Source organism: Mucilaginibacter lappiensis (genome assembly GCF_900155965.1).
Classification (GTDB): Bacteria; Bacteroidota; Bacteroidia; order Sphingobacteriales; family Sphingobacteriaceae; genus Mucilaginibacter; species Mucilaginibacter lappiensis.
On the sequence record NZ_FTMG01000002.1, the window covers coordinates 575142 to 632812 of the forward strand.

Below are 57671 nucleotides of genomic sequence, written 5' to 3' on the forward strand. Positions count from 1 at the left end.
ATATTATCGTTTGCCCGACGGTATGGAGCAGAGTTTTATCTTGAACTATGCCGCTAATTCGGGTAAAAATACATCGGGCGCGCTGAATACTTACCTGGATAAAGATCACCGGATAACCCGGGTAACCTTTGAAATGATTGACGCCGGTTCCAAAAAAATGAATGTGGTACTGGCCGAGCTGCAACCCCGTATCGACTCGATATTTAACCCAAAAAAGTTTCATGTGGAGCTTACCGGATCGAGTATCATTTTTATAAAGGGAACTAATTACCTGCTTAAAAACTTGTATGAAAGCCTGGCCTGGGCTATTTTTCTGATAGCCGGGGTGATGTGGATATTATTCAGAGGGGTAAAAATGATAGCCATTTCGCTGGTGCCCAATCTGGTGCCGTTGATTATAACAGCAGGTATCATGGGCTTTTTTGGAATCCCATTGAAACCATCAACCATATTGATATTTAGCATAGCGATGGGTATCTCGTCCGATCAGACTATTTATTTTATTACCCGTTACCGCCACGAGCTGCGTTATACCCGTAAAGGGATATCGCGCATTGTGTCTGATACCATCCGCGAAACCGGGGTAAGCATGATATTTATCGCTACGGTACTGTTCTTTGGTTTCGGCATATTCGCGGTATCCAAATTTGGCGGCACCGTAGCATTGGGTATATTGTTATCCATAACGCTGCTGGTGGCCATGATCAGCAACCTCACGCTGCTTCCTGCTTTTTTACTAAGCCTGGATGGCGGTGTGGACCGTAAAAAGATAAAAGGACCGGATATTGAGGAGTAGAAGCCTCACCCCGGCCCTCTCCAAAGGAGAGGGAGTGTAATAAATATAAACGCAAATCAGAACCCACACCCTTTAGGGGAGGGCAGGGAGGGGCTTATGGATCTTAAACTCAACAACAAAGTAGCTGTAATATTAGCAGCCAGTAAAGGATTAGGTAAGGCTGTAGCAACAGCTTTATCTGCCGAAGGTGCCCGGGTGATCATTGGCTCGCGCGACGAGACGGAACTGAATAAAACAGCGGCCGAAATAAAAGCGCTTACCGGTAACGAGGTGATCGCTATACCTGTTGATGTTTCCAAAGCCGACGAGATAGAAGCTTTTGTTAGCAAAGCCGCAAATGCTTTTGGGCAGATAGATATCCTGCTGAACAATGCCGGTGGTCCTCCGTTTGATAAATTCGAAAACTTTGATGACGAGCAATGGCAAAAAGCTTTTGACCTTAATTTGCTAAGCGTTGCGCGCCTGAGCAGACTGGTATTGCCGCATATGCAAAAAACAGGCAGCGGGCGCATCATCAATATTGTGAGTGTTTCGGTAAAGGCGGTGTTGGGAGGTTCGGTGCTGTCAACTACGATGCGGATGGGCGTGGTAGGGATGGCTAAACTCATGGCCGATGAATTTGGTCCGTACAATATCACCGTAAATAATGTGGCCCCGGGATTGATCCTGACCGACAGGATAAAACATACTTTACCCAAAGATGTGGACCCCGAGCAGGCCATTAAAGACAGGGCGAAAAGCATACCGCTTGGTCGTATCGGTAAACCCGAGGAGCTGGCTGCGCTCGTTACCTTCCTGGCATCAGACCAGGCTGCTTACATCAGTGGTACAACTATACCGGTTGATGGCGGCGCCAGCAGGAGTATTTATTAACTTAGCGCCTGTTGGTTTTTAAAGGACTTGCCTTTTGTAAAAAGCGATATTAAACCACTTATAAACGTAACAGACGTAAGGCCCATCACAAAGCTGGCCCATTTGTCGATAGTGGAGTGATCGGCACTTTGCAGGCTAATGATTAAAGCGGTGATAAATATAATTCCCGAAATAATGATATACGTTTTGGATCTCAATCTCATTTGGTGCTTTTTATATTTATAAAGATATAATTTTATTGTCGCCGAAAAAATAACGGATCAGGCGCCTTTTTTTGTTTCGCGTAAATAATCAATAATCAGAGTAACAATACTGATGATACCGGCTATGGTTAAGCCCAGCGCGGCACCCTGAACCAGGTCTTTCCACTTGGAATGGAATAAAGCAGGGATAGCCATTGATGCCGAAAACAAGATTACGGCTATCAACAACATCAATACCGTACGCCTTACTTTATTTTTCATTCGTCCAAATTAAAAAAATCATTTATAATTTCCGTATTTTTGCAACCTCTAAAAATTGAGGTGAACTATATACATGTATAAGGAATATAAGCAGTTAAACCTATCGCAAACAGGCAAAGAGATACTGGAGTTTTGGAAGCAGAACAACATATTTGGCAAAAGTATCAGCAGTCGTCCGGCAAATAACCCCTACACGTTTTACGAAGGGCCGCCGAGCGCTAATGGTATGCCCGGTATTCACCACGTGATGGCGCGTTCTATCAAAGATATTTTTTGCCGTTACAAAACGTTAAAAGGTTTCCAGGTAAAGCGTAAAGGTGGCTGGGATACCCATGGCCTGCCCATTGAACTTGCCGTTGAAAAAGCTTTAGGGATAACCAAGGATGATATTGGTAAAAAGATAAGCGTTAAGGATTATAACGATGCCTGCCGCAAGGAAGTAATGCGCTATACCGACGTTTGGAACGACCTGACCGAAAAAATGGGTTATTGGGTTGATCTGGACGATCCGTATGTTACCTACGAAAACGAATACATTGAAAGCCTTTGGTGGATACTGAAGGAGTTTTATAAAAAAGATCTTTTATACAAAGGTTACACGGTACAGCCGTATTCGCCAAAGTCGGGTACGGGCTTAAGCTCACATGAGCTAAACCAGCCGGGTACTTATAAAATGGTAAAGGACACTTCGATAGTGGCCCAGTTCCATTTAAAAAACGACCAGCAGCATCCCCTGATCCCCGTTTTATTTGAAGATGTAAACGAGGATACCGCGATACTGGCCTGGACAACCACCCCGTGGACACTACCATCAAACTGCGCGCTGGCCATTGGCGAAAATATTGATTACGTAAAGATCCGCACCTTTAATCCGTACACCTATGAGCCGGTGAGCGTAGTGTTGGCCAAAGCATTGATAGGCAAATACTTTAAAACCGAAGGTGAAAAGGCTTCTTTCCAGGATTATAAAGGTGGTGATAAGATTATCCCCTGGGAAGTAAGAGCCGAATTTAAAGGCGTTGAGCTTATAGGTTTGCGTTATCACCAGCTGATGCCTTATGTAAGCAACGAAAATCTGGAGAAAAACGCGTTCCGCGTAATACCTGCCGACTTTGTGACTACCGAAGATGGTACAGGTATAGTACATACAGCTTCCATATTTGGAGCGGATGACTTCAGGGCCTGTAAAGAACAAAACGTACCATCGGTAATGGTACTGGATGAAACGGGCAAAGAAGTTCCACTGGTTAACAAACAAGGTCGTTTTGTTGATGAAGTGACCGATTTTGCCGGTCGTTATGTAAAAGAAGAATACTATAGTGATGCAGAACGTGCCGAGCCTGGTTTTAGGGCAACGGATGTACTGATCTCCATCAAACTAAAAGAAGACAATAAAGCGTTTGACGTTAAAAAATATGAGCACAGCTACCCGCACTCCTGGCGCTCAGATGAACCAATATTATATTACCCGCTCGATAGCTGGTTTATCCGTACTACCGCGGTAAAGGATAAAATGGTGGAGCTGAACAAAACCATCAACTGGAAACCGGAATCAACCGGTACAGGTCGTTTTGGCAACTGGCTGGAAAACCTGGTCGACTGGAACCTGTCGCGTTCACGTTATTGGGGTACACCGCTGCCTATCTGGCGCGAAGAAAACGGTTCGGAAGAAAAATGTATCGGCTCCATAGCTGAACTGAATGCCGAGATCGAAAAATCGATAGCAGCCGGTTTTATGCCTGCAGGCTTTAAGCTGGAAGACATGCACCGCCCTTATGTGGATGATGTGATCCTGACATCGGCTGCCGGCAACAAAATGTTCCGCGAGCCCGATCTGATTGACGTTTGGTTTGACTCAGGCGCTATGCCTTACGCGCAGTGGCACTTCCCTTTTGAAAACAAAGAAGAGTTTGCTGCCGCCTACCCTGCCGATTTTATTGCCGAAGGTGTTGACCAAACCCGTGGCTGGTTCTTTACCCTGCACGCTATAGCCGTAATGCTGAGCGAATGCAGCGACGAAGTAAAAGCGGTGAATGCCAAAGTGGGCAACAAAGGTATCTCGTTCAAGAACGTGGTTTCAAACGGTTTGGTGCTGGATAAAAACGGCAACAAAATGTCAAAACGTTTAGGCAATGCTGCCGATCCGTTCCTGACCATTGAACAATATGGAGCCGACGCCGCCCGCTGGTACATGATTAGTAATGCTGCGCCATGGGATAACCTTAAATTTAACGAAGAAGGTATTGACGAAGTGCGTCGTAAGTTTTTTGGTACATTGTACAACTCTTACTCCTTCTTTGTGCTGTATGCCAATATTGATCAGTTTAAATACAGCGAACCCGAGATAGCATTGGCGCAACGCCCGGAAATTGACCGTTGGGTAATATCCTTACTCAATACCCTGAGCCGCGAGGTTGATGGTTTTTATGCCGATTATGAGCCAACCAAAGCCGCCCGTGCCATACAGGAATTTGTAGACGCGCACTTTAGCAACTGGTATATCCGCTTAAGCCGCCGCCGTTTCTGGAAATCAGATAACTCCGACGATAAACTGTCGGCATACCAAACCTTGTACACTTGTTTGATCACCATCAGTAAATTAATGGCGCCAATAGCACCGTTTTTTGCCGATAGTTTATATAAGGACCTGAACAAAGTTACGGGTAAAGAGGAGTTTGAATCGGTACACCTGGCATATTTTCCAACCTACCATGACGAGCTGGTTGATACCGATCTGGAAGAACGGATGCAGCTGGCACAGGATGTATCGTCTTTGGTGTTATCATTACGTAAAAAGATCGAAATCCCTGTTCGCAGGCCGCTCAGCAAAATATTATTACCTATATTGGACAAGGGCTTTAAGCAGCACGTGGAGCAGGTAAAAGAATTGATATTGTCTGAAACCAACATTAAGGATATTGAGTATATTACCGATACCGCGGGCTTCATTAAAAAGAAAATAAAGCCAAACTTTAAAGCCCTGGGCCAAAAAGTAGGCAAGGATATGAAGGCTGTAGCAGAGGCTATAAATAATTTCACACAGGACGATATAACCAGGCTGGAAAGCGAGGGTGGTGTTAATGTGCTTGATAACAAGTACTTAATACAGGTTACAGATGTGGAGATCATCGCCGAGGATGTTCCCGGATGGCAAGTTGCAAATTTAGGAAAACTAACTGTGGCTTTAGATGTTACCATAACCAATGAATTAAAAGAGGAGGGGATTGCGAGAGAGTTGATAAACCGTATCCAGAACCTGCGTAAAACAAAAGGTTTTGAGGTTACTGATAGGATCAATGTTCGCATTAGCGAACATCCTTATATCAGCGAAGCGGTAAAAAATAATTTATCCTATATTTGCGCCGAAATTTTAGCCGAAAGCATAGTGCTTGACGCTCAGTTACATGAGGGGGACAAAGTAGAGATTGACGGAAATGAAATTTTTATTGTTATTAGTAAAGTATAAATGAAAGTAGAAAACGAAAAAACCAGATATTCAGAATCTGACCTGCAAGAGTTTAAAACTCTTATTCTTGATAAACTGCGTTCTGCCAAAGAAGAATTAAACGCCCTGGCAACTTCGTTAAGCTCGCCAAATGCGAACGGAACTGACGATACTGCCGGTACTTATAAAACATTAGAAGATGGCTCGGCCACACTGGAAAAAGAACAAATTAACCAGTTAGCCGCCCGTCAGAAAAAATTTATTGACCAATTGGAAGCCGCCCTGGTGCGTATTGAAAACAAAACTTATGGTATTTGCCGCGAAACCGGTAAACTGATACCAAAGGAGCGTTTGCGCGCTGTGCCGCACACTACCTTGACTATGGAAGCTAAATTAAAGCAATAAATGAAGGCTGCTTACACCAAACCTTTTCTAACTGCTATATTTATTATTCTTTTTGACCAGATCATTAAAACCTGGGTAAGGGCACATATGTTCATGGGCGAAGAAATTCGCTTTTTGGGCAGCCATGGTATGTTGCATTATACCGAAAACAATGGTATGGCATTTGGCATGGAATGGGGAGGTGATGCAGGTAAACTTGCTTTAACGCTGTTCCGCATTTTTGCGGTATGTGGTATTGTTTATTGCCTTATTTATTTGATAAAGCATAAATACCACCGCGGCCTCATCATGAATGTGGCGCTTATTTTAGCCGGAGCCGTAGGTAATATCATCGACTCCACCTTTTACGGCATCATGTACAACTATGCTCCATTATTTCACGGGCGCGTGGTTGATATGTTTTATTTCCCGTTGCTTAGGGGTACGTTCCCGGCATGGGTTCCTGCTTGGGGTAATGAGGCGTTTGAGTTTTTCAGACCCGTATTTAACCTGGCCGATGCCTCTATATGTGTAGGCGTTATTATGATCCTGATATTTCAGAAACACTATTTTAAACATGAAGTTCCTGAAGTAAACAGCCCCAACAGTGAAATGGTGGAAGAATAAAGATTTAATTTTACAAAAAATATAAAAAAAGCCGCTTAACGCGGCTTTTTTTATGCTTATATACGTGTCATTTCGAACGATAGTGAGAAATCTTTTACGCCAAATACTTCGCTCCCGCGAGATTAGCGCAGCGTATCTCGTGGGTGGCATGGTTAAAGCTTTCAGCTTTAGTTCAGCTGAAAGCTGAGGCATGTACACCACGGGCTGAAAGCCCGCGGCAGCTGTTGATGACAAAGTCAGAGGTTGAACCTGAGTCTATACCAGCTTCATACCCACCGGATCCCATTTAATGATCCTGTTCTCAAAATAACTATCGTTACAAGCGAGGCAGGGAGCGGCGGCGCGGAAGCCGAAGGCGGCATCCTCCACCACGGGTTTACCGGTACGCATCGAATCAAAAAAATTGGCGAAATGTTCGTTGGAGTCGTTATAGCCTTCGGGCTCGTGATAGACCACATCATCCATTTTGGGCGCCTGCTGGTCGGCAGCGGAATATTTTTTATTATATTCCTCTACAATCGCTTTTTGCATAGCTTCAGGATAGGTTCCGAATGAATCCCAGCCGCCATAACCCGGCGCTACCGGCATTTTGCTTTTATGGATGGTAAAGCCGCCGCCATCACTCATGTCAATAACCCCTTCAGAACCGATGATCCTGGTAGAGGCGCGGTCACCTTCGCCGCTTACAAAATTTACCCTCAGCGTAGCCTGAAAAGCCGGGTGTTCCGGCGATTCGGGATAGGAGATCACCGCGCTCATCACATCAGGTACATTACGGCCGTCCTTCCAGTAGGTTAAACCGCCTATCGAAAATATTTTATCGGGTCCTTTGGAGCCGGTTATAAAATGAATGCCGGATAGCAGGTGTACAAACAGGTCACCGGCTACACCAGTGCCGTATTCGCGGTAATTGCGCCATCTGAAGAAACGGTTGCTGTCATAGGCATGCTTTACCTTGCTGTTGGCCTGGTATTGCTCCCAGCCCACCGTTTGAGGCGATGCATCCAGCGGAATGGTATATTGCCAGGCGCCCAGCGCGCTTTGCCTGCTAAAAGAGGCCTCTACCGCGTTGATCTTGCCTATGGTGCCTGCCTGGTAAAGCTCCCGGGCTTTTTTAAAGGCAATGCCGCTTACCCGCTGGCTTCCCACCTGAAAAACCGCTTTGGTTTCCTGCTGGGCCTTTATTTCATTCAATCCTTCGCTGATGTGATGCACCATGGGCTTTTCGCTGTAAACGGCCTTGCCTTTGTGCATTGCCTCTATGGATATGGGGCTGTGCCAGTTATCGCTGGTAGCTACAATAACAGCATCAATATCCTTGCGGTTTAAAATATCATGGTAATTATCGGTAGTAAAAATATTGGAGCCATAAACCTCCTTAGCTCGTAGCAGTCGACCTTTATACAAGTCGCAGGCGGCAACCAGTTCCACACCAGGAACGGTAAGCGCCGCATGTGTATCGTTAAAACCCATAATACCCATGCCTATGGTGGCTATCCTGATCTTATCATTGGGGCTCACGCGTTTTTCGGCCTGTAAAATTCTTTTTTCATGTTCTTCTTTGGCGGCCAAACTGGTGAGCGATGCCGAAGTAAGGAGAACCGATGTGCCAAATTGTTTTAAAAACTTTCTTCTGTCTGTTGCCATAGGTAAACGGTTTAAGGTCCGGTAAATGAATAATTGGTTAATACGATCGGGTATGTACTGCAGGCGCAGCTACGGGATGTATTTATATGCAATTTAAAACAACAAAATTTAGCTTGCAACTTTTTAATTTTATTTAAAAAGTTTAATTTGCATACCGTTTCCCAATTAAAACATATCCCTTCTGTATGAAAAAATTATCCTTATTGCTTTGCTGTTGCCTTGTGCAAGCACTATCGTTTGGTCAGGTTGCCCAAAGCGGCTTATCCATTATCCCCGAACCGGTAAAAACAACACGTTTGGCGGGCCAGTTCCTGCTGCCCAAAAGTGTTATTGTGGAGGCAGGCAGCCAACCCGAACTGGCGCCGGTAACCAGCTATCTGAAAAAGAAGCTATCTACCGCGCCGGGTTCGTCTGTTATTGTCAAAAGCGTAGCTCCAACGGCCTCTATCAGGCTTGTCCTCAATAAAACTACCGATGCGGCGATAGGTACCGAAGGATATACCCTTTCGGTAAAAGCAAAAAAAATTGTGATCAGGGCTAACGATGCGGCGGGCTTGTTTTATGGTGTGCAAACGCTGATGCAATTATTGCCTGCTGATATTGAAAGCGCGCAGCTGGTGAAAAATGTGAAATGGACCGTGCCTTGTGTGGAAATTACCGATTACCCACGCTTTGCCTGGAGAGGATTAATGTTTGATGTGGCGCGTCACTTTTTTACTAAAGCAGAGGTAAAACAATATATAGATGCCATGGTGAAATACAAACTGAACCTGTTGCACCTGCACTTAACTGATGATGAAGGCTGGCGCGTAGAGATCAAGAGCTTACCCAAGCTAACTTCGGTTGGTGCTTATAACGTTAAAAAAGTAGGCCAGTTTGGTACATTTACTCCTCCGGCAGCTAATGAGCCACGCACTTATGGTGGCTTTTACACCCAGGATGATATCCGGGAACTGGTACAATACGCCAAAGACCGCTTTGTGAATATATTACCGGAGATAGATGTACCGGGGCATAGCCTTGCCGCTGTAGTGGCTTACCCGGAGTTGTCGTGCACGCCGGGTGCCGATAAATATGTGGTTAATTCCGGCGAACCGTTTATGAACTGGGATGGCCCGCATAATACGGCTATTGTGGATAATACCCTTTGCCCGGCTAACGAAAATGTATATACCTTTTTAGATAAAGTAGTGACCGAAGTGGCACAGCTGTTCCCGTTTGCTTATATACATATGGGAGGCGATGAATGCGCCAAAAACTTCTGGGAACAAAGCGATGCTATTAAAGCCCTTATGGTCAAAGAAGGATTGAAAACGCAACAGGAGGTACAGAGCTATTTTGAGAAACGTTTGGAAAAAATAGTAGAATCAAAAGGTAAAAAGTTCATGGGCTGGGACGAGATTATTGAAGGGGGCCTTGGTCCAAATGCTGCGGTAATGAGCTGGCGAGGAATTAAAGGCGGTATTGAAGCGGCCAAACAAGGTCATGAAGTAGTAATGAGCCCAACCACTTTTACCTACCTCGATTACATGCAAAGTGATCGGGTGAATGAAACCCATATTTATGCTTCCTTACGCCTGAGCAAATCGTACGAGTTTGAACCGGTTCCTGATAGTGTTGATGCCAAACTGATCAAAGGCGGCCAGGGTAATTTATGGACGGAACAGGTATATAACATACGTCAGGCCGAATACATGACCTGGCCAAGGGGTATGGCCATAGCCGAGTCGGTATGGTCGCCAAAGGAAAAGAAAAGCTGGCCTTATTTTTTTGGCAAGGTAGAGAAACAGTTCGATCGTTTTAACGCTGCCGAAACCAAGTACGCGCCAAGCGCTTATGATCCTTCATTCAACGCTATACGCAATGCTGATGGCACGCTAAAGATAACGCTGACCAATGAGGTGGATGGTTTGGATACTTATTACAGTTTTGATAATTCGTTCCCCGATAATTTCTATCCAAAATATACCCAACCCATTGATGCACCCAAGGATGCAACGACGCTAAGGGTGATCACTTACAGAGGCAAAAAACCGATAGGTCGGATGGTTACGATGCCACTGTCTGAATTGAGTAGCAGGATTAAATAAATAATAGTTCCTCCCTAAAATAAAAAAGCCCGGAAGGCTTACCTGCTGGGCTTTTTTATTTTAGGGTCCTTTGTCATTCTGAACGGAGTGAAGAATCTTCTTCATCACACAGATTGGTCTGCTCGGCTCTCGAAGAAGATCCTTCGTTCCTCAGGATGACAACCTTTCTTTTTATAGTGTTACGTCAATGACGTGATTTTATGGATCAAGCTTTTTTACTTCAACTCCGGAAAATTAGCATTATCAAAAATGCTTTTTTCGGCCGCCATTTTTTCTACATCCTGCCATTTACGGGGGGCATCTATGGATAAAATAGTGCAGCCGTTTTTGCCTATCAGCACGTCGTCCTCAATACGCACACCAATGTTCCACCATTTTTTGTCGCAAGGGCTACCAGCTGGTATATAAATGCCTGGCTCAACGGTAATGACCATGTTGGCCATGAGGTTGCCGTTATATGCACCCTTATCATGCACATCAAGGCCCAAATGGTGCGAGCATCCATGCGGATAATATTTTTTAACCTCTGAGGCGTTTTTGATAAGTCCCAGTTTGATTAAACCGGCGGCAAGTACTTCGGTCGCCTTTTGCTCCACACTGGCATAAACTACGCCTTCTTTGCATAATTTAAAGATCTCTTCCTGCGCATCGTATACCAATTGATAAATGACGCGTTGCTCATCGGTAAACTTTCCGTTGGCAGGCACGGTGCGGGTTACATCGGCCGAGTAGCCATGATATTCGGCGCCAACATCCATCAGCGTAAGCTGATTATTCAGTTTGGTGGCGTTGTTTTCTTCATAATGTAAAATGCAGGCATTGGCGCCGGCGCCCACTATTGGCGGATATCCCTCGTCTTCGGCGCCATATTTTTTGTGCACATACATGAAAATACCTTCCAGTTCTCTTTCAGACATACTGGGTTTTATAGCCCGCATGATCTCGGCATGGGCAAGGCTGGAGATCTGTACAGATTTTTTTAACAGCTCCAATTCTTCGGGTGTTTTTATGCCGCGCAGGGTGTTGGTATATTCAGCATAGCTTGATATACCCCCAAAGCCGGTGCTGATCTTTGTTTTTACATCAGCCAGGGTTGCAGAATCGGGCTTATTGACCAGTTCCTGTATAATGGGACTATTTTTATAGGCTTCTTTATTCAACTTAGGTTTAAGGTAAGCCGTTACGAGACGATTTAGGTTTGCCGGACTGGCATATTTACCAATCAGCGTCAGGTCGTACAGTAATTGTTGATCTACATGGGGTATGGAGGCTTTGGTTTTAAATGTGCTGATCAGGTTCCTTAGCTCACCGGCTGAACCATCGCCGGTGACATCCTCAGGGGGACTATCATAAAATACAGCGCTGAATTTTTTAAAATCTATCGGAAAATCAAGAAAAGCTTCGCTGTTATAAACGCGTTTAAAGCCTAGCTGGCTCTTCACGCCTTCAACGCCCAGCCTTTTACCGGTCACCTGTTCGCGCAGTGGATCACGATGACGCACAAAGAATAACTCATTATAGCTGCTATCGCCATCGGCTTGCATATCCTTAAATATCAACAGTGCCGCATTAGGTTCTTTGTATCCCGAAAAATAATAAAGATCGGGGTTGGCATGATAAACATAATTTACATCGTTTGAAAAAAGCTGATCCGGATATGAAAATATCACGGTTACTGAGTTGGCAGGCATCAAATCCCGCAGGGCCTGTCGCCGCCCGGCATGGAACTCTTTGCTCAAATAATCGGTTGGTACATTTTCGGTTTTACTGGTTGTTTGTGAAAAAACCTGGAGAGTGCCGAGGCACACGGTGCCCGCGACAAAAATTAATTTTTGAATGAATTTCATAATTGATGTGGTAGGGATGACCGAATATACAAAAAAGAGATATAGTAAAAAGAAAAATAGGTAGCACCACAAAAAAGAGGCTGTATCATCAATCAACTTGACCACCCTTGATGGCGTGTTACCTATGAATTGAAATTTAGCCGATAATATTTATACAAATTGGGTTTACATGTTTTTCGGAGAAAAACTAACAATTACTTGATAGTCAACTATTTAAATCAATGTTAACTATAAAGAGTGTAAACCATGTAAACCCACTTTTTGTTAATGGAGTCAATCCAACTCAATACTATACATCGCTTAAGTATCTGAATAGGTCAAAAAAAAAGAGGCCGATCATGATTTATGATACGGCCTCTTTTTTTTTAAAGTCTTTTGAAAAGATCGGTTATCAATTAGCCCGTTCGCCTTTTGTTTTTGATGCTATCTGCAGGGCTTTGTAGGCATTTACAATACCGCCGGTTTTGCTCAGAGAAGCAAAATCAACCTTGATGGTTTTGCTGCCTGGTCTCAATACCATAGTCCCAGTTAAAGGCGTGGCCGATTGCAGGATGATCTGTTTCAGCTGCCTGGCGCTTAGGGTTGGATAATATTCCAACAGTAAAGCCGCCACACCGGCCGTTATCGGTGATGAGAAACTGGTGCCATCCTCGGTCATAAATTCGGCATCGGTATCAACTGTAGTTACTTTAACACCCGGGGCAAATACATCTACATTCTTTTTGCCATAGTTAGAGAAATCACCGGCCAGGTGTTCGCCCAATTTAGGGCCCGATGCACCAACATTGATCACGTTATCAGCATCGGTTGACGAACCATCTAAAAAAGTATCATTCGGATAATCTGGAACAACGTCCACATCCTGACTGTCGTTACCTGCCGCTTGTACCAGTAACACATCTTTTGATGCTGCGTATTTAAAAGCTTCGTCGAGCCATTCTTTGTGTGGTGATATCTTTTTACCAAAGCTCATGTTAATGATGCGGGCGCCGTTATCAACCGCGTAACGGATGGCATTGGCTATATCTTTATCGTATTCATCACCGTTGGGCACAGCCTTTATAGCCATAATGCGCACATTATCGGCAACGCCATTGATGCCATAGCCATTGTTGCGGATAGCCCCGATCAAGCCGGCTACACCGGTACCGTGTGAGGCATCTGAAAACTTAAGCAGATTGTTGCCATAAGGCTTTTGATCCATGCTATCTACATTGTCGCCAACGATGCGTTTACGCGCTTCCAGATCTGGCGACAGGTCATTATTTAACTTAGCCAGGTACTCGCTCAGATCTTTGATAATGGCGGCATTAGTTTTATTGCTGCCCTCCTGCGAGAAAATAGAATCCCAAACATATTTGCTTTGTGTAAGGGTATCATTAGCCAGTTTAAGTTTTACCAGGTCGGCTTGTTTAAAAGTGCCATTGGCTGGCAGGCTAAGCCCTCTTTTGATATAACCGCTGGTTACCATCAGCGCATTCATGATAGGTTGCAGCTGCTCTGTTTCGGTGCGTGATTTGGTAACCGTGCTATCATAAGTAGTTTTTACACGTTTCCAATAGGCGTACTGTTTTTTGTCAACCGCGTTGGTATCGGTGATGTTTTCAAATTTACCTTTCAGCTTATTATATTCACGAACCTCCTCGGTGGTTTCATTAAAATCAGCTTTGCCATCGGGGCCGCCCAAAAAATTCCAGCCGTGTATATCATCCACATAACCATTGTGGTCATCGTCGATACCGTTGCCGGGAATTTCCTTGGTATTGGTCCAAAGGATACTTTTCAGGTCTTTTTGTAAGGTATCAATACCACTATCAATGGTAGCTACTACCACAGGCTTGCTTTTTTTGCCCTGCAAAAAAATGTAAGCGGGTTTAAGGCTGATGCCATAAAAACCGTTTTCTTTCAGATCCAGCAGCTGCCAGCCTTTTGGGGGCTCTGGCTCTGGTTTGGGAAGTACTTGTGCAGAAGTTGTTTGACTTAATGTTATTGCAGTTAATAAGGTGGCGCCGGTGATTAATAGTTTGTGGTAATTGAACATGTACAAAAATTAGAAAATAAAAAAATAATTTGGGGCCCTCTAAATCTCCCCCGGTAGGGGAGACTTTAATTTTGCCTTTTTAAAGCCCTCCCTGCCGGGAGGGTTTGGGTGGGGCTCTTAAAGGTCGAATTTAATCCCTTGTGCTAATGGCAACGTTTTTGAGTAATTAATAGTATTTGTTTGGCGCCTCATGTAAACTTTCCAGGCATCGGATCCGGATTCGCGACCGCCGCCGGTTTCTTTTTCACCGCCAAACGCGCCGCCTATTTCTGCACCTGATGTACCGATGTTTACATTAGCTATACCACAGTCAGAACCAGCATAGGATAAAAATTGTTCTGCCTCGCGCAAATTATTAGTCATAATAGCCGATGATAAACCCTGCGGAACACCGTTCTGCAAATCAATGGCTTCTTCAAGCGTACTGTATTTTATCAAATAAAGTATAGGTGCAAAGGTTTCGTGCTGCACTATTTTAAAGTGATTTTCCACCTCGGCTATACACGGTTTTACGTAACAACCCGATGAATAGTTGTCGCCTTCCAGCTTACCGCCTTCCACTACAAATTTGCCGCCTTCAGCTTTGCATTTTTCTATAGAGTCCAGGTACAAGTTCACCGCGTCGTGATCAATCAGCGGGCCCATGTGGTTATACTCATCCAATGGGTTACCAATGCGGATCTGCTTATATGCATTCACCAGCTTTTTTTTGAAAGCGTCATAAACACTTTCGTGGATGATTAACCTGCGGGTGCTGGTGCAACGCTGACCGGCAGTGCCTACCGCGCCAAATACCGCGCCGATGAGCGACATGTCCAGATCTGCATTTTCGCTGATGATGATAGCATTGTTGCCACCCAGTTCCAGTAAGCTTGTGCCCAAACGTGCACCTACAGCCGCGCTAACCGCCTTACCCATGCGGGTTGAACCGGTGGCTGATATTAAGGGCACACGGGTATCGGCCGCCATCAGTTCGCCAATGTTACGGTCGCCAATGATGAGGTTGGATACGCCTTCTTCAATATTATTCTTTTTAAATACTTCCTGGGCAATATGTTGACAGGCAATGGCGGTCAGCGGTGTTTTTTCTGATGGTTTCCAGATACAAACATCGCCGCACACCCAGGCCAGCAGGGAATTCCAGCTCCAAACCGCTACCGGGAAGTTAAATGCCGAAATAATACCCACAATGCCCAGTGGATGGTATTGCTCGTACATGCGGTGGTTGGCCCTTTCAGAGTGCATGGTTAATCCATACAGCTGGCGACTCAGGCCGACGGCAAAATCGGCAATATCGATCATCTCCTGAACCTCGCCCAGGCCTTCCTGCAGGCTTTTGCCCATCTCGTAGGATACCAGGCTACCCAGGTCGTGTTTGTGAGCGCGTAAAGCCTCGCCTATCTGGCGTACGATCTCGCCGCGTTTTGGAGCCGGGGTATTGCGCCAGGTTTTAAAAGCTTTGGCGGCTTGTTCTACCACCTGGTTATAATCACCTTCGGAAGCAAATTTTACCGAAGCTATTTTTTTGCCGTCAACCGGCGATATGATATCTTTTATGGTAGCGCCAGCGCTGCTGCCCCAGTGGTTTCCTGTACTAAAAGCATCATTAATATCGTTTATATGTAAACGTTTTAGAATGTCTGAAATATCGAGGTTCATAATTGTTACTTTTGTCAAAGGTAAAAATCTTAAGGCAATTTTTAGTTTCCCCACTTTTGGCTCGTGAATTGATTGTCGTTAATTATCAATACTTTGCAAGCAAATCATGTTGAAAATGTGCGAATGTTGAAAACTAAATTGTTTATTGGAGGCTTACTTGTTGTAATTTGAACTCAATAAGTCTTTACGAAGCAATAACAATTGTTAACCTAAAGCGGATGTTCTGCAAACAAAATTGAATGGAAGAAGAATTTGAATTTGGTTTTACCGAAGATCCAAAGTTTTCGGTAGAACGGTACGAGGAGATGATCCGTAATCACGACCAGTACTTTTTTGATGCCCAGGCGTTTGAGAACATTATCGACTACTACATCGAGAAAAATGATCCGGCCAAGGCGCTGCAAGTAGCAGAATACGCGCGTAACCAACACCCTTTTGCTGCAGTTTTTTTAATTAAACAGGCACAATTACTGGTAGTTACCAACAAAGTGACCGAGGCATTTGCGGCTTTGGAAAAAGCGGCCATGCTGGAGGCTTCTGATGCGGATATTTATATTATCCGCGGCAACCTGTACGAAAGTATGGAGCGCTATGGCGAAGCCCTGGAAAATTATGAAAAAGCGTTGGGCCTGGCTGAGGAGACCGACGAGATCCTGCTGCATATTGCTTACGTGTACCAAAACATGGGCGATTATGACACGGCCATAACCTATCTTAAGCTTTGCCTTAAGCAGAATATGGAGAACCAGGATGCCCTTTACGAACTGGCTTTTTGCTACGATGTAATGGACAACCAGCAGGAGAGCGTACAGTTTTATCAGCAGTATATTGATAACGAGCCTTACAGCTATGCCGCATGGTATAACCTGGGCAACGCCTACACCAAGCTGAGCTTGTTTGAAAAAGCTATTGACGCGTATGATTATGCCATACTGATCAAAGACAGCTTTGCATCGGCCTACTTTAACAAGGGTAATGCCCTGGTTAACCTGGAAAAATATGCCGAAGCTATTGAAGTATACCGCCATACCTTTGAGTACGAGCAGCCTAATGCTGATACTTACTGCGCTATTGGCGAGTGCTACGAAAAGCTGGAGCAAATGGACGATGCGCGTGCCTTTTATAAAAAATCGGTTAAGATGGACCCTAAGCTGGCCGATGCCTGGTTTGGCATAGGTGTTACGCTTGATTTTGAGGAGCGCTATTTTGAAGCCCTGCATTTTTATAAAAAAGCGCTCGACCTGGATATCGCCAATGCCGATTATTGGTTTGCCATAGCCGATGCCGAGTATAAACTAGGCCACATGACCGAAGCCGAGCAGGCTTACGAAAAAGTGGTAGAGCTTAATCCGCTGGATATTGATGCCTGGCTTGACTACTCATCTATCTTGTATGAGCAGGAGAGGCTAACCAGCGCTATCGAGATTATATCGGAAGCGATCAAAAATAATCCTGAAGCGGCAGAGCTTTATTACCGTATGGTGGCTTATTTATTTGCCAAAGGCGAATACAACGAAGCGCTAAACCACCTGGAAATGGCCCTGACCAGCGACCCGGAAAAGCATTATATACTTTTTGATTACCTGCCGCAATTACAAAAAAACAAAGTGATTGTAGATATTATTAATAAGTATACGAAATAAGCTTTCGGATGTGCGGATTTGCAAATATGCAGATGTGCAAATGATAAAGCGGATGATGATTGATGTTTTGATCAATTTTCATCCGCTTTTTTGCATATAAATAAAGTCTTCCTTCTACTATCCTTCCATCCATCATTTGCATATCTGTACATTAATTACTCATCTGCACATTCGCACATCGATAACACATCTATCTTAAATTTTACAAAAACTTCATCATTTCCACATCTGAAATTAGCACAATTGCATAACTGAGTCAGTTTTTTTTCGGATATTTGTATCGTTAGAACTTTTAGTTATAGGCTATAACCATCTATTGTATGAATTATATGATCAATGATCTTCCCGAACGTACAGCTAAACCCCGCGATAAAGGCATCACCATGGTGATGGACAAAGGACTAAGTTTAAGGCAGGTAGAAGATTTTCTGGAAGTAGGTGGGCCTTATACAGATATTGTTAAGCTGGGCTGGGCAACTTCTTATGTTACCCCCAATTTAACCGAAAAGATAAAGCTATACCAGGAAGCAGGGATCCCCGTATATTTTGGCGGTACTTTGTTTGAAGCTTTTATTGTACGTAACCAGTTTGATGATTACTGCCGTTTATTGGATAAATACAAACTAGAACATTGCGAAGTGTCTGACGGATCGATCACCATTGAGCATGAGATTAAATGCGAATACATTAGTCGTTTGGCAAAACAGGTTACGGTTATATCAGAAGTAGGTTCCAAAGATGTGCAAAAGATATTTGCACCTTATAAATGGATCAAACTGATGAACGCCGAAATTGAAGCAGGCTCCTGGAAAGTGATAGCCGAGGCCCGTGAAAGCGGAAACGTAGGTATCTATCGTGACTCAGGCGAGGTAAGGCAGGGCCTGGTTGATGAAATACTTACCCAGATACCCGAAGGAACTATTATTTGGGAGGCTCCACAAAAAGCGCAGCAGGTATGGTTTATTAAACTGATAGGCGCTAACGTGAGCCTGGGTAATATTGCACCAACAGATGTTATCCCGCTGGAAACATTAAGATTAGGGATCCGCAGTGATACTTTCGACCACTTTTTGAATTTATAACTGATCTTACTATATGAATTGAGAAGTCTCCGGGTTAATTTCTGGAGGCTTTTTTTGTTTTATGCTTTTGTGAGGAGAGCAGGATGTTTTTCATCGCGCGTCATTTCGAGGTACGAAGCAATCTCTATACTACACAGCAAACCCTGCAAATTGGAGATTGCTTCGTACCTCGAAATGACGCGCTGAATATTATAATGATAGTCAAATTAGTGTGAAACTTTACACATAGCCCCATATCTATACATTATCTACATATTTAATCAATAATATAATTATTAAGGAGTTAGAAATAAATTTTCTGTAAATAATACAAAGTAATTTAATAATTATATATATTAGTAAATCGTTTTATCAATATATGATTTGTGAAGTTGTTTTAGGCGATAGGGAAAGTGCTTTTATGATTTGGCCGTATGGCATATATTAATTGTGAAACTTATCAAATTAACCTTATAAAACACCACACTATGAAAATCAAAACTACGTTTTTGAGCGCCCTGCTGCTTGGGGCCGTCATGTCCTGTTCAAAGCAAACTCAAATTGCCGATCAATCCAAAAACGATCCTCAGAAAAACAGTAAATTAACTACCCAGGCCGACACCCCGCTTACCTGGCAGGAGCATTGGTTTGAACACAATCAGTTACTTAACCGCGTATTCAGCGATACCAGCGTAGCGGTTTATTATGATAATGATGTTGACCGCAGCATCACATGGCCCTACACCTACCTGGCACAAGTTTGGAATTACACTAAGAAAACTTACGGCTCATTTGGAGCAGAAACCCGGTTATATGTGATATTGCATACCGCCAAATACAGCGGTGGCCACCCTAGTGTATATATGGATGGCAGTCACGATTACCGGAATGTAATTGATTGCGGATCAAATAGCACCACCGCCTGGACCGCCGGAACCGGAAATGACCTTGACCTCACCACTCATGAAGTTGGACACATTGTGGAGGGAGCCTCCAAAAATGTACATAACTCGCCCGCGTTTGGTATCTGGCATGATAGCAAATGGATGGAGATGTACATTTATGACGTGTATCTTGGCCTGGGCAGAACATCCGATGCCCAGCGCTGGTACAACCTGGTATTAAATAACTCCGATACCTATCCACGGGCCAATACGCATTGGTTTAAAGATTGGTTTTACCCGCTGTATACCCAATACGGAAAAACCGCGGTGCTTAACAAATATTTTACATTGTTGGCTGCTAATTTTCCAAAACATACTGTTTCAAACGGCGTAACCAATATCAGCGAGTATACCAGGGGGATGAATTTTGGCGAATTTGTACATTTCTGGAGCGGCGCCGCAGGCGCTGATCTGAAACAGCTGGCCCTTACTGCTTTTGGAAATAAGGACGAACAAGGCAACGACTGGACCGTACAATTGGAACAGGCTAAGGCAACATTCCCCAATGTAACTTACCCCGGCAGCACCCCAACAACCGTAACCCTTACCGTTAGCAAAGAAAACAGCGGTGGCCCGGGCGCAAACGAAGGTTCATTAAAAATGATCGATAATGACCTAACCTCCAAGTTTTTTGTGGCAGGTTATGATACGGGCTTCTGGGCTCAGCTAGCCTATCCATCGGCAGTAGTACTCAAAGGATATGCCCTCACTTCGGGCAATGATGCACCTGATCGCGATCCTAAGAGCTGGAAATTAATGGGCTCCAATGATGGCAGTAACTTCACTCAGTTGGATGTGCGTACCAATGAAAGTTTTCCTTCCCGCAATCAAACCAAAAGTTATACGTTCACCAATAGCACTGCTTACAAATACTACCGTCTGTATATCACTGCAAACAACGGAAGCCCCGATTTCCAGTTGAGCGAATGGGCTGTTGTTAGTCAATAACCCCTATTTTAAATAACCGCAGTAAGTTTTAAATAAGCCGCGATAGTATCGCGGCTTATTCGTTTTTGTGCCTTTGCAATAAGTTTGTTTAGCTATCTTGGACATGAATATCATTTGAGCTATAAAACTATTCAACAACAGCTATGACTACTGAAGCTGAAAATTCATCAATAGAAAATACCGGACAAGAGACCGTACAGGTGTACTCTGATAATTCTATAGAGGTGGCGGCTTTGTTAACCCTCTCAGGAGGTTTCCTGGATGTATTTACTTATGTTGGGCATGGCGGCGTATTCGCCAATTCCATGACGGGTAACATTGTGTTTCTGGGTATGTACACCGCAATGGGCGATTGGCAGCAGGCCATGCATCATATTCCGCCTATTATAGCATTTTTGATCGGGGTGTTCTTCGCTTATCGTATGCACCTGCCATCGGTATTAAAATATCTGCCCAAACCTGCGTTAACCTGCCTGGGATTTGAAATCGTTGTGCTTATTGCCTGCTCATTTTTATCAGATTCTTTTCCCGACATCCCCTTAGTGCTTGCTATATCGCTGGTAGCGGCCATGCAAAATTCCAGCTTTACCAAGTTGGAAGAATGGACTTACAATTCCGTCATGACCACTGGCAACCTGCGCCGTTTTGCCGAAGCTTTTTTTCGTGGAACGATGCCCGCCCGTAACCCTGTTGCCCTGCGCGAAGCCCGTATGTTTGGCTTTGTGTGCGTTTGCTTTTTAGCAGGTGCTATCCTGGCCGCACTAACCACCAAACGTATGCATGATTATGCCCTGTTTATACCCGCAGGCACTTTACTTATCGCATTCGTTATTTGCTGGCGCCGGCAAAAGGCGAAAATTTTGTATCTTAGAATTAAAAAACATGATTAAGAATTTAGTAGCGGCTACAGCCTTGATCCTATTGAGCAGCTTTGTAGCTCCATTACCTGCCGATGTTAAAAATTACTTTAACATTGCCGAAGAGCAATCTTTTGATAATTTACATTATAAACTATCCTGGAGTTCGCACCCTGCCGAAAACTATTATAAGCAGGAATATTTACCTGCTGGTGAAACATCTGAGCATTTTGATCATATGCTGGTGATGGATTTTGCCATAACCGAAGCGACTGTCAGTCAATTGATCCAACAAAAAAAGGTCGAGCTTGAAAAACAAAAACCATCGGACCCTATTATTAATTACGAGCTTTATGAAAAAGCAGGAGAGCTTATGCTTGATTTTATATTGAGTGATAGCAGTAGCGGCAGTTTAAATATAGTTGAGCACAACATTTACAGGTACAGAAGCTATACAGATAAAGCGGGGCATAAAGGTGTTTTACTGATTGGGATAAGCGAAAGGGCTTATGGAAAAAATATTAAAGCTTTCCTTACTGCCCTAAAAGGAACCAGGATTAAACAACTCAATAAATTTGCGGGATATAAAATCCCGGATATTGAGATCAAACCTTAGCTCGCAGAGTTCTCTGGGTATCTGCTTTTGAAATTCAGTATTTAAACTTGGCGGTTTTCTTGCTAATATTACGCCATGAAACAATACGGGCTTATAGGCTACCCCCTTTCACATTCTTTTTCAAAGAAATACTTTGCCGAAAAATTCAAGAACGAAAATATAACGGATGCTGCTTACGAACTGTATCCTCTCGAAAATATTAAAGATCTGCAGGATCTGCTGGATGAACACCCGGATATCTGCGGTCTTAATATCACCATTCCTCACAAGGTGGCCGTATTGCCTTACCTGGATTGGATTGAACATGACGCCCGTAAGGCCGGAGCAGTAAACTGTATCTGCGTAATTGCCGAAAGCCCTTTACAAGCGGCTTTTACAGGTGAAGTTGGCGTAGAGGGGCATGATTTCAGATTAGAAGGATATAACACCGATCTGTATGGGTTTGAGATGTCTATCCGTCCGCTGATCAAAGATTCTAATGATGAAGCCCTGGTACTGGGCGATGGCGGTGCCGCAAAAGCGGTAAAATGTGTGCTGGAAAACATGGGCATCGCTTACAAAACGGTTACCCGAAAACCGCATCCCGATCATATTTTGTTCAGCGATCTGAAACCGCATCATATTAAACAGCATAAGATTATTATTAATACCACCCCTGTTGGTACAGCACCCAAAATTGATGAATGCCCGCCCATCCCTTACGAGGCCATAACCAATGAGCATTTGCTGTATGATCTGATCTACAACCCCGAAGAAACCTTATTCTTAAAAAAAGGTCGGGAGCAAGGCGCCGCAACCAAAAACGGATATGAAATGCTGGTACTGCAAGCAGAAAGATCATGGGAGATCTGGAATACTAAAGACAGGCGGGTATGAAATATGCAGGACTATTGATGGCAATCCTTTTCTTTTTGGCGGCATGCGGCGGTAACCATGATTATTCGCCAAAACCGCGGGGATATTACCGCATTGCTTTTCCTAAAAAGGAATATCAGGATTACAATACGGGTTGCCCCTATTCCTTCAGCTATCCCAAATATGCCATTATTGAACCCGACAGAACCAAAGGAGCTAAGCCATGCTGGGTAAATATGCAGTTCCCGCAATTTCATGCCACGCTACATTTAAGCTATCAGCCGGTAACCTCCAAAAAAGTATTTAATGAATTGGTGGAGGATGCCCGCACCTTCGCTTTTAAACATACCGTAAAGGCTACTTCTATAGATGAAGGCGTAATAGGCTATGCCGACCGTAAGGTTTACGGTATTTACTATACCATCGACGGCAACGCGGCTTCATCGGCCCAGTTTTTCCTGACCGACAGTACCAAAAACTACCTGCGCGGCGCCCTATACTTTAACTCCGAACCCCGCCTGGACTCCATTCAGCCCGTGCTCAATTTTATCAAGCAGGATGTAGCTGTGATGATTAAGAGTTTTAAGTGGAAATAGGTAGAGGCGAGAGATAAGAATCAAGAAACAAGGCAAAAAAATAAATTTGTCATCCTGAGCGATAGCGAAGGATCTTCTTCGATATGCATGCAGTACAATAGATGCTTCACTCTGTTCAGCATGACAAACCGTTTGGAAAAAGAAGACCTGTCACACTGAGCCTGTCAAAGGGTTGCGCGCAGAGGCTTGCCCACCATACTTCGACGGTGCTCAGTATGACACCCTGTTAATAGGCCAGCAGTTTACCCACCGTTTCATCCAATCGTGCCTTCGCCAAGAACTGGTCTTCCAGGTCCTTGTTCATGGGGATAGCAGTATCCAAGCTACCGCAGCGCATCACAGGGGCATCCAGGTATTTAAAACAATGCTCGGCTATATGGGCAGCTATTTCTGCGCCAAAGCCACTGGTGAGGGTATCTTCGTGCAATACCAAAGCCCTGCCCGTCTTCTTTACGCTTTCTTCCACCGCTTCGTGGTCCCAGGGCAGCAGACTGCGCAGATCGATGATTTCGAGGGATAGTTCCGGGTGTTTTTCGGCATATTCCAAAGCCCAGTGTACACCTAACCCAAAGGTGATAATACTGGCTTGTATACCCTGCTTTACCACATTAGCCTTGCCAATTTCTATCAGCACATCATGATCAGGCACATCACCGCTGATGCTGCGGTACATATACTTATGTTCAAAATAAATGACCGGGTTGGGGTCGTCAATAGCGGCTAACAGTAAACCTTTGGCATCGGCCGGGAAAGCTGGGTAAACCACTTTAAGTCCGGGAGTTTTGGTAAACCAGGCTTCATTACTTTGTGAGTGGAAGGGGCCTGCGCCAGTGCCCGCTCCCGTAGGCATCCGCACTACTACATCAACCGCCTGTGCCCAGCGATAGTGTGTTTTGGCCAGGTTGTTAATGATCTGGTTAAAACCGCAGGTCACAAAATCGGCAAACTGCATTTCAACAATAGCTTTGTAACCGTTCAGTGCCAGGCCCATACCTGTGCCTACTATACCCGATTCGCAAATGGGGGTATTGCGTACACGTGGCTTGCCAAATTCTTCCACAAAGCCCTGGGTTATTTTGAAGGCGCCGCCGTACTCGGCAATATCCTGGCCCATGATCACCAAATTGGGATGTTTGCGCATGGCCTGGCGTAGGCCATCGCTTATAGCATCAATATAACGTTTATGGGTTGCCGGGGTTACCGCTGGTTGACTTACCGGGAACTGGTATGGCTGGTACATGTCCCGTATTTCGGTGGCTATGTCCGGTACAATATCTGCCTCGTTGTATACTTTTTCAAATTCCGTTTCAATAAGCGTGGTGATCTCCTTTTTGAATACAGGGATCCATTCGGGGCGGATCACGCCTTCGTCCAGTAAATATTTTTCAAAATTGGCTACAGGATCTTTGCCGGCCCACCATTCAAATAAATTCTTCGGAACGTATTTGGTTCCAGAAGCTTCCTCGTGCCCTCGCATCCTGAAGGTCATACACTCCAGTAGAACAGGTCGCGGGTTTTCGCGGATGCTTTCATTAATCTCCTTGATGGTATGGTAAACCTCCAGTATGTTGTTGCCATCAATGCGGCGGCCTTCTATACCGTATCCTACCGCTTTATCAACCAGCTTTAAACAATTGTATTGTTCATTTACGGGGGTCGAAAGCCCGTAGCCGTTGTTCTCTATCAAAAATATAACCGGCAGTTTCCAAACCGAGGCAATGTTGAGGGCTTCATGAAAATCGCCTTCGCTGGTGGCACCCTCGCCGGTAAATACCAGGGTCGATCTTTTTCGTTCGGCTAAAACATCGGCCAGGGCAATACCATCGGCCAGGGCCAACTGCGGCCCCAGGTGCGATATCATCCCGATGATCTTATATTCCTGCGTGCCGAAATGGAAAGAGCGGTCGCGCCCCTTGGTAAAACCCGAAGGCTTGCCCTGCCACTGCGCCATCAGCCGGGAAAGCGGGATATCCCGGGTAGTAAAAACACCCAGGTTCCGGTGCATGGGCAATATATATTCATCGCTTTGCATGGCCAGCGTACTGCCCACGGCAATAGCTTCCTGCCCTATCCCCGAAAACCATTTGCCAATACGGCCCTGGCGTAAAAGGATCAGCATCTTCTCCTCAATGAGGCGCGGCAGCAACAATTTTTTGTAAAAAAATGTTAAATTTTCGTTATTCAGGCTTTTACGGTCAAAAATCATAGTGTAAAACTACTGAAGTTTTTAAAACTTTGTATGTTTGGTAATCCTATCTAATAACTATGAAACGAAACGGACTTTTACTCCTCGCGCTATTGCTGATTATTGGGTTTGCCGCCAGCTCGCAGGATTATTTTTTATTGCCCGAAACTTTTAATATGAAAAAAGGCGACAAGCTGAGCCTGCACTTGTTAAGCGGTAATGAATTTCAAAAAGATGCGGAATACCGGTATAAAGACGCCAAGATTTCCAAGTTTATGCTTTATGAAGGATCGAAAAAAACGGACCTGAGCCAGGCCCCTAAAGATACATCGGCCAATGTGTTGAATTACAAGTTGGAGAGTAGCGGAATGGCCCTCATTGAGATGGTGAAAAGCGAAAGCATCGAATCGGAAAGAAATAAATTCTTAAAATACCTGGAAAACGAAGGTCTGGATAAAATAGCCGAAGACGCCAAGAACAGCAACCAGCAGTACTTTGTCGAAAAAACAAACCGGTATTTAAAAACGCTGATAACAGTAGATAAACCCAGTGGTAAAGATTTTGATAAACCGCTGGGCGAGACCTATGAAATAGTAATACAGCAAAACCCATATAAAGCCAGCTATGGCGATGATGTAACTGCCAAGATATTATTTAAAGGTAAACCTTTAAAGGACGCCGTGGTGATTGTGTATATCAGAACGATAAACGGTAATGTGTTTCCGCAAAAATTGAGCTCTGATGCCCAGGGGCAGATCTATTTTAAATTAAGCCGCGAGGGCGTATACATGATCAGCTCGGTACATGTGGAAACGTCAACCGATAAAAATGCCGATTTTGAAAGCTGGGGAGCCACATTCACTTTCGCGTTCAAAAACGCCGATAGCGCACCTAACACTTATAAAGAGTTTGGCTTTGGCGATAAGCATTGAGGTAGATGTGCGGATGTGCAGGTTTAAGATGTGCAGATGTTTAGAAAATAATCAGTAAAACTAGTTTGTCATTCTGAGCGTAGCGAAGAATATACTCTTCAATATGCATATCTGCGAATAGATCCTTCGCTACGCTCAGGATGACAACTTGAAATGTAAATCGCCCATATTATTTAAAATTTTACATACCCAAACGTAGTCAGCTGTTTACTGCTGCGGTTGGCATCGGTAACAATTAATGCGCCATCGCGGTAAAGCGCTATCCCTTCCCAGTTATTTTTTGGCGCCGGGAAAGCTGAGGTTACCTGTTTCCAATGTTTATCTTTCCGGTTCTTGAGCATCACGATACGGCCATAGCTGGTGCTTTTCTTTTTCAGGTAATCCGGGCTGTTAGTGATATTATCCTTCAAATCGGGAATAGTTGTTTTTATACTTTCTTCCTGGTTTTTAAGTTGATCGTTATTCAGGTAGGCATCATAGTCGCCGTTCCAAAAGTAATTGATGCCGTAGATCTTATCTTTTTGTGTAGCCGTCATATCCGTTATCCTGAAATAAAGGAATGGTACTTTTACAGATTGCGGCGCTTTCTGAAACGAAGTATCAATGAGGTAGCCCTTACCACCACCGGGCATGCCATTGTACTCGTAATAAGCCAGCAGCTTTTTCTCTTTAGGCAGCCAGGTTACACTTTCAAAACCAGCGTTGTAAATACGCAGTGGTCTTTTGAGCGTTGCAAAATGCAGGGGATCAATAGTGATGGTATTTTGCAGGGTATCCAGAGTGCCCCGGAGTAAAAAGCAATAATCGTAAGTGTCGTTAGTTTCGATAGATAAGTAGGCTGTATTGTTAACGATGCTTATCGCTTCAAAACCTTCATAATAAGTTTTTACCGAATCAGGTAGCTTGTCCAGGTTTTTAACGCGTACAGCCCTGTAGGTGGTTAATGCGGTGTCCTTGCCGTCAATCACGCGGCCAACGCTATCGGCTAGCAGGCTGTATAAAAAAAAGTTGCCGTTGAGCTTGGTTTCTTTATGACTTCCATATTGCGGTTCCAGGTAAACCCTGCCGGCGTATAGAGTCATGCCCGAAAACTCTTCATTTACACTGCTGATATTTTTTGGAAGAGGGATGTTTTTATAAGCGCTTTGACTGTAAACGATGCCTGAGAAAAATAGGATGCTGATAAATAAAGCAAAGGATAAATATTTTTTATACATGGATATTCCAATAGCTGATGGATACTTTAAAGGTAGGCAAATCGTTCTGTTTTAAAAATGCGAAGTTGATGCTAAAAGCTAAAGGCACAAAGCTTAAAGCTCTATTTTATACCATAGTGGCCTTGAGCTTTCTGCTTTGTGCATTAAGCTTTTATTTCCTCGCCTCATAAAAACCTATATATTTACGGGCAACGACAAAAATTTAACAAATTTTAACATTTAAGCGGGCATTTTTTTTGGCGAAAAAATGTTAGTGTGAGTAAGTTTGCCTACCGAACAAAAAAGAAGCATGGAAGAATTAAAAAGTAATACTGAAAACGTTTCATCAGGCACTGTACCTGGTAGCTTATCGTATTCAACCGATATCAGGGCGCTGAATGAAATGATACAAAGAGAAAGCGCTTTTATCGATATCCTGAAAATGGAAATGGATAAAGTGATCATCGGGCAAAAATATATGGTGGAGCGATTACTGATCGGTTTGCTGGCCGATGGGCACATCCTTTTGGAAGGTGTTCCGGGACTGGCAAAAACGCTGGCCATCAACACGCTGGCTAAAGCGATACAGGCCGATTACAGCCGTATCCAGTTTACCCCCGATCTTTTACCCGCCGATTTGCTGGGTACCATGATATACAATCAGAAAAAAGAAGAGTTCATTGTGCGTAAGGGGCCACTGTTCTCCAACTTTATCCTGGCCGATGAGATCAATCGTGCGCCTGCCAAAGTGCAAAGCGCGCTGCTGGAAGCGATGCAGGAACGCCAGGTAACTATTGGCGATAACACCTTCCCGCTGCCAAACCCTTTCCTGGTACTGGCAACCCAGAATCCCATTGAGCAGGAAGGTACCTACCCGCTGCCCGAAGCGCAGGTCGATCGTTTTATGCTGAAAGTAGTGATCAACTATCCGGACAAGGAAGAAGAGAAACGAATTATCCGCGCCAATATATTACCGGGCGGTATGCCAAAACCTTCACCTGTTATTAAGCCGGATGAAATTGTGCGCGCCCGTAAAATTGTAAGGGAAGTATACATGGACGAAAAGATTGAGCAATACATTATTGATATTGTTTTCGCCACCCGTTTCCCGGAGCAGGCTAAATTGGCGCACTATAAAAACCTGATCACCTTTGGCGCATCGCCAAGGGCCAGTATCAATTTGGCACTAGCCGCAAAGGCCTACGCGTTCATCAAACGCAGGGGGTATGTGATCCCTGAGGATGTGCGTGCTATCTGCCATGATGTACTGCGTCACCGTATCGGTTTAAGCTACGAGGCCGAGGCAGAGAACATCACCAGTGAAAATATTATTACAGGGATATTGAACGTGGTAGAAGTGCCTTAATAGCCGGCCCCCTCTAAATCTCCCCCGGTAGGGGAGACTTTAAGTTTTATGGAGGGGTGGTAACAAATGTGAGGACTTAAAAGGGAAATTAAACACTGCAATCAAAAAGTCTCCCCTACCGGGGGAGATTTAGAGGGGGCTTATGGATACCAAAGAACTGCTAAAAAAAGTAAGGAAGATCGAGATCAAGACCCGGGGGTTAAGTAACCACTTATTCTCGGGCGAGTATCATTCGGCTTTTAAGGGCCGTGGAATGGCTTTTAGTGAGGTGCGTGAATACCAACTGGGCGACGAGATTCGTACCATCGACTGGAACGTAACCGCCCGTTTTAACCACCCTTACGTGAAAGTTTTTGACGAGGAACGCGAGCTTACCTTTATGCTGCTGGTTGACGTAAGTGGATCCGAGAATTTTGGAACGCAAAATCAGCAAAAGCAGGACATTGCCACCGAGCTTTGCGCGGTACTGGCATTTTCGGCCATACAGAATAATGATAAGGTGGGTGTACTGTTTTTTAGCGATAAAATCGAGAAGTTCATTCCGCCTAAAAAAGGCCGCAGCCATATCCTGATGATCATTCGTGAGCTGATTGACTTTAAGCCCGAAAATAAGGGAACTAACGTTGCCGAGGCGCTCAAATTCTTTACCCGGGCCATCAAAAAAAAATGTACTGCTTTTATTATCTCCGATTTTATAAGTCCCGCTTTTGAGGATGAGTTAAAGATCGCCAATAAAAAACACGACCTGATTGCCCTGCGCCTTTATGACAAGCACGAAGAAGAGTTCCCGAACCTGGGCCTTATCCCGATGAAGGACGAAGAAACCGGCGAACTGCTCTGGGTGAATACCTCCGATGAGGCTGTACGTACAGCCTTTAAAGCTGAGGGGCTAAGGAGGAACGGTCAGCTAAGGGAAACTTTTAGCCGCTCCGGAGTAGATTTTACCAGCATTGGCACCCATGAATCATACGTGAAACCACTGATGACATTATTTAAAAAGCGGGAAGGCAAAAGATGAGTTTTATGTTATACGTTATACGTTTTATGTTTGACGTTGTACGTTATATGTTATATGTTATACGTTTGGCTTTTGAGGCTACCGCAGTTATTGGTTTTCAACGTACAACGTCAAACATACAACGTATAACCTATCGCTTATCGATACTAAGTATCCTGCTTACCGGGTTTGCTTTCCAAAGCAGTGCCCAGAATGTGGAGGTTGGAGCCAGAATTGACCGTAAGGCTATTAAAATAGGCGAGCAAACACAGCTGCACATCACTGCCCGTATGCACGTGAAAGATCAGGTTGATTTCCCGGTACTGGCAGATAGTATTGCCAATAAAATTTTGATCGTAAGCGGTAAAGCCGATACAGTAGTTGATAAAAGTGATGCCAGTATCGAAACTATCGGGCATCATTATACCATTACCGCATTTGATAGCGGCGAATATGTTATCCCGTCTTACGCGTTCCATACAGCAAGCGGTGAGGTTAAAACCGAGCCTTTGAAGCTGATCGTGGCCACCGTTGCGGTTGACACTACCAAAGCCGCTTATGACATCAAGCAGCCGCTGATTGTTCAGTATACTTTTTTAGACTGGCTGATGGATCACCTGACCCTGGTAATCATTATAGAAGCGGTTATATTGATTGGCGGGATACTTTTTGTGATTTATTACGTCCGGAAAAAGAATAAGAAAGAGGTAGTGGTAGAAGAGCCGAAACCGTTGGTGCCTATTCATCTGTTAGCGCTGCAAAAACTAACCGAACTGCGCAACAGAAAGCTGTGGCAACAGGAGCAGACTAAACAGTACCATACCGAGCTTACCGATATCATTCGTGATTATTTAGAAAACCGTTATGTGATCAAAGCGCATGAACAAACCTCCGATGAGATATTCACCAGCCTGCGCTACATGGATATAACTGAAGAAAACCGCAACGCGCTGCGCCAGGTACTGATACTGGCCGATTTGGTAAAATTTGCGAAAGAAAAGCCATTGCCGCAGGATAATGAACAAAGCATGGATAATGCCGTTGCCTTTGTAAACAGAACGCAGCAAGCCATTCAACCACCCATTGTAAAGCAAGAGGATAACAAATGAGCTGGTTTAAAGGAATAGAGTTTGCCCATCCGGGGTTTTTCTGGTTGTTTATCATCATACCATTAATGGTGGCCTGGTACGTTTGGAAACAGCGCCAGCTACAGGGGACGCTGGGCGTACCTACTTTAAAGAGTTTTGCCTTTAAAAAAAGCTATACCGCCCGTTTCAGGCACGTGGGCATCGCGCTACGATCATTGGCTATTGCTGCCTTAATTGTGGCGCTGGCAAGGCCGCAGTCGTCATTAAGCTGGCAGGATAGTACTACCGAGGGTATCGACATTATGATTGCCTCAGATATTTCGGGCAGTATGCTGGCCGAAGATTTTAAACCCAACCGCCTGGAAGCAGGTAAAAATATCGCTATTGATTTTATTAAAAACCGCCCCAACGATCGTATCGGCCTAGTGATCTTCAGCGGTGAGAGTTTTACGCAATGCCCGCTCACTATCGATCACGATGTATTGATCAATGTATTCTCGGATATTAAGAACGGGATGATTGATGACGGAACGGCTATAGGTATGGGACTGGCTACCGCCGTAAACCGCTTAAGAACCAGTACCGCCAAAAGCAAGGTAATCATTTTGCTTACCGATGGTTCCAACAACTCCGGTTCTATACCGCCCATCACGGCTGCCGAGATTGCTAAGCAGTTTGGGGTAAGGGTTTATACCGTGGGTTTGGGTACCAATGGTTATGCGCCTTACCCGGTGCCTACACCAATGGGAATACAATATCAGCGCATGAAGGTTGATATTGACGAAGGTACGCTATCAAAAATAGCCAATATTACCGGGGGCAAGTATTTCAGAGCAACCAATAACGAAACACTGAGACAGATATACACACAGATTGATAAGCTGGAGAAAGCTAAGATAGATGTAACCCAGTACCGAAGAAAAACAGAGATGTTTTTGCCCTGGGCTATCATCGCGCTGGCATTATTGTCGCTTGAGTTTTTATTAAAAAATAGCTTGTTCAAAGGAGCTTTAACATAATTAAATTAGAATCAAGAATTTAGAATCAAGAGTCAAGAAAATAATGGGTTTAATCAATAAGTTATAGTAAGGAATTTGGAGTCAGCAATATTTTTGCATTTGTCTTGACTCTTGATTCTTGGCTCCCGGTTCTTAACAAAAAAGAAGATGCTACGTTTTGCACATACAGATATTTTATGGGGATTGCTGGTTATTCCGGTATTTATCCTGCTGTTTATTTTGGTAAGCCGCTGGAAAAGGAAAGCCATTGCCTCCTTGGGCGATAAAACGGTGGTGCGCCTGATGATGCCGCAGGTTTCGTTCTCCAGGCCATGGCTCAAATTCATATTTTTTGTGGTGGCCTATGCTTTTGTGATCATCGGCATGGCCGACCCGCAGCTGGGATCCAAAACCGAAGAAGTAAAACGCAAAGGCGCCGATTTAATGATACTGCTTGATGTATCCAACAGTATGCTGGCGCGCGACCTGGCGCCAAACCGCCTGGAAAATGCCAAGCGGGCTATTTCGCAACTGATAGACAGGATGCATGATGACCGTATTGGTTTGATTGTTTTTGCAGGCGAGGCCTACGTACAATTGCCCATGACCACAGATTACTCGGCAGCCAAGCTGTTTTTAAATACCGTAAGCACGGGCATGGTCCCTACCCAGGGCACGGCTATAGGAGCGGCTATCGAGCTCGGTGTGAAATCATTTGATTTTAAGAACGGAACGGGTAAAGCCATGATCCTGATAACCGATGCCGAAAATCATGAAGATAACGCTATGGAGGCCGCATCGGCAGCCAAAAGCAGAGGTGTTATGGTGAACGTTATTGGAGTGGGTTCGGCAGAGGGCGCGCCTATTCCGGCTGAGCCGAATAACCCCGGAAGCACCGATCGCGTGGATAACTCAGGCAATAAGATCATCACCAAGTTGAATGAACAAATGGGTAAGGATATAGCCGTTGCCGGTGGTGGCATCTACGTAAGGGCCAATAACTCCAACAGTGGTTTAAGCATTGTGATGGATCAGATAGCTAAAGTTCAGCGCAAAGAGTATGATAACAAATCATTCAAGGATTTTGAGGACCGTTTTCAGTTTTTTCTGGCTATAGCGTTGGCTTTATTGGTGGCAGAGTTTTTTATATCTAACCGTAAAAACATGCGGTTAAGTGCGTTGAAATTATTTGAAGTAAAAAAGTCATGAAGCAATATATCATCGTAGTTATATTAGTGCTGCAGGCTTCTGTCCTTTTTGCCCAGCAGGAAAAAAAGTATATCAGGCAGGGTAACCAACTTTACCAGCAGCAAAACTATAAGGATGCCGAAAACAACTACCGGGTATCCATCGGTAAGCAAGGAAAAACCGTTGCAGGTAATTTTAACCTGGGCGATGCCTTGTATAAGCAAAATAAATACGCCGATGCCGGGCAGCAGTTTAGCAAGATAGCGGCAGCAAGCAAAAATAAAAACGTGTTGGCCAAAGCCTATCATAACCTGGGCAACTCCATGTTGCAGTCAAAAAAACTGGAAGAAAGCGTAACGGCTTACAAGAAATCGTTACTGAACAATCCCGAAGATGAGGAAACCCGCTATAACCTGGCGTATGCCCAGGAAAAGCTGAAACAAAAGCAAAAACAGGATAAGAATAAAAACAACAAGAACAAAGACAAGAATAAAGATAACAAGGACAACAAAGACAAGGATAAGAAGGATCAGGACAAAAAGAACGACGATAAGAATAAGGACAATAAAGATAAGAAGGACGATAATAAAGACGGCAAGGATAAAAACGACCAGAACAAGAATAACGGTGATCAGAAACCCGATCCAAATAACGTATCAAAAGAAGATGCGGAACGCATGCTGGAAGCCCTGAACAACGACGAAAAACAAACGCAGGATAAGCTGAAAAATAAAAAGCAAAAGGGCGCCAAAATGCACATAGAAAAAGAATGGTAGCACGTTTGAGTCTTAAGTCTGCTGTTCTAAGTCTTTAGTCTTAGATCCTTGGGCTTAAGTTGAACATTATCATTTATTTTACTTAGAACTACAGGCTTAAGACTTTAGACTTACGACTTGATAAGAATGAAAAGAAAATACTTCATATTGTTATTACTACTGCTGAGTACAAGCCTGCTTTTTGCTGCCGATATTCATTTTACGGCTTCGGCAAGTAAAACAGAAGTGAGTACAACAGAGCAGTTTCAAGTAACTTTTACCATCAATAATAACGGCGACCGTTTTACGCCGCCCTCATTTACCGGTTTCCTGGTAGTGTCTGGCCCTAATGTATCTACTAGCATGGAGGTTATCAATGGTAACGCCTCTTCTAGTATGGCTTATAGTTATGTGCTGGTTGCTGTAAAAGAGGGCTCCTATACCATTGGGCCGGCAACTATTTTTTCGGGTGGCCGGCAACTGAGTACTAAACCAATGAAGATAAAGGTGGTAAAAGGTTCTGCTGCTCAACAGAATAATGCTGCCGCGGCGGCAGCGGCCGCTCAGTCGCAAAGCGCCCCCGATAGCCGGGTTACGTTGAAAAGACCGGGTACGGATATTAATAAATCATTATTCATCAGGGCCGATGTAGATAAAAGTAATGTTTACCTGGGTGAGCAAATCACGTTAACCTACAAATTGTATACACGGGTAGCTATAGTTGGTAGTGAGCCTGAAAAACTTCCGGATTTGAACGGCTTTTTTAGCCAGGATATCAAAAGCGCGAATCAGAACCCGAATTGGCATGTGGAAACTTACAAAGGCGTAAAGTTCAACGTGGCTGATATGAAAAAGAATATCCTGTTCCCCGAGCATACGGGTAATATCACCATTGATCCGATAACTATGCTGTTTGTGATTCGCGAGGCCGCCAAAGCAAGCGACGACGATATGTTCGGGCAGTTTTTCGGTACCTACAATGATGTGAAATACAAGATCAAAAGCATGCCGACCATTATTCATGTAAAGCCATTACCTCCAGGAAAACCCGATGGCTTTGGTGGTGCCGTGGGTAAGTTCTCTATCAGTACATCACTGGATAAAAAAGAGATCAAGGCTAATGATCCCATCAATTATAGCATTAAAATTTCGGGAACGGGTAACCTGAAGCTGTTAAAGCCTTTAAGCCCGGTTTTTCCTGCCGATTTTGAGAAGTACGATCCAAAGACTGAGGACACCATTGCCGAAAAAGAAAGCGGCGAAACAGGCACTCGTATCTATAGCTATTTGCTGATACCCCGACATGAGGGTGATTATAACATCGATCCGCTTAAGTTTTCGTACTTTAACCCGGCTACCGGCAAATACGTATCGCTGCCAACCCAGGGCTTCATGATAAAGGTAAACAAAGGGACACTGGAAAATAATGTAACCGCTTTTTCGGGTGCTGATAAACAGGATGTAAAACTATTGAACAAGGATATCCGCTATATTAAAACCAGCGGCGATATCACCAAAAATGGCGAAGGTTTTTATGACTCGAACCTATACTATAGTTTACTGGCCTTTGGTCCGCTTTTGTTTTTAGGTGCGCTGATATACGGTAAATGGTACGAAAAGCATAACAGCGATATTATTGAGGTAAAAAAACGGAAAGCGGGCAGAATAGCAGCCAAACACCTGGCCAGCGCACAGGCGCAGTTAAAAGTCAATAATTCCAAGGCTTTTTACGAAAATGTGTTCAGGGGGCTGTATGGTTACTTAAGCGATAAGTTGAATATTGCCGCAGCCGACTTGAACCGTGAAAAGATTGCTTCGGAACTGAAGGCACGGTCGCTGGACGAAGGCCTGATCAATGAACTGCTGGATACGCTTGATCTGTGCGATATGGCGCGTTATGCCCCGGTATCGGGTATTTCGGAACAGCAGATGTTTGACAAAGCCAAAAACATGATCAATGACATTGAAGATAAAATATAGATGTGCAGATATGCAAATGTGCGGATGTGCAGATTATAGATGTGCGGATGAAATCATCTTTCAAAGACTTACGAAGTTTTTAAAACTTTGTAAGTCTGACTATTTAACGGCAGATGAAATCACTAATTCAATAAATCACTAATTAATCACCCCGATGAGGCGTATTATATATTTATTATTGTTTATCATATCACCGCTATTGGCTTTCAGCGATGATGCTACATCGGCGCTGTTTAAAAAAGGTAATGCCGAATATGCCAAAGCGCAATATAAAGAGGCTATCACTTCCTACCAGAAACTGGTTGATGGTGGTTACCGCTCGGTTGCGGTTTACTTTAATTTAGGTAATGCCTATTACAAAAACGACGATATACCATCGGCATTGCTGTATTATGAAAAGGCGCACAAGCTTTCGCCGGGCGATGAGGATATCCGCATCAATATTCAGCTGGCCAATTTAAAAACCACCGATAAGTTAGAAGCCACACCAGAGTTTTTCATTACCAAATGGTGGCACGGATTTATCCTGGCCTGCTCCTTAGGTACATTGGCTGTACTGAGTGTGTTGCTAATATTGGCCGGGGCCTTGTTGTTGATCTTATATCGCTTTACCCAATCGGTAACTGTTAAAAAAGTATCTTTTTACTCGGCTTTAGCGCTGGTGTTTTTAGGGTTGGTTTGCATTTTTGTAGCTGGTCGCCAGGCCGATTATTTTGACAGTCATCACGAGGCCATTGTTTTCAGCGGTTCGGTGACCATCAAAAGCGCGCCTACCCTGAAATCGAAAGACCTGTTTGTACTGCACGATGGCACCAAGGTTGATATCCTGGAACATAATAATGATTGGGTGAAAATCAGGCTATCTAATGGAAACGAGGGCTGGATAACGGCTACGGATATCAGGGAGATATAAGGTGATGGTGGTCCATAGTCGATGGACCATAGACCATGGTTTAAGGAAACTCAACGATGACTCATCAACTATGGACTATCGACCATGGTTGATGGAAACTCAACCATGACTCATCAGCTGGTATGAACTATCGACTATGGTCCATGGTCTATCGACCATTAACTATAAACAGCAAAGGTCTTATCGCCTACTTCCAGCAAATTCAACACATCTTCTTTGGTACCTGTAAATGGTCCTGATGATTCTATTTTGAAGCTGGCCATTGCGGCTGCGAATTCGCCGGCTTCCTGGAACGATGCACCTTTGATACGCTGGTATAAATAGCCGGCCATATAGGTATCGCCACAGCCGGTAGCATCAACAACCGCTGTAGGGATGTAGGCAGGCACGTTGTAAAAAAGACCGCCGGCATAAATTACGGAGCCCATGCTACCCAGGGTAATCACTACTTCTTTCACGCCCCAATCGGCCAGTACCAACGCGCCTTTTTTAATATCTGTCAATCCGGTAAGGGCCTCCAGTTCGTGTTCGTTTACTTTTAAAATATCAATGTATTGGAGGGCCTCTTTTTTGGCGGGCCAATCAACAGGGATCACGTTTTTATCTTCCACCTTGCGTAAATAGCCCTGCGCATCCAACGATACCCTGCCACGACTGCTCAGCTCTTTGATGAGACTCACCGGGATATCATCGGCCAAAAGCGGACCTAAGTGAAATATCTGGGCATTAATTCCCTGCAATTGTTCTACAGTAAAAGGATCGGCTTTCTGAAGCACACGTTGAGTACGGTGATCCTGATTGCCGGAGTAAATATTTTCGAAATATACGGTATGGGCGCAGGTAGATGCATGTACCTCGGTGCCTTTGGCGCGTAAAGCTTCAACGGTAGGCATTTCGCTTTCTGCCAGTGAGGTTACCAAAGTATAGCTCACATCCATATGACGGATGGCGCTCGAAAAATAAAAAGATGTACCACCGGCCATATGTTTAACCGCCTGTGGTGTCACCACTTTATCTAACGTAATATGCCCTATGCAACAAATATCGTACATGTAGTTCCTGTTTAATGATCCATTGCCCTTGCTGTTTTATATCAGGAGCAAACCGCAAAGGTAGGTAATAAGATGGTTTATTAAATGTATAATGCTGGTTACATGCAAAAAAATGACATGTAGCGGGTATTTTTTGCTACTTCGATATTAAGTTAAGAATTTAATATCGAACACAGAATAACGATGTTGAATTATGAATAAAAACCCTCGGAATTTGATATTCTTTTGAAGGATGTTGGACTCCGTACTCCGCTAAATATTGCGTATATTTATATGTATAAACAGCCCGGGTTTCCACTCAAAAAGGAAATCCGGGCTGTTTTGTTAAGGGAAAATAACCAGCCGTTTGTAACCTGGGAGTTTCTTAAAGAACAGCCAACAAAGTTACCCCGCTCATTGCAATCATCAGGGCATCTTCTACAATGGTAACAGTGCTCATGGGTAAATTAAAAACAGCCCCGAGACAGGCACACTGGATTTTGCGTTTGTTGAGTACACTTTGCAGTACGCCTATCAAACTTACAGTCATCACCACAAAGGTGACTGCATTTACCGCAAAGGGCTGCACATCCAGCGCGAAGGCTATACCCAGCCCCAGCTCAACAAAAGCATAAATATACCCCCATGCCTTGAAGCGTTTGGCTACAATATCATACATGGAGTAGCTATCGGCAAAGCCTTGCAGGTTAAGCAGTTTGAAAAAAGAAAACGTGAGGAAAAAACCGCTCATAAATACGCGCATGGCGGTCATGGTCATAAACCCGTGCTCCATATATCCTGCTATAATAGCTATGGTTAAAATATAGCCGAAAATGAGCAGGATGGGTTTGTAGGTGGCCAGCCAGGTACGGTTTTCGGTATCCATATCCATACTCATGGCAGAGGTATGCTGTACCTCGGTAAGCTGATATTTGGGATAGTTTTTTAAGGCATCCTGCAGTGCAGTTGTTGGGATATGCTGCGTCATGGTGATATCCGCAGTGCCTTCGGCAAGGGAAATATCTATCTTTTGTACATTTTTTACCTGTGAAAGCAGGGTTTGAACTTTATTTTGACAACCGCCGCAGGTCATGCCAGTTATTTGATAAGTGTGTGTCATGATTTATATTAAATTGATAACACAAATTTACCTACAACACTGCCGGCTGGCTTTACAGAATTATGGATGGTTGTTATAAGATCTTTATCGCAAAGGAGGCGGTTTATACATCATCGATATTTTTGCGGGCGTGCTTTTGCAAACCCTTGAATTGCGAAGGCGTCATCCCGGTTACCTGCTTAAACTGGGCCGAAAGATGCGCTACGCTACTGTAACCTAATTGATAAGAGATCTCCGACAGACTCAGCTCGTTATAGATTAACAGTTCTTTTACTTTTTCAATTTTTTGGGCGATGTAATACTTTTCTATCGTAGTGCCCTCAACGGATGAAAACAGATTGCTCAGGTAACTATAATCATGATGCAGATGATCGGCTAAGATGGTCGAAAGTTTTAATGGGTTGGCAGTATCGGTATAATGTACCAGCTTAATGATCTCGGTTTTTATTTGCTCAATCAGGCGGCTTTTCTGATTGTCTATCATTTCGAACCCCAGTGCTGTCAGTGATTTTTCCAGTTGCTGAAGCTGTTGGTCGCCCGGTTTTTCTTTGAGGCTGATCTCGCCCAGCTCCACACTTAAATGTTCCAGGCCGGCTTTTTCCAGTTCGGTTTGTACCGCCATTTTGCAACGGTTACATACCATGTTTTTGATGTACAGTTTCACAGATTTCAGATGTGCAAATATGTAGATGTGCAAATATGCAGATTTCAGATGTGCAAATATGCGGATTTCAGATTTGCAGATGAATTATGACCTCAAATCCATTATCACCACATTTACAATCCACACATCCGCATATTTGCACATCTAAGGTCTATTCCTCAACTGCCAAAACTTTATTGCTGGGACTCAATAGCCTGGCGTTTTCGGCCAGTTTAATGAACTCTGCACGATAACCTTCGCTGTCGTCGCCTTTGGCCGCGCGGGCCATTTTAATGGCCTGGTCATAAGTAGAATGTTGTTTGAATTGCGAATCGCGCAGCAGCATACCAAATTCAGCTACGGCAGCGGCGAACCGAAAATCGGTTGAGGTGGAATTTAAGGCTACCGGCTTATCATATACTTCTGTATGACTCATTTTACTTACTGAAGAAGTAGGTTGTTTGTACCGGAACTTGATGGTCAGCATTTCATCGGATGAACTGGTATAAGGCACAGGCTTTGGTTTTTGATATTTCAGCGGATCAACGCTGCCCGAATAGTCGTCTTTAACACCGGCGGGTACAATTTCGTAAAAAGCAGTTACGGTATGGCCAGATCCCATATCGCCGGCATCTTTTTTATCATTGTTAAAGTCCTCCTTGTTCAGCGCGCGGTTTTCATAGCCCAGTAAACGGTAGGCTTGCACTTTGCCGGGGTTAAATTCAACCTGCAGTTTTACGTCCTTGGCAATCGTAAAAAGAGTTCCGCCAAACTCACTGATCAGGGTTTTGCGGGCTTCGGTAATGTTATCAATATAGGCATAATTGCCATTGCCTTTATCGGCCAGGGTTTCCATTTTGCTGTCTTTGTAATTACCCATACCAAAGCCCAAAACGGATAGGGATATACCGCTTTCCCGTTCTTTCTCAATCAGTTTTTCCATATCGTCATCGCTGGATGCACCTACGTTGAAATCGCCGTCGGTGGCTAGCATCACGCGGTTATTGCCGCCTTTCATAAAGTTTTCCAGGGCAATTTTGTAGGCTAATTTAATACCCGCGCCGCCGGCTGTTGAGCCACCTGCCTGCAGGTTATCAATGGCATTGTTGATGGTGGTCTTTTTATCGCCCGATGTGGCCGGTAAAACCACACCTGCAGCGCCGGCATATACCACAATGGCTACCCTGTCTTGCGGGCGCAATTGGTTAACCAGCATTTTTAAAGATGATTGTACCAACGGCAATTTGTTAGGCTCATACATTGATCCGGAAACATCAATCAAAAATACAAGATTTGATGCCGGCAGTTTATCATTAGGGATGGTTTTGGCTTTCAGACCAATGCGCAGCAGGCGGTGATTACCGTTCCATGGCGCGGTGGAAAGTTCGGTATGTATAGCAACCGGTTCGTTATTGGTTGGGCCAGTCAGGTTGTAATGAAAATAATTGATCATTTCCTCAATGCGTACCGCATCGGCAGGTGGCAGTTGACCATTGTTGATAAAACGCCTTACATTGCTGTACGAAGCCGCATCAACATCAACAGAAAAGGTAGATAATGGCTCGCTTTCAACAGTTTTAAAACCATTTTCGTTAATGCCTTTATAGCTTTCATTATCAGTAACCGGAGATGGCATGATTTGTATTTGATTCATCTGAACAGATTTGTTATAATGCCTCGCGTTTTTACCGGCGATGACCCCGGCTACTGGTGCTGAGTACTTTTGATCGGTTTGTGGTGCACTAACAATAGCAACCGCCCCGGTTATCTCTTTTCTATGCTGTATACCGTAACCTGTTATCACTACTTCTCTTAAGGTTTGATTGGATGCTTTTAGATGAACATCAAGCGTATTGCTTTTGCCGATTTTTATAGTTTGTGATTCAAAACCTATAAAACTGAAAGTGAGATTGCTTTTACCTGCGGGCACATCAATAGCATAATGTCCTTTGGCATCGGTCTGCGTGCCTTGTTTGGTTCCCGTGATAGTTACCTGTACCCCGGGGAAGGCCTGGTTTTTGTCGTCATAAATTGTTCCACTGATGTGGCGGTCGCTGGCAGGCTTAAACCCGGTTAGGCCCGCGAATATTAAAATGAATAGTAGCTGTTTCATTTGATAATTATTGATTTACTGATTTAGTGAATTAGTGATTTTTATAGCGACAGAACCTCATCTGCATATTTGCACATCGGGGATCTGCACATTTGCTTTCATTTTAATAAGGATGTTACAGCAGCTTAATTTCCATAAACGATTTAAAAAATTTATTTTGGCGGTGTTTAATGACCAATTTTATCAAACCAAATAAACTAAATTCATCAACTGATGCCGAACTGTTAGCTGTTTACCGTGATAACGGTGATCTTGCTGTTTTAGGGCAGCTGTATGAAAGATATATGCCTTTGGTTTATGGCGTTTGCTTAAAATATCTGAAGGATGAAGAGCAGGCCAAAGACGCCGTGATGGGGATATTTGAGGAGTTGGTTGTTAAAGTAAAACAGCATGATATCAGCATATTCAGGAGCTGGTTGTATGTGCTGGGGCGCAATTATTGCTTGATGCAGTTAAGGAGCAGTAAAAAATTAGAGGTGGTTGCTTTGGATGAGGTTATGGAATTTACCCCGCTTTTGCATCCTGATGATAATAACCGTGAAGAAGCTTATAAAGCCTTGGAACGCTGTATTGATAAACTAACAGGAGCGCAGCAACAAAGTATTGATCTGTTTTATTTAAAAGAGAAGTGTTATAAAGAAGTGGCTGATATAACCGGGTTTAGTTTAAATGAGGTGAAAAGTTATATACAAAATGGCAAACGGAATTTGAAAATTTGCCTGGAGAGCAGTGAGCAATAAAAAAGCCGACATATCGCAGATCAGGAAGTACCTTAACGGGGAGCTTAATGCCAAGGCTATGCACCAGCTGGAGCACGAAGCCCTTGACGATCCGTTTTTGATGGATGCCCTGGAAGGTTATGAAATGAGCGGGAAAGATCAGCAAGGAAACCTGAGCAAACTGGGCGGTCGCCTGCAGGAACGTACCGCCGAAAAGAAAGGTAGGGTTATTTCATGGAAGGTGTGGTCAATAGCGGCCTCCATTTTAGTAATATTAACTATTGGTGGATTATGGTTGAAAAATTCATCTCCTATAGTTGAAAGAGAAAGAGTAGCGGATGTTGTGCAAGCCCCGCAGGCCAATAAAACACAGGTGGTACCACCTAAAAAAGATACTGTAGTTGTTCCAAATACGCCTGCAGCTCATCCTGAAGCATTGGTGGCACAAAACATAAAACCAGCGCCTGTAGTGAAAGATGTTATTAAGCAGCCTGTTGCCCAACCCAATGATAAGGCCGTTTATCAACAGGAAATATCTGCTACGGATAATAAACAAGCTGCTGCATCTCCAGCAACTGATTATGCGTATAATAAGGCTAAGCAGCCTGCAAGCCCGGTTTTACGCGAAGTTATTATACCCGCCTATAAAAAAGATAATACCCAACAGTTAAGTGAGGCCGTGGTAATAGGTTATACTTCGCAAAGTAAAAAGGATAGCCTGGATAATACCATAGCCTTGAGACGATCGAAGGCAGCCAAAGCATCTATATTACCCGGGAAAGTAGACGGGTTAACGGTGATTCCGGCAGATCCTAAATCACAGGCTGAAGCCAGCCGGATAACAGGTATCATTATTTCAAAGGGTGATGGCTCGCCGGTAATTGGGGCAGCTATACGTATCAAAGGAACTAATAAATCAACAGTAACGGATACCAATGGTAAATTTGCACTTTCGGCCTCGCCCTCGGCAAATGAGACCCTTGACATTGCATCCATAGGCTTTGAGCGTAAACAAATAAGCGCAAAAGTAGGTGATAGCTTAAAGGTTGAGCTGAAGGATGCCTCCAGTTCGCTTAACGAGGTTGTGGTAACAGGCTACGGTAGCAAAAAGGATGATGATTTAACCGAACCGGTATCGCAAAATGCGCACCCGCAAAATAACTGGAGCGACTTTAAAAAATATTTACAAAGCAATGCGGTTTTGCCCGATGGTAGCATCGGTAATGTAAGCGTAAGTTTCACCGTAGCGGCCGATGGATCATTAAATGATTTTAAGATCAAGAAAGGCCTGAATACAGTGGCCGATCAAAAAGCCATCGACCTGATCAAAAACGGGCCATCATGGATTGGGAACAATAACCACAAGCCCGAACAGGTTACTGTAAAGGTGAAATTCCAGAAGCAGCAATAGGGCAAATAAGAAAGAGCGATGAATTTTTTCATCGCTCTTTCTTTTATGAGATATTTTCCCGATCAGGATTTCTTATTCTTATCGGCAAAAGAAAATACTTTTTGCAATAATGGCGTAGTGCGGGCGCCTAAATTCTGGCGGATGTTCAATTCCTCTTTCGCTATTTCGATAAATAAGCCCGAGATAGCTTTTTGAGTAGCATAATCACTGATATCCGGATTCAATTTTTTTACAAATGGCACTTTATTGTAAGCTTGTGCAGCATCAGTATAATACTTAGTGGCGTTAGCTTTGTTCAGGCTGCCTTGTATCACCGGTTTAAATTTAGCCGATAACTGGGCGGTAGTAGCATGTTCAAAATATTGCGTGGCCGCATCCGGATTTCCCATCAAAATGTTGGTTACATCCTGCAGCGACATATGCTTAATAGCATCCACAAAAATAGGTTTTGCCTGTTTCGCAGCATCTTCAGCAGCGCGGTTAAGTGATAATATCACATTATCGCACAATTTACCCATACCCAGGCTGCGTAATGTTTTTTCGGCCTTTTGAGCTTCTGGCGGGAAAAGTATTTTAACAGCAGCGTTTCCAAAAAAACCATTAACTGCCGATAGCTGGTCTGAGCTTTTGCCTGTAGCTACTTCAAGCGCCTGTTTAAGACCATTACCTATCTCCAGGTTGGTGGGTATGGTTTGGGTTGGCTGTACTGCAGCATGTGCAGTCTGGTCGGGTGTGTCGAAGCTGGCTAACGTTATCAGTGCCAGCAATCCGGTAATTACTAAAAACTTTGTTCTCATAATGATTAAATTTAGTAAAAAATTGCAGGCAATAAAAAAGTTATCCTATCAGGTGTATCAGTGCAAATATACCCCCGGCAATAAGGGCTGATACAGGTATAGTAATGATCCAGGCCCAAACCAGGTTAATGGTAACGCCCCAGCGTACCGCCGAAACGCGTTTGGTTAAACCTACACCAATAATAGAACCTGTAATAGTATGTGTTGTTGAAACCGGGATGCCAAATCGTTCGGTAATAAATAAGGTAACAGCACCTGCTGTTTCCGCGCTTACACCTTCTAACGGGGTTACCTTAGTGATTTTGGAACCCATGGTTTTTACAATTTTCCAACCACCAGACATGGTGCCTGCTGCAATAGCAGTATAGCAAGCCAGCGGGATCCATTCCGGCATCGGTGCACCAGATTTAATTACACCAGAGGTAATTAGCGTTACATATAATATACCCATTACTTTTTGGGCATCGTTACCACCATGCGCAAAACTTAACGCTGCTGCTGATAAGAGTTGCAGTCTTTTAAACCAGCGTTCGGCAACGGCAGGTCTGGCCCTTTTACAGATATGCAGTATCAGGATGGTAATGAGGTAGGCTATAACCAAACCAATAAACGGCGCTAAAACTATATAGGCTATGATGGTTAATACATAGTGCATTTCAATCGCATTCAATGGATTAACGTGCATATAGATAGCGTTGGCCATACCCGCACCGGCAAAACCACCGATAAGCGTGTGTGAAGAACTTGAAGGGATACCAAACCACCAGGTTATTAAATTCCAGGATATGGCTGCAATTAAGCCAGCGAGTATCACATGGATGGTCACAAAGTGCTCCAATACAATCTTGGAAACGGTATTGGCAACTTTATGATCTTTGATAAAAAAGTATGCTGCGAAATTAAACACTGCCGCCATCAGTACTGCCTGGAAAGGTGTTAATACTTTGGTAGATACTATAGTGGCGATGGAGTTGGCTGCATCGTGAAAGCCATTGGTATAATCAAAAATAAGTGCCAGGGCAATTACGACAACAAGTAGGGAGGTAACCATTTAGTGATGATTAAGTATGCTTAAGCGTTTTTAACTAAAATTGATTCCATAACGTTGGCCGCGTCTTCGCACATATCGGTAGCGGTTTCAAGTGCGGCAAGTATTTCTTTGTATTTGATTAGGCGGATAGCGTCTTTTTCATAAAGAAACAGATCGGCTACGGCGCGGTCAAATACATAGTCGGCCTGGTTTTCCACACTGTTTATCCTGATGCAGGAGTCGGCTATGTTACGTACGTTCCTAAGGTCTTTTAATTCCTTTACAGCTTTTTCCAGGTCGATACTGGCCTGTAATATCAGGTCAGACAGCTTGCGGATATGCTCATTAAAGTCATCAATCTTGTAAAGGCTCATGCGGTTAGCAGCCCCATGAATATAATCAGCTACATCATCAATAGCGGTAGCCAGTGCATGTATATCTTCGCGGTCAAACGGGGTGATAAAGTTTTTGCCCAGTTCCAGGTATATCTGGTGGGTTAGCTCATCACCTTTGTTCTCCAGCTTATCTATTTGTTTGTAAAGCTCTTCCTGGGTTGCAGGATTGTTGGAGTTAACAGCCTCAACCAATACGGTAGCCATGGTAACTACATTGCTTGCCGCCTGCTCAAATAGGGGGAAAAATATTTTCTTGTCCTTGGGTACAAAGTATTGGAATATGCTGTTAAGTGACATAATGCTTTAAATTGGGGTAAAGGTACGTTTGCTTATGTTAAGTTAATGTTAACTTTTTAACACGGGTATATTGGGTAAATGTAAGGTTTGTTTGGCAATTTGCAGGGTAAAGCCAAATGTGGAACCTAAGCCTTCGGTGCTGCGTACATTAATGGTTTGCTGATGCGCTTCTATAATATGTTTTACAATGGCCAGCCCTAAACCCGAGCCGCCAATTTGCCTTGACCTGCTGCTATCGGTACGGTAAAAACGCTCAAATAAGCGTGGCAGGAACTTTTCTTCGATGCCGATACCATCATCGGTCACCTCAACTAATACCTGGTCATGCAGTACAAAAAGACTTACCGAAGTACTGCCTTCTTCCTTACCATATTTAAAGGAATTGTCAATCAGGTTAACCAATACCTGGCGTATTTTTTCCCGGTCGGCATATACCAGGATGCCCTCGTCGTATTTTTGTTTAAATATTAATTTAATATGATATTGCTTACCCTTGATCTCCAATGATTCAAAAACCTCTTTGATGAGGTCATTGATCTTAAACTTGCTGTAATTGATCGGTATTTCGCCTGATTCCAGTTTGGAAATTTCGTCCAAATCTTTGATCAGGTAGCTCAGCCGATCCACGTTTTTAGAGGCTTTCTCTAAAAATTGGCGTGCCATATCACGATCGTCAAAATCATCATCCTGCAGGGCCTCAATATAACCCTGGATGGCAAAAAGCGGTGTTTTAAACTCGTGCGATATATTGGAAAGAAAATCGCGACGGAATTTTTCTTGTTTACGCAGCTCGTCAATCTCAATCTTTTTTTGCTTGGCCCATTCTTTTACTTCCGATTCTACATCGTTGATAGGATTGGCGCTTACGTGTTCGCCAAGCGCATCACGCAGATCGCGGCCCAGCTTTAAGTTATGGATAAGCTTATAGATAAGCTTAATGCGCGAGTAGATGTATTTTTCGATGAGGTAATAGAAAACCACATAGCTGGTAATGAGCGTAGCCAGGAAGGTTACCATAACATCGTACCACTTGTGCTGAAAATAAAAGTTAACGGCAGATAGCGTTATTGCCACGCCCAGGGCGGTTATTAAAACCAGTACACGCAAATTCATATCGTAAAGTTACGATTTGTAGACGATTAACTGCCAGCGGAATGGCCAATGCCATGTTAAATTATAGTTATCAATTTCTGCATTTTTTAATAAAGTAACCAATTCGGCTTTTTTGAAGGCGCGTTTTACGGATAGCGGGCCGTCATTACGGGCCATTTTACTCCGGGTAAAAACATGGGTTATCGCTATAATAGCATAGTACAATAGCCAATGCCGGTGCAAGTCGGTAATGATAATGCCCTTGCGAGCTGATGCATTCATGTTTTTGATGAGCGTTATCCATCGTTCGTCGTCAAAGTGATGGGTAAACAGGCTGCAGATAACAATATCACAGGGTTTAATACGATCTGTATCTGTAATCACATCGGCTTGCAGATAGTCGATATTCATAAATCCCGCCGATTCCTGACGGGCAAAATTAACAGCAGCAGGTGCCGCATCGATACCGGTTAAATTTAGCTGCAAATTGTTTTTAGCTGCCCATTTGGCTATGGCAATTAAAGCATCGCCGCCACCGCAGCCCCAATCGCTTATGGCGTAACCGGTACGTACAGGGAAGTTCTTTAAAGCTTTAATCAGGTTTTTATGACCGCCCAATAAAGCGTTTACCTGGCCTAAACCGGCCAATACGGGCTCAATCTCGCTGGCTGGCAGGGCAAAATCGTCCATTATTTCGACATCGGAAGCGCGTATGGTTAAATCAGGCATATAGTAAATACGTGGTGGTTAGGCGAAAGGTTTGCCATGGGTTTGACTGATCAAAAAACGGGATACAGGGGGCAGGCCATTCAGCATATTTAAGGTAAGCGCTGTGGTGGTGTTATTGCCAAACAATCGCTGCAATTGCCTGCCAACCCAAAGGCGCCGGGCAAACTCCTTGTTCCAGCTATGGGTGTAATCGGTTTCTAAAGCTGCACGTTTATGGGCTGTGAATTTTGCAGGCTGGTAATGGGCGATGATCTTTTCGGATAATATTTTAGCAGAATGGATAGCCATAGTCATACCGTTGCCGCAAAGCGGGGCTATCATGCCGGCAGTATCGCCACTCATGAGGATATGATCTTCAACCGGGGCCTTTTTTTCGAAGGATATTTCGTTGATCACCTCGGGTTTGTCCAGCAGAAATTCAGCCTTGCTAAAAATATCATCCAGGTATGGGTTTTTGCGAATTACGTTTTGCTCGAGGCCTTCAAGAGTCCCATGCTTGCGAAGGTCATCCCGATGGGCCATGTAGCACATGCAGTAACGGTCGCCATCGGTTTTGCTTACGCCGCAATAGCCATCTTTATAATTGTTGAGCTGGATAAGATCATCTGGAAAATCCATGCGTACATGGAATTTCACGGCCAGGTATGGACTCCGTTTATAAAAGAAAGGGCGTTTTAATTTTTGATCAAGATTGGATCGTTTGCCGAATGAACCTATAACAAGTGGCGCTGTCATGACATTTCCGGGTGTGACCACCTCAAAATGATCATTAACAAAGCGGATATCCTCTACCCGTGTACCAGGCATCACGTTTACGCCTTCGGCCATAGCTTTGTGATACAAAAGGTTATCAAAAGTAAAGCGACTTAAACCAAAGCCACCCAGGTCCAGTTTTTGCGAAAGTTTGGTGCCTGATACCGCGGTTACCTCCAGTCGATTGATCCGGGCCACCTGCAAGGGTTCCAAATCAATATCCAGTTTGCTCAAAAAGGGAATTACTTCGTTGGAGATATATTCGCCGCATACCCGGTGCGTGGGGTATGTTTTCTTTTCGATCACAGTAACCTGAAGACCGGCCCGGTTTAATAAAATGGCATTGAATAAGCCTGCCAAACCGCCACCGACTATAATTACATCGCTCATGGTTTAATGCATTTCGAGTATCATCCCTTCAACGGTTAAACCCGGCCCAAAGGCAAAGCTCATGATCTTTTGCTCTTTTAAGTTTTGTGCAGCCAGCATTTTTTGCAGTACGAATAATATAGTGGCCGACGACATATTGCCATACTCTTGCAGAGTTTGGTAAGCAAAGGCATTGCTTTCTTCAGGAAGATCAAGAGCTATTTCAACGGCTTCCAATATCTTGCGCCCGCCCGGGTGTACAGCATAAGCGGTGATCTGCCCGGCATCCATTTTTACTTTATGCAGAAAACGTTCCATCAAAGCGCCGATATGTTTTTTGATCTGCTTGGATACTTTGGAGGTCAATATCATTTCAAAACCGGTATTGCCCACATGCCAGCCCATATCATCGCGGGCCTCGGTCACAAATTCGGTATAAAAATTCTTTAAGGAGAAATAAGTTCCTGTGCCCGAACGGTTGGCTGTATTTTCCACCAGAACCGCCGCCGCGCCATCACTGAACAGCGAATTGGCTACCCAGTTATCAAGCGTATTATTTTTTTGAAAGTGCAGGGTACACAGCTCAATACTTACGATCAGTACTTTGGCTTCGGGATTTGCACGACAAATATAGTCGGATACTTTGAGCGCGTTGATGGCACCATAGCATCCCATAAAATTGATACAGGTGCGCTCGGTATCTCGATTAAGTGGCAGCTTCTCCACCAATTCAATATCAATGCCCGGGGCATGCATGCCGGTACAGCTCACGGTGATCAGATGGGTGATCTGAGGTAGAATATCATCGCCAAAACTGGCAAGGCAATTTTTTACCGCTTTAATAGCAATAGCTATCGCCTCTTTTTCATAAAGTTTCAGCCGCTCTTTAGTACCGGGAAAAGGTTCCAGATCTGCCGATTGCTTAAAGAAAGTATATTGAGATGGATCACTGGCGCCAAAATCCGGGATCACCGAATAGCGATAATCAATGCCGGAGTGGTCATAAATACTTTTCAACCTGGCGGCGTTAGTTGCATCCAAGCCAAACGCATTCACCATAAAGTGGTAAATGTCATTTTGAGCTATTCGATTGTCGGGATTAGCTATCCCAATGGCACTGATGCAACTATCCATCTATGTTATGTTTTTTTAGTATCAAGTAGTTTATTGGTATCAAGTAGCTAGTATCAGGTATCAAGATTTTTGAATGTTCCATTCTAAGTAAAAATCACTTCTGTCTTGATACTTGATACTAGCTACTTGATACTACTTTCCACATTTACCGTAACCGTAGCTTCGTCGGCCAGCACCATGCTGTTGCCGCCTAAGCCAAAATCCCTGCGGTTTATTTTAAAGCTGCCGCTAAATACTGCGGTAATACCCGTTTCGGTGTAAGTAAAAGGAATCTCTATCAACTTTGTTTTGTCTTTTATAGTTACGTTAAAACTGCCGGTATAGTTGTCTCCGCCTTTATGTTTAAATGAAACCGACTTTAACGTGATCTTCGGATAAGTAGTTATATCAAAATAATCAGCGCTTTTCAGGTGATTATCACGCATCTCGTTATCGGTATTAATGGTGGCGGTTTCTACCGAGGCTATGATGCTGCTGCTAGCAAGGTCTGCAGGTTTAAACTGTACATCGGCTTGCAAACCATTAAAAACGCCGGTACAATTAATACCCATATTTTTAATTTTAAAAGTAATAGCCGATTTGTTGATCGTTGTTTTTACCTGTGCAAAGCTGTTGGTTACTAAAAAAGCTAAAATGGCGGCGATATAAATTTTTTTCATCATGAATTACGAACGTACTTTCAAACATAACATTTTATAAGGCACCAATTTTTACATTCGTAATCACAAGGCAACCATGTTTGCTATTATTACGTTTATGAGGTTATGAAGGGTTGCCTTTATTGTTTAATAATATTTATCACCGCCATCTATCAAATAACCGCTCAGTATGAACTTAAAACAGCTAATACCAACTCCATCGGCATGGGCGCATTTGCGTTTTGTGTTTTCTGTTTTTTTGCTCCCGGTATATTTGTTTGCTTTTAGCCAGGTACATGATGTTCACTTTTGGCCGGCCGTTTTGGTATTTTTGATCTGGCATTTACTGGCTTTTCCGGCAAGTAACGGTTATAACAGTTACTTTGACCGTGATGAAGAAAGCATTGCCCTGCTGGCCAAACCGCCTGAGGTGGATATCAGCTTGTACTATTTTTCGATATTGCTGGAGGCTGTGGCCTTTTTGCTGGGTTTCCTGATCAGTTGGGAATTTGCCTTCGCGGTATTGCTTTACGGTATTATGTCAAAACTATACAGCCACTCCACTACGCGGTTAAAAAAGTATCCCATTATCAGTTTTTTAACGGTCTTCTTTTTCCAGGGGGCATTTATTTACTATACCACTTATTCGGCCCTTGCGGGATTAAGCCTGTTCAGACATTGGGGTGTTGGTTTTGCTGTTGCCGGGGGTATATGTTCTTGTTTGATCGGCGCATCCTATCCGCTTACCCAGGTTTATCAGCATGCGGAGGATAGCCGGCGGGGCGACCGGACGATCAGCTTGTTGTTGGGTTATAAAGGCTCCTTTATTTTTTCGGGTGTGTTGTTTGCCCTGGGGATAGCCTTATCCTACTATTACTGGCATTCGGCAGGCCGAATGCTGCACTTTTATTTTTTCCTGCTGTGCGCGCTTCCTATATTTTTGTTTTTTAATTACTGGTTTTATAAGGTTGGTCAATCGACCAAAAACGCCGATTATAAAAATGCCATGCGCATGAATTTTTTAAGCTCGGGATGTATGCTGCTTTATTTTGGCGTGCTGGCGATATTTGGGTAGATATTAAAACTCAACGTGCGCCCTTAAAGATAATACGTTTACCGGGCCGCGGTCTTTATTGTAAGCCGGGTTCAGGATAAACTGATAATCGGGTGTGAGCCAGACTTTCTTCTGAAAAGCATTTATTTTATAGTACAACTCGGCTATCAACTCATGACCGTAGTTGAGCTTACCATCGCCAATAATAAAACCATAACCACCGGCGGCCAGGTAATCGCGATGCTGCGTTGAAAGTCCGTTAGCGATGAAGGCTAAAGCCAGTTCGTCATCGGGGCGTTTCCATGATGTGCCTTTTAGCGTGCCACCAAAGCTCAATGAACGGTCGATCTCGGTAAAATACCAGGTTTCGGTTTTGCCGTCGTTGTAGCTTACTTTGGCAAATACACCAAAGTCTTTACTTAGGTACTGATCGGCACTGATACCGAAGCCATATTTATGCTTGCCGTAAGTAAGATTGGTATCCACTACCGGGTTTACCGGATTTTTGGCCAGTGCCTCACTATAAACACCCATTTTACCATTGTTCCGGAAGCCTAATACCCGTACAGTACCCTTATTGCCGTTGATAGTGTAACGATGCTCATACTCCAGTGTTTGTGTATTGGCATGTCCTATTTTGGAATCCCAGATGGCGCCGTTAGCGGTAGTGGTTGACATGGTAAAGGCAAAACGCAGTGTCCAGTTGGGTTGCCCCAGCTCAAAATGGCTGCCCAAAACATAGCCCCGTGTATTAGCCGGGTAATCCCAGGCGCCGTTATCCATTAAGGCCCAGTTCATGAATTGGGTACGTGGGTCATGGCTGAATTCGTTACCATCATAAAAATCGGCCATGCCAAATTTACCAACCGTAAAGGAGAAGTATCGTTTACTTTTTAAGCCCGCCAATTGGTTGTTATCATCAGTAAGGGTATCTTTTTCTTTACCCCACTCAAAATTTTGGGTAAAATACAAACGGGCGATATAAATTTTAGGTTCCGTGGCACCTACCCTAAAAGTTTCACCGTTAGGAAAGCCGGCTACGCCCAGCGTTTTGCTCAGACCGGCTCCTCCCGATAATTCCGGATTAAAAACAGCCTGTGCCCCTTTCCATAACCTGGCTGCACCAAAAAGTGTGGTAGTAATAGAGCTTTGTGTTTCTGATTTGGTAAGTAAACTGTTAGTGCCGGTATAGGGGGCGCCAAATGATGGCTTGTATTGGGTAATGATAGTTTGCTGGAAATGGAGATTAAAACGCTGTTGTTTCAGGGTATCCTGTGCAAACACAAATAAGGTAAAGTTCAGCAGGAGAGTAGTTAGCAGTATCGTTTTTTTCATCAACCTCAAATTTGGGGCAAAGAAACTAAACTTTATTTAGTTTATCATTCCGCATTCATTATAAAATTGATTTAAATAGGTTTCCATAAAATTGTGCCGTTGCTGCGCCAGCTTTTTACCTGTGGGGGTGTTCATTTTATCTTTCAGCAATAAAAGCTTTTCATAAAAATGGTTGATGGTTGGGGCCGATGTGTTCTTGTATTCCTCTTTACTCATGTTCAGATTAGGCTCAATTTCGGGATTGTAAAGCTCCCGGCCCTTAAAGCCACCATAAGTAAAGGCGCGTGCAATACCAATGGCGCCGATGGCATCCAGGCGATCGGCATCCTGTACAATAGCCAGTTCGGGAGAGTGAAAGGAGGGTTTATCAAAACTTGATTTGAACGACATGTGCCGGATGATCTGCTGTACATGTTCAATCACGGCCGCATCTACCTGTATGCTTTGCAGGTAATTGCCGGCAGTACGCGGACCTATCTCTTCGTCGCCATTGTGGAATTTACTATCGGCAATGTCATGTAATAATGCGGCCAGTTCAATCGTAAGCAGATCGGCTTTTTCGGTTTGTGCTATCAATTTGGCATTAGTCCAAACCCTTTGAATATGCCACCAGTCGTGGCCACCTTCGGCGTTTTTAAGTGTTTCGCGTACAAATTGTACGGTTGCATCAATCAATTCACTATGTTCCATCGGGAGCAAAGATACCATTAAAGCCAAAAGCCTAAAGTAAAAGCACAAAGCAAAAAAGACATTTCTATCCCCCGCTTTTGTGCATTTGATGATTATAATATATAAAACGAGCTTTAGGCTTTATGCCTTCCGCTTTGTACTTAGCTAAGCAGCTACTACTTTTTCGGTCTCGATGAGTTCATGAACATCTGAGCCTAATATAGTAGCTATTTGAAAAAGGCGTTCAACTGTTATTTTAGTATAACCTAATTCAATTTTGCTGTAAGCATTTTGCGATATACTCAATTTTGCAGCAAGATATTCTTGCGTATAATTCAGGCCCTCCCTGGTATTCCTGATATTGGCTGCAATCGCCTTTATTTTGAAATTCAGCATCTCTTTCATTTACGTAATAGATTGGTTATCTATAACTAACGAAACTAATAAGCAGATGGATTTTTGTTTTTCTATTTTTAATTGAATTTTTTTTACTGGGTTAAATGTATTGCCTGAAAGATTAAAAAGGGAACTGGGAAAATGGAAGAGAACAACAGTGCAAAAAAACAAAACCCATGAGCAATTCAATGATCATGGGCTTTCAGCGTTAAAAACCATACGATTTTTATTCCGGTATATCGTAACTTACAACAACTGTTGGTAACAGGGTGGCATACTCCAAAGGCACCTGGTTGTAAGATATAATGGGTTTACGCTGGCTATAAAATTTGTAAGCATCCTTCATCGTTGCATTACTGGCCATAGCAGGCGGATTAAAGCTGATGGAAAACGGGATAATAAAATCGTGAAATTTCTCATGATCAGGGATCACCCATTTGTGATTTGATTTTTTGAGCGCTTCAATAATGGGTAGGGTTAGCACGTAATCATCGGCATAATAAACAATTATTTTCTTGATGGTGCCCTTTTCATCGGCCGTAAATTTAAATACGGCGGTGCCTGTAGCTTTCTTGTTAATGATATCCTGCGTTACTTTGAGGCTATCCCTGAAAAAACGGGTCATTACAGCACCACCGCCCTGAAACGGAAATGCCAGTTCGGTTTGTGCTTTGCAATAAGCTGATAGTAAAATAGCAGCTGATAATAATATAATCTTCTTCATTTATGCTTCTTTTGGTTCTCTTTTGCTGCCTTCATACAGCTCATATTCCAGTAAACGGCAATCCAGTTTACCATTGTAAAATTCAATTCTTCGCGCCGGGCGAAGACCGATCTTTTTAGCCAGATCGGGATTGCCCGTAAAAATATAACCCCGGTATCCCAGGCATTTCTTTTTCATAAAATCGCCCATGCGTGCATAGGTGGCTTCCAGTTTGGAGTGTACACCCAGGCGTTCGCCGTATTCGGGGTTAAACATCACAATGCCTGCATCCTCCGGTACTTCGGTGTCTTCAAAATCACAAACGTTAAAATCTATCAAATGGTCTACACCTGCTGTTTTTGCGTTCTTTTGTGCGATGTCAACAGCATCAGCAGATATATCGGTAGCGATGATCTTAAAGCCAGTCTCCTTTTTTGCCTTATCTTTTAATTTACGGCGCTCGGTAAAAAAGACGTTTTCATCATAACCTAAAATATGCATAAAGCCGTAGTTCATCCTGAACAGGCCCGGGCATTTATCGGTTGCCAGTAAAGCAGCTTCAATAGCTAAGGTGCCCGATCCGCACATGGGGTTAATGAACGTGCTTTGCCTGTCCCAGTTGGTGGCCATAACAGTTGATGCCGCTAAAGCCTCCAGCATTGGGGCTTTACCCGGTATTTTGCGGTAGCTGTGCTTAGCCAGTGTTTCGCCCGATGTATCGATAAAAATATCGGCATCGCTATCCTGCCAGTACAGGTGTATTAGCGTTTTGTTGGCTTCGGCACCCGAGTTGGGGCGTATGCCTTTTATGGATTTTATCCTGTCGGCAATGGCGTCTTTTACCTTTACATTGGCAAACAAAGGCGTAAGAATGTGTTCGTTATTTACGTTGGATGATACCGAGAAATATCCGGCAAAATCAATCAGTTTTTCCCACTCAATGGTAACCAGCTCATTATAAAGTTGGGCAGGGTCATCGGCTTTAAAGCTTTTTAGTAAATAAAGAACCTGGCTGGCGCAACGCAGATTAAGGTTAAGCGCAATGGTATCGGTTACGGTACCTTGAAGCTCAATGCCGGTCTGGAAAACACGGGTTGGTGTAAAACCCAGTGCCTCAACTTCCTGCTGCAAATAAGGCGACAGCCTTTTGTTGCATGTAATTACGATTTTACTCTCGGTGTGGAAAACTTGCATATTTATTTTGCGAATTTATAAATTAAAAACACCCTATTTTAATTTCTTATCTATTAACTTTACATTTTAAATTTTTTTGAGAAGATTATTATGGAAGTTAAAGGTAAGGTATATGAAGTGTCGCCAACAGTGCAGGTTACTGATTCACTTAAAAAACGCGAGCTAATACTTGAATATATTGAGAATCCTCAATATCCTGAATATTTAAAGTTTGAAGCTATACAGGATCGTTGCGCCCTGCTTGACGCTGTTAAAGTAGGTGACGATGTAGAAGTGTTTTTTAACCTGAAAGGTCGTCCTTGGACTGATAAAGCGGGTAAAAAAAGTTATTTCAATTCGTTACAGTTATGGCGGGTTAATGCTTTGGCCGCAGGTGCCGGAAGCGCTACCACACCCGAGTATGCTGCACCATCACCAGATATTGCCTCTTCGGCCGATGATGATGATCTGCCATTCTAATTTCGCTGTGCGATAAGAAAGATATTATCCATATTAAAAAGATTCCTTTAATTTTAAAAGGGATCTTTTTGTATTTAGGGGTTTTGAGCCATTATATATCAAATTGTCGCACGTTAGACTCACCCTGCCATCACTTCGCTCGACAGCCCTCTCTCTGCCTACGGCGCAAAGGGGGCATTTTCTATTAATTTTGTCATCCTGAGGAACGAAGGATCTATTCTACAATTGAAAAGTTCAATAATAGATGCTTCACTCCGTTCAGCATGACAAAATGTTTTCTCCCCTCTCTTTGCCGCAAAGCGGCAGAGAGGGTCGTCCAGCGAAGTGCAGATGGGGTGAGTCGACATCGCGCGACAACTTGAATTGTACCTAGTTAAAGCACGCTTCCCATTTCATTTTTGTATCTTGTATAATTCGGGCTGTTGATGAGCCGGGGAAAGGCAAAATGTTATATGTCAAAAGGTTATTGCCGATTGATAATTGTTAAAAATTGTTAAAAGGAACTGTTGTACGGTTATTTTAAAATAATTTTGCTTGTTAACAAATGAAGAAAAGAAGCATCGGTTTAATAATTGGATTAATGGGTTTTGCACTGCTCG

Annotated in this window: 52 protein-coding genes (2 of these 52 cut by a window edge); 27 read left to right on the forward strand and 25 right to left on the reverse strand. The window is 43.7% G+C overall.

From position 1 onward, the window contains the following. Window positions 1-796, forward strand: partial view of an efflux RND transporter permease subunit gene (locus BW976_RS06605; protein WP_076371625.1) — the 3' end only. The gene continues 1541 nt to the left of window position 1, outside the view; 796 of the gene's 2337 nt are visible here — the last part of the coding sequence; its start codon lies off the left edge, out of view; it ends in the stop codon at window positions 794-796. A gap of 96 nt (window positions 797-892) precedes the next feature. Beyond that, window positions 893-1669 carry an SDR family oxidoreductase gene (locus BW976_RS06610; protein ID WP_076371627.1) on the forward strand — a complete coding sequence of 259 codons (777 nt, stop codon included), beginning with the start codon at window positions 893-895 and terminating at the stop codon, window positions 1667-1669. Here the strand turns inward: BW976_RS06610 and BW976_RS06615 are convergent. Then, the gene (locus BW976_RS06615) at window positions 1666-1872 is read right to left on the reverse strand and encodes a hypothetical protein (RefSeq protein ID WP_076371629.1); all 207 of its coding nucleotides are present in this window, start codon (window positions 1870-1872) and stop codon (window positions 1666-1668) included. The two genes, BW976_RS06610 and BW976_RS06615, sit on opposite strands and share 4 nt — an antisense overlap. A gap of 57 nt (window positions 1873-1929) precedes the next feature. Further along, complete coding sequence (locus BW976_RS06620) at window positions 1930-2133, reverse strand: hypothetical protein (RefSeq protein ID WP_076371631.1); 204 nt, start codon at window positions 2131-2133, stop codon at window positions 1930-1932. Window positions 2134-2206: 73 nt separating this feature from the next. Between BW976_RS06620 and ileS the strand changes: the two genes are divergently transcribed. Genes ileS through BW976_RS06635 form a run of 3 tightly spaced genes read left to right on the forward strand, consistent with a single transcriptional unit; the run spans window position 2207 to window position 6589 of the window. Continuing rightward, a complete protein-coding gene (ileS, locus tag BW976_RS06625; protein ID WP_076371633.1) occupies window positions 2207-5599 on the forward strand; it encodes an isoleucine--tRNA ligase in 3393 nt (1130 codons plus the stop codon). Then, window positions 5600-5983 (forward strand): TraR/DksA family transcriptional regulator, encoded by a 384-nt coding sequence (locus tag BW976_RS06630; RefSeq protein ID WP_076371635.1) that lies wholly within the window; start codon window positions 5600-5602, stop codon window positions 5981-5983. Continuing rightward, window positions 5984-6589 carry a lipoprotein signal peptidase gene (locus BW976_RS06635; RefSeq protein ID WP_076371637.1) on the forward strand — a complete coding sequence of 202 codons (606 nt, stop codon included), beginning with the start codon at window positions 5984-5986 and terminating at the stop codon, window positions 6587-6589. It abuts the gene before it with no gap. Window positions 6590-6844: 255 nt separating this feature from the next. Here BW976_RS06635 and BW976_RS06640 read toward each other — a convergent pair whose 3' ends face one another. Continuing rightward, complete coding sequence (locus tag BW976_RS06640; protein WP_076371639.1) at window positions 6845-8236, reverse strand: Gfo/Idh/MocA family protein; 1392 nt, start codon at window positions 8234-8236, stop codon at window positions 6845-6847. 185 nt (window positions 8237-8421) lie between these two features. Here BW976_RS06640 and BW976_RS06645 point away from each other — a divergent pair, with 185 nt between their 5' ends. Then, a complete protein-coding gene (locus BW976_RS06645) occupies window positions 8422-10326 on the forward strand; it encodes a beta-N-acetylhexosaminidase (protein WP_076371641.1) in 1905 nt (634 codons plus the stop codon). A 215-nt stretch (window positions 10327-10541) separates the two neighbouring features. On the opposite strand, the gene BW976_RS06650 is transcribed toward BW976_RS06645, so the two are convergent. From BW976_RS06650 to amaB, 3 genes are all read right to left on the reverse strand, one after another. Continuing rightward, window positions 10542-12173 (reverse strand): aminopeptidase P family protein, encoded by a 1632-nt coding sequence (locus BW976_RS06650; protein ID WP_076371643.1) that lies wholly within the window; start codon window positions 12171-12173, stop codon window positions 10542-10544. 391 nt (window positions 12174-12564) lie between these two features. Next, a complete protein-coding gene (locus BW976_RS06655) occupies window positions 12565-14214 on the reverse strand; it encodes a S8 family serine peptidase (protein WP_076371645.1) in 1650 nt (549 codons plus the stop codon). A gap of 117 nt (window positions 14215-14331) precedes the next feature. Beyond that, the gene (gene amaB / locus BW976_RS06660; RefSeq protein ID WP_076371647.1) at window positions 14332-15873 is read right to left on the reverse strand and encodes an L-piperidine-6-carboxylate dehydrogenase; all 1542 of its coding nucleotides are present in this window, start codon (window positions 15871-15873) and stop codon (window positions 14332-14334) included. Between the two features lie 239 nt (window positions 15874-16112). Between amaB and BW976_RS06665 the strand changes: the two genes are divergently transcribed. The 7 genes from BW976_RS06665 (at window position 16113) to gldD (ending at window position 23393) form a co-directional block, all read left to right on the forward strand. Further along, complete coding sequence (locus BW976_RS06665; RefSeq protein WP_076371649.1) at window positions 16113-17516, forward strand: tetratricopeptide repeat protein; 1404 nt, start codon at window positions 16113-16115, stop codon at window positions 17514-17516. Between the two features lie 320 nt (window positions 17517-17836). Beyond that, the gene (locus BW976_RS06670; protein ID WP_076371651.1) at window positions 17837-18598 is read left to right on the forward strand and encodes a phosphosulfolactate synthase; all 762 of its coding nucleotides are present in this window, start codon (window positions 17837-17839) and stop codon (window positions 18596-18598) included. A 467-nt stretch (window positions 18599-19065) separates the two neighbouring features. Further along, the gene (locus BW976_RS06675; protein ID WP_175614056.1) at window positions 19066-20469 is read left to right on the forward strand and encodes a discoidin domain-containing protein; all 1404 of its coding nucleotides are present in this window, start codon (window positions 19066-19068) and stop codon (window positions 20467-20469) included. Window positions 20470-20612: 143 nt separating this feature from the next. Then, window positions 20613-21359, forward strand: coding sequence for a YoaK family protein (locus BW976_RS06680; RefSeq protein ID WP_084192086.1), 747 nt, complete (start codon window positions 20613-20615; stop codon window positions 21357-21359). Then, window positions 21352-21942, forward strand: coding sequence for a hypothetical protein (locus tag BW976_RS06685; protein ID WP_076371655.1), 591 nt, complete (start codon window positions 21352-21354; stop codon window positions 21940-21942). Before BW976_RS06680 ends, BW976_RS06685 begins: the two co-directional genes overlap by 8 nt. Window positions 21943-22017: 75 nt before the next feature. Continuing rightward, on the forward strand, window positions 22018-22818 hold the full coding sequence (locus BW976_RS06690; RefSeq protein WP_076371657.1) for a shikimate dehydrogenase family protein: 801 nt from the start codon (window positions 22018-22020) through the stop codon (window positions 22816-22818). After that, a complete protein-coding gene (gene gldD, locus BW976_RS06695; protein WP_076371659.1) occupies window positions 22815-23393 on the forward strand; it encodes a gliding motility lipoprotein GldD in 579 nt (192 codons plus the stop codon). The genes BW976_RS06690 and gldD overlap by 4 nt, the downstream gene beginning before the upstream one ends. Window positions 23394-23619: 226 nt before the next feature. On the opposite strand, the gene BW976_RS06700 is transcribed toward gldD, so the two are convergent. Further along, window positions 23620-25599, reverse strand: coding sequence for an alpha-ketoacid dehydrogenase subunit alpha/beta (locus BW976_RS06700; protein WP_076371661.1), 1980 nt, complete (start codon window positions 25597-25599; stop codon window positions 23620-23622). A gap of 59 nt (window positions 25600-25658) precedes the next feature. Between BW976_RS06700 and BW976_RS06705 the strand changes: the two genes are divergently transcribed. Further along, window positions 25659-26510 (forward strand): DUF4198 domain-containing protein, encoded by an 852-nt coding sequence (locus BW976_RS06705; protein WP_076371663.1) that lies wholly within the window; start codon window positions 25659-25661, stop codon window positions 26508-26510. 173 nt (window positions 26511-26683) lie between these two features. Here the strand turns inward: BW976_RS06705 and BW976_RS06710 are convergent, their stop codons facing one another. Next, window positions 26684-27727, reverse strand: coding sequence for a hypothetical protein (locus tag BW976_RS06710; protein ID WP_076371665.1), 1044 nt, complete (start codon window positions 27725-27727; stop codon window positions 26684-26686). Between the two features lie 289 nt (window positions 27728-28016). On the opposite strand from BW976_RS06710, the gene BW976_RS06715 reads away from it, so the two are divergent. The 8 genes from BW976_RS06715 (at window position 28017) to BW976_RS06750 (ending at window position 36991) form a co-directional block, all read left to right on the forward strand. Then, window positions 28017-29072: an AAA family ATPase gene (locus BW976_RS06715; RefSeq protein ID WP_084192087.1), complete on the forward strand. Its 1056-nt coding sequence runs from the start codon at window positions 28017-28019 to the stop codon at window positions 29070-29072. A 142-nt stretch (window positions 29073-29214) separates the two neighbouring features. Next, window positions 29215-30090: a DUF58 domain-containing protein gene (locus tag BW976_RS06720; RefSeq protein ID WP_076371667.1), complete on the forward strand. Its 876-nt coding sequence runs from the start codon at window positions 29215-29217 to the stop codon at window positions 30088-30090. A 5-nt stretch (window positions 30091-30095) separates the two neighbouring features. Then, entirely contained in the window at window positions 30096-31178 is a 1083-nt protein-coding gene (locus tag BW976_RS06725) for a BatD family protein (RefSeq protein ID WP_245834649.1), read from the forward strand. Next, complete coding sequence (locus BW976_RS06730) at window positions 31175-32176, forward strand: vWA domain-containing protein (protein ID WP_175614057.1); 1002 nt, start codon at window positions 31175-31177, stop codon at window positions 32174-32176. Before BW976_RS06725 ends, BW976_RS06730 begins: the two co-directional genes overlap by 4 nt. Before the next feature lie 147 nt (window positions 32177-32323). After that, entirely contained in the window at window positions 32324-33364 is a 1041-nt protein-coding gene (locus BW976_RS06735) for a vWA domain-containing protein (RefSeq protein WP_076371669.1), read from the forward strand. Further along, entirely contained in the window at window positions 33361-34119 is a 759-nt protein-coding gene (locus BW976_RS06740; RefSeq protein ID WP_076371671.1) for a tetratricopeptide repeat protein, read from the forward strand. Before BW976_RS06735 ends, BW976_RS06740 begins: the two co-directional genes overlap by 4 nt. A 126-nt stretch (window positions 34120-34245) precedes the next feature. Continuing rightward, window positions 34246-36078 carry a BatD family protein gene (locus tag BW976_RS06745; protein WP_076371673.1) on the forward strand — a complete coding sequence of 611 codons (1833 nt, stop codon included), beginning with the start codon at window positions 34246-34248 and terminating at the stop codon, window positions 36076-36078. Between the two features lie 154 nt (window positions 36079-36232). Further along, window positions 36233-36991 carry a tetratricopeptide repeat protein gene (locus BW976_RS06750; protein ID WP_245834650.1) on the forward strand — a complete coding sequence of 253 codons (759 nt, stop codon included), beginning with the start codon at window positions 36233-36235 and terminating at the stop codon, window positions 36989-36991. 158 nt (window positions 36992-37149) lie between these two features. Here the strand turns inward: BW976_RS06750 and BW976_RS06755 are convergent, their stop codons facing one another. The 4 genes from BW976_RS06755 to BW976_RS06770 all read right to left on the reverse strand — a co-directional run bounded on the left by BW976_RS06755 (window position 37150) and on the right by BW976_RS06770 (window position 41898). After that, window positions 37150-38043, reverse strand: coding sequence for a PfkB family carbohydrate kinase (locus tag BW976_RS06755; protein ID WP_076371675.1), 894 nt, complete (start codon window positions 38041-38043; stop codon window positions 37150-37152). Window positions 38044-38407: 364 nt separating this feature from the next. Next, on the reverse strand, window positions 38408-39142 hold the full coding sequence (locus BW976_RS06760; RefSeq protein ID WP_076371677.1) for a heavy-metal-associated domain-containing protein: 735 nt from the start codon (window positions 39140-39142) through the stop codon (window positions 38408-38410). Between the two features lie 103 nt (window positions 39143-39245). Next, on the reverse strand, window positions 39246-39806 hold the full coding sequence (locus tag BW976_RS06765) for an AraC family transcriptional regulator (RefSeq protein ID WP_245834651.1): 561 nt from the start codon (window positions 39804-39806) through the stop codon (window positions 39246-39248). A gap of 151 nt (window positions 39807-39957) precedes the next feature. Beyond that, window positions 39958-41898, reverse strand: coding sequence for a vWA domain-containing protein (locus BW976_RS06770; protein WP_076371679.1), 1941 nt, complete (start codon window positions 41896-41898; stop codon window positions 39958-39960). A gap of 170 nt (window positions 41899-42068) precedes the next feature. Here BW976_RS06770 and BW976_RS06775 point away from each other — a divergent pair, with 170 nt between their 5' ends. Further along, window positions 42069-42638 carry an RNA polymerase sigma factor gene (locus tag BW976_RS06775; protein WP_076371681.1) on the forward strand — a complete coding sequence of 190 codons (570 nt, stop codon included), beginning with the start codon at window positions 42069-42071 and terminating at the stop codon, window positions 42636-42638. Beyond that, window positions 42628-44028 carry a carboxypeptidase-like regulatory domain-containing protein gene (locus BW976_RS06780; protein ID WP_076371683.1) on the forward strand — a complete coding sequence of 467 codons (1401 nt, stop codon included), beginning with the start codon at window positions 42628-42630 and terminating at the stop codon, window positions 44026-44028. The genes BW976_RS06775 and BW976_RS06780 overlap by 11 nt, the downstream gene beginning before the upstream one ends. Window positions 44029-44090: 62 nt before the next feature. On the opposite strand, the gene BW976_RS06785 is transcribed toward BW976_RS06780, so the two are convergent. The 8 genes from BW976_RS06785 to BW976_RS06820 all read right to left on the reverse strand — a co-directional run bounded on the left by BW976_RS06785 (window position 44091) and on the right by BW976_RS06820 (window position 51286). After that, a complete protein-coding gene (locus tag BW976_RS06785; protein ID WP_076371685.1) occupies window positions 44091-44825 on the reverse strand; it encodes a DUF4197 domain-containing protein in 735 nt (244 codons plus the stop codon). Between the two features lie 40 nt (window positions 44826-44865). After that, window positions 44866-45876: an inorganic phosphate transporter gene (locus tag BW976_RS06790; protein WP_076371687.1), complete on the reverse strand. Its 1011-nt coding sequence runs from the start codon at window positions 45874-45876 to the stop codon at window positions 44866-44868. A gap of 20 nt (window positions 45877-45896) precedes the next feature. Further along, entirely contained in the window at window positions 45897-46547 is a 651-nt protein-coding gene (locus tag BW976_RS06795) for a DUF47 domain-containing protein (RefSeq protein ID WP_076371689.1), read from the reverse strand. A 48-nt stretch (window positions 46548-46595) separates the two neighbouring features. Then, window positions 46596-47660 (reverse strand): sensor histidine kinase, encoded by a 1065-nt coding sequence (locus BW976_RS06800; protein WP_076371691.1) that lies wholly within the window; start codon window positions 47658-47660, stop codon window positions 46596-46598. Window positions 47661-47669: 9 nt separating this feature from the next. Next, the gene (locus BW976_RS06805; protein WP_076371692.1) at window positions 47670-48368 is read right to left on the reverse strand and encodes a methyltransferase domain-containing protein; all 699 of its coding nucleotides are present in this window, start codon (window positions 48366-48368) and stop codon (window positions 47670-47672) included. A gap of 18 nt (window positions 48369-48386) precedes the next feature. Next, on the reverse strand, window positions 48387-49511 hold the full coding sequence (locus BW976_RS06810) for an NAD(P)/FAD-dependent oxidoreductase (RefSeq protein ID WP_076371694.1): 1125 nt from the start codon (window positions 49509-49511) through the stop codon (window positions 48387-48389). A gap of 3 nt (window positions 49512-49514) precedes the next feature. Then, window positions 49515-50624: a type III polyketide synthase gene (locus BW976_RS06815; protein ID WP_076371696.1), complete on the reverse strand. Its 1110-nt coding sequence runs from the start codon at window positions 50622-50624 to the stop codon at window positions 49515-49517. 122 nt (window positions 50625-50746) lie between these two features. Then, window positions 50747-51286 (reverse strand): YceI family protein, encoded by a 540-nt coding sequence (locus tag BW976_RS06820; protein WP_084192088.1) that lies wholly within the window; start codon window positions 51284-51286, stop codon window positions 50747-50749. 166 nt (window positions 51287-51452) lie between these two features. Between BW976_RS06820 and BW976_RS06825 the strand changes: the two genes are divergently transcribed. After that, entirely contained in the window at window positions 51453-52337 is an 885-nt protein-coding gene (locus tag BW976_RS06825) for a UbiA family prenyltransferase (RefSeq protein ID WP_076371698.1), read from the forward strand. Between the two features lie 3 nt (window positions 52338-52340). On the opposite strand, the gene BW976_RS06830 is transcribed toward BW976_RS06825, so the two are convergent. The 5 genes from BW976_RS06830 to BW976_RS06850 all read right to left on the reverse strand — a co-directional run bounded on the left by BW976_RS06830 (window position 52341) and on the right by BW976_RS06850 (window position 56613). Beyond that, window positions 52341-53651 carry a carbohydrate porin gene (locus BW976_RS06830; protein WP_076371700.1) on the reverse strand — a complete coding sequence of 437 codons (1311 nt, stop codon included), beginning with the start codon at window positions 53649-53651 and terminating at the stop codon, window positions 52341-52343. A gap of 36 nt (window positions 53652-53687) precedes the next feature. Then, window positions 53688-54341, reverse strand: a complete 654-nt coding sequence (locus tag BW976_RS06835; protein ID WP_076371702.1) for an HD domain-containing protein — start codon at window positions 54339-54341, stop codon at window positions 53688-53690. 144 nt (window positions 54342-54485) lie between these two features. After that, window positions 54486-54725: a helix-turn-helix domain-containing protein gene (locus tag BW976_RS06840; RefSeq protein ID WP_076371704.1), complete on the reverse strand. Its 240-nt coding sequence runs from the start codon at window positions 54723-54725 to the stop codon at window positions 54486-54488. Between the two features lie 217 nt (window positions 54726-54942). Beyond that, window positions 54943-55440: a hypothetical protein gene (locus BW976_RS06845; RefSeq protein ID WP_076371706.1), complete on the reverse strand. Its 498-nt coding sequence runs from the start codon at window positions 55438-55440 to the stop codon at window positions 54943-54945. Further along, complete coding sequence (locus BW976_RS06850; RefSeq protein WP_076371708.1) at window positions 55441-56613, reverse strand: THUMP domain-containing class I SAM-dependent RNA methyltransferase; 1173 nt, start codon at window positions 56611-56613, stop codon at window positions 55441-55443. A 90-nt stretch (window positions 56614-56703) separates the two neighbouring features. Here BW976_RS06850 and BW976_RS06855 point away from each other — a divergent pair, with 90 nt between their 5' ends. Both BW976_RS06855 and BW976_RS06860 read left to right on the forward strand, forming a co-directional pair. Continuing rightward, window positions 56704-57072 carry a DUF3127 domain-containing protein gene (locus tag BW976_RS06855; protein ID WP_076371710.1) on the forward strand — a complete coding sequence of 123 codons (369 nt, stop codon included), beginning with the start codon at window positions 56704-56706 and terminating at the stop codon, window positions 57070-57072. A gap of 544 nt (window positions 57073-57616) precedes the next feature. After that, window positions 57617-57671 carry the 5' portion of a sensor histidine kinase gene (locus tag BW976_RS06860; RefSeq protein ID WP_076371712.1) on the forward strand. Its footprint extends 1754 nt past the window's final position, so the window shows 55 of its 1809 coding nt (coding positions 1-55); its start codon is at window positions 57617-57619; the stop codon falls past the right edge of the window.

Bases quoted from the DNA above. Each gene is read 5' to 3' on its own strand.
- BW976_RS06610 (WP_076371627.1), top strand. From the start codon at position 893: ATGGATCTTAAACTCAACAACAAAGTAGCTGTAATATTAGCAGCCAGT.
- BW976_RS06615 (WP_076371629.1), bottom strand. From the start codon at position 1,872: ATGAGATTGAGATCCAAAACGTATATCATTATTTCGGGAATTATATTT.
- BW976_RS06620 (WP_076371631.1), bottom strand. From the start codon at position 2,133: ATGAAAAATAAAGTAAGGCGTACGGTATTGATGTTGTTGATAGCCGTA.
- ileS (WP_076371633.1), top strand. From the start codon at position 2,207: ATGTATAAGGAATATAAGCAGTTAAACCTATCGCAAACAGGCAAAGAG.
- BW976_RS06630 (WP_076371635.1), top strand. From the start codon at position 5,600: ATGAAAGTAGAAAACGAAAAAACCAGATATTCAGAATCTGACCTGCAA.
- BW976_RS06635 (WP_076371637.1), top strand. From the start codon at position 5,984: ATGAAGGCTGCTTACACCAAACCTTTTCTAACTGCTATATTTATTATT.
- BW976_RS06640 (WP_076371639.1), bottom strand. From the start codon at position 8,236: ATGGCAACAGACAGAAGAAAGTTTTTAAAACAATTTGGCACATCGGTT.
- BW976_RS06645 (WP_076371641.1), top strand. From the start codon at position 8,422: ATGAAAAAATTATCCTTATTGCTTTGCTGTTGCCTTGTGCAAGCACTA.
- BW976_RS06650 (WP_076371643.1), bottom strand. From the start codon at position 12,173: ATGAAATTCATTCAAAAATTAATTTTTGTCGCGGGCACCGTGTGCCTC.
- BW976_RS06655 (WP_076371645.1), bottom strand. From the start codon at position 14,214: ATGTTCAATTACCACAAACTATTAATCACCGGCGCCACCTTATTAACT.
- amaB (WP_076371647.1), bottom strand. From the start codon at position 15,873: ATGAACCTCGATATTTCAGACATTCTAAAACGTTTACATATAAACGAT.
- BW976_RS06665 (WP_076371649.1), top strand. From the start codon at position 16,113: ATGGAAGAAGAATTTGAATTTGGTTTTACCGAAGATCCAAAGTTTTCG.
- BW976_RS06670 (WP_076371651.1), top strand. From the start codon at position 17,837: ATGAATTATATGATCAATGATCTTCCCGAACGTACAGCTAAACCCCGC.
- BW976_RS06675 (WP_175614056.1), top strand. From the start codon at position 19,066: ATGAAAATCAAAACTACGTTTTTGAGCGCCCTGCTGCTTGGGGCCGTC.
- BW976_RS06680 (WP_084192086.1), top strand. From the start codon at position 20,613: ATGACTACTGAAGCTGAAAATTCATCAATAGAAAATACCGGACAAGAG.
- BW976_RS06685 (WP_076371655.1), top strand. From the start codon at position 21,352: ATGATTAAGAATTTAGTAGCGGCTACAGCCTTGATCCTATTGAGCAGC.
- BW976_RS06690 (WP_076371657.1), top strand. From the start codon at position 22,018: ATGAAACAATACGGGCTTATAGGCTACCCCCTTTCACATTCTTTTTCA.
- gldD (WP_076371659.1), top strand. From the start codon at position 22,815: ATGAAATATGCAGGACTATTGATGGCAATCCTTTTCTTTTTGGCGGCA.
- BW976_RS06700 (WP_076371661.1), bottom strand. From the start codon at position 25,599: ATGATTTTTGACCGTAAAAGCCTGAATAACGAAAATTTAACATTTTTT.
- BW976_RS06705 (WP_076371663.1), top strand. From the start codon at position 25,659: ATGAAACGAAACGGACTTTTACTCCTCGCGCTATTGCTGATTATTGGG.
- BW976_RS06710 (WP_076371665.1), bottom strand. From the start codon at position 27,727: ATGTATAAAAAATATTTATCCTTTGCTTTATTTATCAGCATCCTATTT.
- BW976_RS06715 (WP_084192087.1), top strand. From the start codon at position 28,017: ATGGAAGAATTAAAAAGTAATACTGAAAACGTTTCATCAGGCACTGTA.
- BW976_RS06720 (WP_076371667.1), top strand. From the start codon at position 29,215: ATGGATACCAAAGAACTGCTAAAAAAAGTAAGGAAGATCGAGATCAAG.
- BW976_RS06725 (WP_245834649.1), top strand. From the start codon at position 30,096: ATGTTATACGTTATACGTTTTATGTTTGACGTTGTACGTTATATGTTA.
- BW976_RS06730 (WP_175614057.1), top strand. From the start codon at position 31,175: ATGAGCTGGTTTAAAGGAATAGAGTTTGCCCATCCGGGGTTTTTCTGG.
- BW976_RS06735 (WP_076371669.1), top strand. From the start codon at position 32,324: ATGCTACGTTTTGCACATACAGATATTTTATGGGGATTGCTGGTTATT.
- BW976_RS06740 (WP_076371671.1), top strand. From the start codon at position 33,361: ATGAAGCAATATATCATCGTAGTTATATTAGTGCTGCAGGCTTCTGTC.
- BW976_RS06745 (WP_076371673.1), top strand. From the start codon at position 34,246: ATGAAAAGAAAATACTTCATATTGTTATTACTACTGCTGAGTACAAGC.
- BW976_RS06750 (WP_245834650.1), top strand. From the start codon at position 36,233: ATGAGGCGTATTATATATTTATTATTGTTTATCATATCACCGCTATTG.
- BW976_RS06755 (WP_076371675.1), bottom strand. From the start codon at position 38,043: ATGTACGATATTTGTTGCATAGGGCATATTACGTTAGATAAAGTGGTG.
- BW976_RS06760 (WP_076371677.1), bottom strand. From the start codon at position 39,142: ATGACACACACTTATCAAATAACTGGCATGACCTGCGGCGGTTGTCAA.
- BW976_RS06770 (WP_076371679.1), bottom strand. From the start codon at position 41,898: ATGAAACAGCTACTATTCATTTTAATATTCGCGGGCCTAACCGGGTTT.
- BW976_RS06775 (WP_076371681.1), top strand. From the start codon at position 42,069: ATGACCAATTTTATCAAACCAAATAAACTAAATTCATCAACTGATGCC.
- BW976_RS06785 (WP_076371685.1), bottom strand. From the start codon at position 44,825: ATGAGAACAAAGTTTTTAGTAATTACCGGATTGCTGGCACTGATAACG.
- BW976_RS06790 (WP_076371687.1), bottom strand. From the start codon at position 45,876: ATGGTTACCTCCCTACTTGTTGTCGTAATTGCCCTGGCACTTATTTTT.
- BW976_RS06795 (WP_076371689.1), bottom strand. From the start codon at position 46,547: ATGTCACTTAACAGCATATTCCAATACTTTGTACCCAAGGACAAGAAA.
- BW976_RS06800 (WP_076371691.1), bottom strand. From the start codon at position 47,660: ATGAATTTGCGTGTACTGGTTTTAATAACCGCCCTGGGCGTGGCAATA.
- BW976_RS06805 (WP_076371692.1), bottom strand. From the start codon at position 48,368: ATGCCTGATTTAACCATACGCGCTTCCGATGTCGAAATAATGGACGAT.
- BW976_RS06810 (WP_076371694.1), bottom strand. From the start codon at position 49,511: ATGAGCGATGTAATTATAGTCGGTGGCGGTTTGGCAGGCTTATTCAAT.
- BW976_RS06815 (WP_076371696.1), bottom strand. From the start codon at position 50,624: ATGGATAGTTGCATCAGTGCCATTGGGATAGCTAATCCCGACAATCGA.
- BW976_RS06820 (WP_084192088.1), bottom strand. From the start codon at position 51,286: ATGATGAAAAAAATTTATATCGCCGCCATTTTAGCTTTTTTAGTAACC.
- BW976_RS06825 (WP_076371698.1), top strand. From the start codon at position 51,453: ATGAACTTAAAACAGCTAATACCAACTCCATCGGCATGGGCGCATTTG.
- BW976_RS06830 (WP_076371700.1), bottom strand. From the start codon at position 53,651: ATGAAAAAAACGATACTGCTAACTACTCTCCTGCTGAACTTTACCTTA.
- BW976_RS06835 (WP_076371702.1), bottom strand. From the start codon at position 54,341: ATGGAACATAGTGAATTGATTGATGCAACCGTACAATTTGTACGCGAA.
- BW976_RS06840 (WP_076371704.1), bottom strand. From the start codon at position 54,725: ATGAAAGAGATGCTGAATTTCAAAATAAAGGCGATTGCAGCCAATATC.
- BW976_RS06845 (WP_076371706.1), bottom strand. From the start codon at position 55,440: ATGAAGAAGATTATATTATTATCAGCTGCTATTTTACTATCAGCTTAT.
- BW976_RS06850 (WP_076371708.1), bottom strand. From the start codon at position 56,613: ATGCAAGTTTTCCACACCGAGAGTAAAATCGTAATTACATGCAACAAA.
- BW976_RS06855 (WP_076371710.1), top strand. From the start codon at position 56,704: ATGGAAGTTAAAGGTAAGGTATATGAAGTGTCGCCAACAGTGCAGGTT.